This window comes from Ensifer sp. ZNC0028, from assembly GCF_000799055.1.
GTDB lineage: Bacteria > Pseudomonadota > Alphaproteobacteria > Rhizobiales > Rhizobiaceae > Ensifer.
The window spans coordinates 1-50,530 of record NZ_JTLA01000065.1 but is presented as its reverse complement, the minus strand read 5'-3'; the positions used below and the strand labels follow the sequence as shown (position 1 = coordinate 50,530).

Annotated in this window: 41 protein-coding genes and 1 riboswitch; of the genes, 15 read left to right on the top strand and 26 right to left on the bottom strand. The window is 64.1% G+C overall.

Annotated features, from left to right (window positions below; translation table 11 throughout):
- From L981_RS15135 to L981_RS15075, 13 genes are all read right to left on the bottom strand, one after another.
- Nucleotides 1-1,372: DNA translocase FtsK (locus L981_RS15135; protein ID WP_371258874.1), on the bottom strand; the 1,372-nt coding region annotated here is incomplete at its 3' end.
- Between the two features lie 437 nt (nucleotides 1,373-1,809).
- On the bottom strand, nucleotides 1,810-2,889 hold the full coding sequence (repB, locus tag L981_RS15130; RefSeq protein WP_043617589.1) for a plasmid partitioning protein RepB: 1,080 nt from the start codon (nucleotides 2,887-2,889) through the stop codon (nucleotides 1,810-1,812).
- A gap of 5 nt (nucleotides 2,890-2,894) precedes the next feature.
- Nucleotides 2,895-4,154 carry a plasmid partitioning protein RepA gene (repA, locus tag L981_RS15125; RefSeq protein WP_043617565.1) on the bottom strand — a complete coding sequence of 420 codons (1,260 nt, stop codon included), beginning with the start codon at nucleotides 4,152-4,154 and terminating at the stop codon, nucleotides 2,895-2,897.
- A gap of 250 nt (nucleotides 4,155-4,404) precedes the next feature.
- Nucleotides 4,405-5,844 (bottom strand): M20 family metallopeptidase, encoded by a 1,440-nt coding sequence (locus tag L981_RS15120; protein WP_043617562.1) that lies wholly within the window; start codon nucleotides 5,842-5,844, stop codon nucleotides 4,405-4,407.
- Between the two features lie 113 nt (nucleotides 5,845-5,957).
- Nucleotides 5,958-7,502, bottom strand: coding sequence for an ABC transporter substrate-binding protein (locus tag L981_RS15115; RefSeq protein ID WP_043617559.1), 1,545 nt, complete (start codon nucleotides 7,500-7,502; stop codon nucleotides 5,958-5,960).
- A gap of 31 nt (nucleotides 7,503-7,533) precedes the next feature.
- Nucleotides 7,534-8,391: a serine hydrolase gene (locus L981_RS15110; protein WP_043617556.1), complete on the bottom strand. Its 858-nt coding sequence runs from the start codon at nucleotides 8,389-8,391 to the stop codon at nucleotides 7,534-7,536.
- A gap of 1 nt (nucleotide 8,392) precedes the next feature.
- Entirely contained in the window at nucleotides 8,393-10,021 is a 1,629-nt protein-coding gene (locus L981_RS15105; RefSeq protein ID WP_043617553.1) for an ABC transporter ATP-binding protein, read from the bottom strand.
- The gene (locus tag L981_RS15100; protein WP_043617550.1) at nucleotides 10,018-10,836 is read right to left on the bottom strand and encodes an ABC transporter permease; all 819 of its coding nucleotides are present in this window, start codon (nucleotides 10,834-10,836) and stop codon (nucleotides 10,018-10,020) included. Before L981_RS15100 ends, L981_RS15105 begins: the two co-directional genes overlap by 4 nt.
- Complete coding sequence (locus tag L981_RS15095; protein ID WP_043617548.1) at nucleotides 10,833-11,777, bottom strand: ABC transporter permease; 945 nt, start codon at nucleotides 11,775-11,777, stop codon at nucleotides 10,833-10,835. Before L981_RS15095 ends, L981_RS15100 begins: the two co-directional genes overlap by 4 nt.
- Before the next feature lie 215 nt (nucleotides 11,778-11,992).
- A complete protein-coding gene (locus L981_RS15090) occupies nucleotides 11,993-13,111 on the bottom strand; it encodes an FAD-dependent oxidoreductase (protein ID WP_052201809.1) in 1,119 nt (372 codons plus the stop codon).
- Between the two features lie 57 nt (nucleotides 13,112-13,168).
- Nucleotides 13,169-13,657: a GAF domain-containing protein gene (locus tag L981_RS15085; protein WP_043617546.1), complete on the bottom strand. Its 489-nt coding sequence runs from the start codon at nucleotides 13,655-13,657 to the stop codon at nucleotides 13,169-13,171.
- Between the two features lie 97 nt (nucleotides 13,658-13,754).
- Nucleotides 13,755-14,657, bottom strand: a complete 903-nt coding sequence (locus tag L981_RS15080) for a LysR family transcriptional regulator (protein ID WP_043617584.1) — start codon at nucleotides 14,655-14,657, stop codon at nucleotides 13,755-13,757.
- A 159-nt stretch (nucleotides 14,658-14,816) separates the two neighbouring features.
- A complete protein-coding gene (locus tag L981_RS15075) occupies nucleotides 14,817-15,203 on the bottom strand; it encodes a hypothetical protein (RefSeq protein WP_043617543.1) in 387 nt (128 codons plus the stop codon).
- Between the two features lie 395 nt (nucleotides 15,204-15,598).
- Here L981_RS15075 and L981_RS15070 point away from each other — a divergent pair, with 395 nt between their 5' ends.
- Together L981_RS15070 and L981_RS15065 are read left to right on the top strand one after the other, a co-directional pair.
- Nucleotides 15,599-16,816, top strand: coding sequence for an SfnB family sulfur acquisition oxidoreductase (locus tag L981_RS15070; RefSeq protein ID WP_043617540.1), 1,218 nt, complete (start codon nucleotides 15,599-15,601; stop codon nucleotides 16,814-16,816).
- Nucleotides 16,817-16,894: 78 nt separating this feature from the next.
- The gene (locus L981_RS15065) at nucleotides 16,895-18,292 is read left to right on the top strand and encodes an LLM class flavin-dependent oxidoreductase (RefSeq protein ID WP_043617538.1); all 1,398 of its coding nucleotides are present in this window, start codon (nucleotides 16,895-16,897) and stop codon (nucleotides 18,290-18,292) included.
- A 77-nt stretch (nucleotides 18,293-18,369) separates the two neighbouring features.
- On the opposite strand, the gene L981_RS15060 is transcribed toward L981_RS15065, so the two are convergent.
- The 3 genes from L981_RS15060 to L981_RS15050 form a co-directional block, all read right to left on the bottom strand.
- Complete coding sequence (locus tag L981_RS15060; protein ID WP_052201808.1) at nucleotides 18,370-19,596, bottom strand: acyl-CoA dehydrogenase family protein; 1,227 nt, start codon at nucleotides 19,594-19,596, stop codon at nucleotides 18,370-18,372.
- Nucleotides 19,597-19,738: 142 nt separating this feature from the next.
- On the bottom strand, nucleotides 19,739-20,314 hold the full coding sequence (locus L981_RS15055; RefSeq protein WP_043617578.1) for a class I SAM-dependent methyltransferase: 576 nt from the start codon (nucleotides 20,312-20,314) through the stop codon (nucleotides 19,739-19,741).
- Nucleotides 20,315-20,370: 56 nt separating this feature from the next.
- Complete coding sequence (locus L981_RS15050) at nucleotides 20,371-20,997, bottom strand: Crp/Fnr family transcriptional regulator (RefSeq protein ID WP_052201807.1); 627 nt, start codon at nucleotides 20,995-20,997, stop codon at nucleotides 20,371-20,373.
- A gap of 51 nt (nucleotides 20,998-21,048) precedes the next feature.
- On the opposite strand from L981_RS15050, the gene L981_RS15045 reads away from it, so the two are divergent.
- Entirely contained in the window at nucleotides 21,049-21,762 is a 714-nt protein-coding gene (locus tag L981_RS15045; protein ID WP_043617535.1) for an SDR family NAD(P)-dependent oxidoreductase, read from the top strand.
- 47 nt (nucleotides 21,763-21,809) lie between these two features.
- Here the strand turns inward: L981_RS15045 and L981_RS15040 are convergent, their stop codons facing one another.
- From L981_RS15040 to urtA, 6 genes are all read right to left on the bottom strand, one after another.
- Entirely contained in the window at nucleotides 21,810-22,268 is a 459-nt protein-coding gene (locus L981_RS15040; protein ID WP_029742909.1) for an Rrf2 family transcriptional regulator, read from the bottom strand.
- Nucleotides 22,269-22,573: 305 nt separating this feature from the next.
- Entirely contained in the window at nucleotides 22,574-23,269 is a 696-nt protein-coding gene (gene urtE, locus L981_RS15035) for an urea ABC transporter ATP-binding subunit UrtE (protein WP_043617532.1), read from the bottom strand.
- Between the two features lie 35 nt (nucleotides 23,270-23,304).
- Nucleotides 23,305-24,069, bottom strand: a complete 765-nt coding sequence (urtD, locus tag L981_RS15030) for an urea ABC transporter ATP-binding protein UrtD (protein ID WP_043617529.1) — start codon at nucleotides 24,067-24,069, stop codon at nucleotides 23,305-23,307.
- A 4-nt stretch (nucleotides 24,070-24,073) separates the two neighbouring features.
- Nucleotides 24,074-25,234: an urea ABC transporter permease subunit UrtC gene (urtC, locus tag L981_RS15025; protein WP_043617526.1), complete on the bottom strand. Its 1,161-nt coding sequence runs from the start codon at nucleotides 25,232-25,234 to the stop codon at nucleotides 24,074-24,076.
- On the bottom strand, nucleotides 25,231-26,847 hold the full coding sequence (gene urtB, locus L981_RS15020; protein WP_043617523.1) for an urea ABC transporter permease subunit UrtB: 1,617 nt from the start codon (nucleotides 26,845-26,847) through the stop codon (nucleotides 25,231-25,233). The genes urtC and urtB overlap by 4 nt, the downstream gene beginning before the upstream one ends.
- Nucleotides 26,848-27,019: 172 nt before the next feature.
- Nucleotides 27,020-28,312 carry an urea ABC transporter substrate-binding protein gene (gene urtA, locus L981_RS15015; protein ID WP_043617520.1) on the bottom strand — a complete coding sequence of 431 codons (1,293 nt, stop codon included), beginning with the start codon at nucleotides 28,310-28,312 and terminating at the stop codon, nucleotides 27,020-27,022.
- A gap of 325 nt (nucleotides 28,313-28,637) precedes the next feature.
- On the opposite strand from urtA, the gene L981_RS15010 reads away from it, so the two are divergent.
- Nucleotides 28,638-29,948, top strand: coding sequence for an adenylate/guanylate cyclase domain-containing protein (locus L981_RS15010; RefSeq protein ID WP_043617571.1), 1,311 nt, complete (start codon nucleotides 28,638-28,640; stop codon nucleotides 29,946-29,948).
- On the opposite strand, the gene L981_RS15005 is transcribed toward L981_RS15010, so the two are convergent.
- Both L981_RS15005 and L981_RS15000 read right to left on the bottom strand, forming a co-directional pair.
- On the bottom strand, nucleotides 29,935-31,869 hold the full coding sequence (locus L981_RS15005; protein WP_043617517.1) for a DUF5054 domain-containing protein: 1,935 nt from the start codon (nucleotides 31,867-31,869) through the stop codon (nucleotides 29,935-29,937). The genes L981_RS15010 and L981_RS15005 overlap by 14 nt on opposite strands.
- 11 nt (nucleotides 31,870-31,880) lie before the next feature.
- Nucleotides 31,881-32,921, bottom strand: a complete 1,041-nt coding sequence (locus L981_RS15000; protein ID WP_043617514.1) for a LacI family DNA-binding transcriptional regulator — start codon at nucleotides 32,919-32,921, stop codon at nucleotides 31,881-31,883.
- Between the two features lie 232 nt (nucleotides 32,922-33,153).
- Here L981_RS15000 and L981_RS14995 point away from each other — a divergent pair, with 232 nt between their 5' ends.
- The 8 genes from L981_RS14995 (at nucleotide 33,154) to L981_RS14960 (ending at nucleotide 43,997) form a co-directional block, all read left to right on the top strand.
- Nucleotides 33,154-34,515: an extracellular solute-binding protein gene (locus L981_RS14995; RefSeq protein WP_043617511.1), complete on the top strand. Its 1,362-nt coding sequence runs from the start codon at nucleotides 33,154-33,156 to the stop codon at nucleotides 34,513-34,515.
- Between the two features lie 116 nt (nucleotides 34,516-34,631).
- Entirely contained in the window at nucleotides 34,632-35,540 is a 909-nt protein-coding gene (locus L981_RS14990; protein WP_043617508.1) for a carbohydrate ABC transporter permease, read from the top strand.
- On the top strand, nucleotides 35,540-36,373 hold the full coding sequence (locus tag L981_RS14985; protein ID WP_043617568.1) for a carbohydrate ABC transporter permease: 834 nt from the start codon (nucleotides 35,540-35,542) through the stop codon (nucleotides 36,371-36,373). The genes L981_RS14990 and L981_RS14985 overlap by 1 nt, the downstream gene beginning before the upstream one ends.
- A 13-nt stretch (nucleotides 36,374-36,386) precedes the next feature.
- The gene (locus L981_RS14980) at nucleotides 36,387-37,490 is read left to right on the top strand and encodes an ABC transporter ATP-binding protein (protein WP_043617505.1); all 1,104 of its coding nucleotides are present in this window, start codon (nucleotides 36,387-36,389) and stop codon (nucleotides 37,488-37,490) included.
- Between the two features lie 7 nt (nucleotides 37,491-37,497).
- Nucleotides 37,498-38,901: a CehA/McbA family metallohydrolase gene (locus L981_RS14975; RefSeq protein WP_043617502.1), complete on the top strand. Its 1,404-nt coding sequence runs from the start codon at nucleotides 37,498-37,500 to the stop codon at nucleotides 38,899-38,901.
- Between the two features lie 197 nt (nucleotides 38,902-39,098).
- Entirely contained in the window at nucleotides 39,099-42,485 is a 3,387-nt protein-coding gene (locus L981_RS14970; RefSeq protein WP_043617498.1) for an ATP-binding protein, read from the top strand.
- Nucleotides 42,478-43,401, top strand: a complete 924-nt coding sequence (locus tag L981_RS14965) for a response regulator transcription factor (RefSeq protein WP_043617495.1) — start codon at nucleotides 42,478-42,480, stop codon at nucleotides 43,399-43,401. The genes L981_RS14970 and L981_RS14965 overlap by 8 nt, the downstream gene beginning before the upstream one ends.
- A gap of 95 nt (nucleotides 43,402-43,496) precedes the next feature.
- On the top strand, nucleotides 43,497-43,997 hold the full coding sequence (locus tag L981_RS14960) for a hypothetical protein (RefSeq protein ID WP_043617491.1): 501 nt from the start codon (nucleotides 43,497-43,499) through the stop codon (nucleotides 43,995-43,997).
- Nucleotides 43,998-44,028: 31 nt separating this feature from the next.
- On the opposite strand, the gene L981_RS14955 is transcribed toward L981_RS14960, so the two are convergent.
- The gene (locus tag L981_RS14955) at nucleotides 44,029-44,640 is read right to left on the bottom strand and encodes a glutathione S-transferase family protein (protein WP_043617488.1); all 612 of its coding nucleotides are present in this window, start codon (nucleotides 44,638-44,640) and stop codon (nucleotides 44,029-44,031) included.
- A 94-nt stretch (nucleotides 44,641-44,734) separates the two neighbouring features.
- On the opposite strand from L981_RS14955, the gene L981_RS14950 reads away from it, so the two are divergent.
- Entirely contained in the window at nucleotides 44,735-45,454 is a 720-nt protein-coding gene (locus L981_RS14950) for a YafY family protein (protein WP_043617485.1), read from the top strand.
- 77 nt (nucleotides 45,455-45,531) lie between these two features.
- Here L981_RS14950 and L981_RS14945 read toward each other — a convergent pair whose 3' ends face one another.
- Nucleotides 45,532-46,857 carry a dicarboxylate/amino acid:cation symporter gene (locus tag L981_RS14945; protein WP_043617482.1) on the bottom strand — a complete coding sequence of 442 codons (1,326 nt, stop codon included), beginning with the start codon at nucleotides 46,855-46,857 and terminating at the stop codon, nucleotides 45,532-45,534.
- Nucleotides 46,858-47,085: 228 nt separating this feature from the next.
- Between L981_RS14945 and L981_RS14940 the strand changes: the two genes are divergently transcribed.
- Together L981_RS14940 and L981_RS14935 are read left to right on the top strand one after the other, a co-directional pair.
- Nucleotides 47,086-48,954, top strand: a complete 1,869-nt coding sequence (locus L981_RS14940) for an ATP-binding protein (protein ID WP_043617479.1) — start codon at nucleotides 47,086-47,088, stop codon at nucleotides 48,952-48,954.
- A 3-nt stretch (nucleotides 48,955-48,957) separates the two neighbouring features.
- The gene (locus L981_RS14935) at nucleotides 48,958-50,322 is read left to right on the top strand and encodes a sigma-54 dependent transcriptional regulator (RefSeq protein ID WP_043617476.1); all 1,365 of its coding nucleotides are present in this window, start codon (nucleotides 48,958-48,960) and stop codon (nucleotides 50,320-50,322) included.
- A gap of 97 nt (nucleotides 50,323-50,419) precedes the next feature.
- Nucleotides 50,420-50,530, top strand: a riboswitch (TPP riboswitch). This riboswitch is flagged as partial in the annotation.

The window sequence follows — 50,530 nt, the reverse complement described above, 5'->3', positions numbered from 1 at the left end:
CGACCGGGCCGGGACGCACATGGATGATCTCGCCCTTGACGCCGAAATCTTCGAGCACGCTTTCAAGCAGGCCGGCATTCTGTTCCAGCTGCTCCTGCGTCATGAAGAAGCCCTGACCGACAGGCGCTTCCTGCAGCAGTTCCTCGGACGGGAATTCATAGCCGTCGGCGCTCGGCGCACGGTCGGTCGAGCCGATGGTCGGCATGTTGCTCGGCGCGCGGGTCACCTGGGCCGGCATGGTGATCGCCGCCTTCGTGGCGACCGGCGCCGGCTGTTCGATTTCGACCGGTTCGGCGTCGATGATGTCAGCGGCGGCGACAGACGCCGGTTCTTCAGCCACGGCAACGGGAGCCGGGGCAACGTCGGCAAGCGGCTGCGATGCCGGCAGATCCTCGGGCTTTGCCCCACGAACGTCCACGACGCGGAACAGCGAGGTGATCGCCGTCGGCGGCACGCGGCGGATTTCAACCGGGCGCACGGGCGCTGGCGGCGTGACCGCAACGGGCGCAACGGCGACGGGAGTGATAACAGGCGTCATCGCAGCCGGCGCGGGCGTCTCGACAAAGGGCTTCGGATGCACGGCTTCGGCGCCCGCAACGTCTGCATCGTCGGCCGGGCCGAATTCGAAGAAGGCGAAATCCGACAGGAAGACGGAATGCGCAGCGCTCTGATCGACGGGAGCTTCGGCTGAGGTCGGAGCGGGCGTGGGCGTCACTTCGGCGACCGGTGCGGAAACGGCGATCGGCGTCGTCAGAACCGGCGCGAGGACGACGCCCTCATCGGCCGGCGCTTCGACGCGCTCGAGCATGGCCGGCTCGATCGTGTTTTGTGCCGCGGTCCAGGTCGGCAACTGGTTGGTCAGCATACGCAGCAGTTCGGACGGGCTGTAGGACGGCAGCGCGACCTCGGCCAGTGGCGCCTCGTCAGCCGCAGCGGCCGAAGCTTCGATCGGCGCGGGTTCGTCCGGAGCCGTCGCGACGGGCTCGACGGTTTCGACGACGACCGGAGCAGGCTCCGCCGCCACCGCGACGATCGCTTCTTCGACTTCGGTAGCCGTTTCGCTTTCGTCGACCTGCGGCGCGCGCCGCTTCATGAATTCGCGCTCGGGCGTGCGGGTAAAGCGCACGTTCGGTGCCAGGAAGAAATGGCTCTCCCAGGTGGAATCACCGTAGTGGCCGGCAATCTCCGAGAGGGTCGGCAAGGGTTCGCTCATCGTCGACGTCACCTGTGCAGGAGCGTAGGCGGAACCCTGCCCATAGAGGCGGGTCGCACGGCTCGCGGTTTCGGCCTGCTGGTTTGCCGGCCGGCGGGGCGCCGCCGGCGCCTCGTACAACTGATAGGGGTCGGCGGGGTCCGCCTCATGGGTGGGCATACCGCTCAACGCATCATCCTGCGGACCATCGAAATAATCCGCCTGGTTTGCATCATGCAAAGCAGCCTGTGAGAAGTTTGTCCTGGGAATACGCATGGGTCCTGGAAGAGCTAGAGACATCGCCGCGGGGCCTTCTAAGCGATAGGAAATGAAGGTTAACAAGTCCCTTCCAACGCCCCGTTTCGAACCGGACTCGGCGGTCGATTGCCGTCTTTCTGTGGGCTTGATGCAACGGCAAGGCCCGACGCCCCAAGGCGGCCGCGACATCCCGTCGCCGCCCTCGCACGGCCGAAAATATTTCTTGGATGAAGGCGGTATCAGCGCTCACAAAGGCATGCCCACGGTGGCTCGCCACCGGCTCCACCGGGAAAACGAATCGGGCCCGCGTGAGAGCATCACGCGGGCCCGATCGGACGTTTCAGAGACGTAGGCTTCGCTCAGCCTTCGCGGCCGGACGCAAACACCGCATGATGCCTGGCAAGCAGCTCGACCACCTCGTCGATGAAGGCGGGATCGACATCGGCCGAGAACTCGATGCGGGCATTCTTGCCGTCGCGCTTGAGCTTGGCAAAGGCGCGTCCGCCGGCGTCGACCAGCGTTTCCGGCTTGGTCGCCACCGCATCCGGCTTCGGCTTGCGCGACAGGCGGGTGAAGACGATCTGGAACCGCTGGTCGCTTTCGGCTTCGAGGAAGCGGCGCGAGCGGCACTCTTCCTGCGCCAGTTCCACGGTCGCCATATCCTCAAGCAGCGCGCCAAAGGCCATCCAGCGTTCGCGGCCGACCTTCGGCGCCGGGCCGATGGCGCGGGCGATCGCCGGCGGCACGCCTTCTGCCACCTGCAGCAGGCGCGACAGCTCGCTCTTCTGCACGGCGAGCGCCTCGCCGATGACCTTGCGGTCGAAGCCGCGGTCGGCAAGAGCGGACGCAAACATGGCGCGCTCGATGAAGGACAGGTTGCGACGCTCGGCGTTTTCCTTGCCCTGCGCCAGCACCAGCTCGTCGTCGGTCAGCGGCCGGACGATGGCCTTGACCTTGATGCCGAGGCTGCGCACGGCGTTGAGGCGGCGATGGCCGTAAGCCGTCTGGTAGCGGCCCTGCTTCTGCGGGTGCGGGCGCACGAGGATCGGAGATTGCTGGCCGCTGTCGCGAATGCTGTCGGCGAGCGCCAGGAATTCCGGATCGTCGGTCTCGCCATCGGTCAGGCGGTCGCCGACGAAGGACGCGTCGATCAGGTCCGGATCAAGCTCGACGACGCGCTCGCCCTGGTGCAGGGCCTCGCGCAGTGCGCGCGCCTCTTCCGCCTCGCGAGTGATACTGCCGAGCGAAAGCCCCATGGCCTTGATCGCGCCGGAGGCCGCCCGCGGCACGTCGGCCTGGGCTGCAGGGACGACGACCGGCTTTGCCGGCTGCACGCTTGGTGCGGCAGGCGCCTTGTCGTCCACTTCTGCGGCAGGCGCCGCCGGGGCGACATTGCCCGAAAAGAGTGCGCGCAGTTCGTTCTTGCGGTTGCCAGCCATGTCGGTCAGCGCCCCCAAGCCGCGTGAACGAGCGTTTCGATCTCGCCGTTGACGGCGTTCAGCGATTCGATCGCGCGGTCATAGGTGGCGCGGGTGAAGTTCTCCCGCCCGACCTCGTAGAGCGTCTGCTTCGTCAGGCCCGCATCGGAAACCGCCGTCGATTTCACCATGGCCGACGTCAGCACGCGGTCGCCGAAGAGCGAGCGCATGAAGCCGACGATCTGCGCCTGCGGCCCGTCATTCGGCTCGAAGCGGGTGACGAGATAGCGCAGGAAGTCGAAATTCAGCTCGCCGCCGGCCTCGCGCACGACGCTGAGCAGATCCGACGTCATGTAGAGGAACTGGTTCATCGAGGCGACGTCGAGCATCTGCGGATGCACGGTGACGACGACGGACGTCGAGGCACACAGCGCCGACAGCGTTAGGTAACCGAGTTGCGGCGGGCAGTCGATGATGACGACGTCATAGTCGTCGGCGACACTGGCCAGCGCTGCCTGCACGCGGGCGAAAAACAACGGCCCCGCGTCCGTGCCGTTCTGGCGCGCGCCCAGAGCCTGCGGCGTCGTGTGCTCGAACTCCTGCAGTTCGAGATTGCCGGGCACCAGATCGAGACCGTCGAAATAGGTCTTGCGGATGATGTCCTTCAGCGGGCGTGCTTCGGCGTCGTAGCGGATCGCGCCATAGAGCGTGTCGTTGCCGGTGAGGTCCAGCTCCGGCTGGTAGCCGAAAAGCGCCGACAGCGACGCCTGCGGGTCGAGGTCGACGGCGAGTACCCGGTGGCCGGTCATGGCGAGATATTGCGCGATGTGCACCGAAGAGGTCGTCTTGCCGGAGCCACCCTTGAAGTTGGTGACCGAGATCACCTGCAGATGTTCACCCGCTTCCGCATCGCGCCACTTGAGATAGCTGCGCGCCTTGGCGGCATTGCCCTTGGCAAGCGCCTGTTCGGCCAGATGCCGGCGCAGCGCATTGATGTCGGAGAGTGAATAGGAACGGCGGCCACCAAGACCGGTATCGGGCTGCGGCCCTTCGCCGGCAAGCGAAAGCTGGCGCAGGTAACCGTCGGAAACGCCGATCAGCTTGGCCGCCTCGCCCGAGGTGAAGCTGCGCAGCGTCTTCATCGCCGTCGGCGGGAACAGGCGCTCGCGCATCGCCTTCAACTGTTCGGAAAGCGCGCGGGCATCCGCCGCGATCGCCTCGTCGGCCGGGCGGCGGGCCTGGGCGTGGCCGGCGTCCTGTTTTGCCTGGGTTGCCGTCATATTCATTCTGCCATACTCCTTGCGCGCGTCAGCGGCCCAACGGCGCCCCATCGCGTTAACAGAGATTCAATTCAAATACGGCCAATTGGCACTTATTCGGAAAACTCCGTAACAGAGATGCCGGAGCTTGCGATTCGCGTCAAGAGTCGGGCGCCAATCAAAGGCGCGTGCGTTTGACGGGCAGGCCTTCCGGACGCCCACAAAACGAAACGCCCGCGGGGTGGCGCGGGCGTTTGCAAACATCGAAAAACTGAACTCAGAGCTTGGGACCTATATGATCAGGGATCGGGCACTGGTAGGGTTTGCCCTCGGTCTTTTCCCGCCATTCGGCCTTTGCCCGCGCCAAGAGATCGGCGTCGAGGATCAGGTCGAGACCGGTCGTGGCCAGTGATTTTGCCGCGTGGGCAAACGCCTTGTGGGCGGCCGGGCTCTTGCCCTGCGCCACGACCTGCCAGGTATGGGGCGCCGTGCCGATTGCCCAGGCGGGCGCCCAGCATTGCGCCGTCGGCGTGATCCAGCTGACGTCGCCGACATCGGTCGAGCCGGCGCGGAAATGCGACTGGCCCTCGAAATCGCGCAGGCCGAGATGCAGACCGGTCGAACCGTCCATGCGGCTGTTGGCGAAAACGTCGCCCTTGATCTGATAGAGCCGAATGCTGCTCGAGATTGCTTCGGCCGTCAGCGTCTTCTGGATGTCCTTGGCAAAGGCGATATCGGTTTCGTCGAAGGGCACCGGGCCGAGCGCCACCATGTTGTGGTGGATCGCCGTTTCCAGCGCGATGTTGGGCAGCAGGTTGGTCGCCGCACGGTCGAATACGATCTCGACCTCGGTCTCCGTCATCATCGCCGCCCCGTTGGCGATCTTGTCGATGCGGGCGGCGAGCGCCAGGGCCTCCGGCATCTGCGGCGCACGCACGAGATAGAGCGCCTCGGCGCGGGCCTGCACCACGTTTGCCGCCTTGCCGCCAGCATCGGTGATCGCATAGTGCACGCGGCAATCCTGCGGCATATGCTCCCTCAGGAAGTTGACGCCGACATTCATCAGTTCCAGCGCATCGAGCGCGCTGCGGCCGAGATGGGCACCGTTCGATGCGTGCGCGGCCATGCCCTTGAAGCGATAGTAGATTTCGAGAACGGCGAGATTGTTGGTCGAGCGTACCCCGTTGAAGGGTGCCGGGTGCCAGGTCAGCGCCGTATCGACATCGGCAAAGATGCCGGCGCGCGCCATGAAGGTCTTGCCGGAGCCGCCCTCCTCGCCGGGGCAGCCGTAATAGCGCACCGTGCCCGGCAAGGCGTTTTCCTTGAGGTAGCGGGCAAGCGCGACAGCGGCGAGCAGCGAACCGGTGCCGAGCAGATTGTGGCCGCAGCCATGGCCCGTACCGCCTTCGACTTCGGCGCGCGCTTCGGCAACGCCGGCCACCTGGCTCAAACCGGCCAGCGCGTCGAACTCACCGAGAAAGGCGATCACCGGCAGTCCCTGCCCGCTCTCGCCGACGAAAGCGGTGTCGATCTCCGCCAGCCCGCGCGACACGCGAAACCCGTGCTTCTCCAGCATGGCGATCTGTGTCGCTACCGACTTTTCCTCATGAAAACTCAGTTCCGCATGGTCCCAGATCGCGTCGCTCATTGCGGCGAATTCGGGCTTCAACGCTTCGATCGTTTCGACAAGGGCGGTTCGTGCGGCTGGATTTGGCATCAATCATCCTTTTGCGACGGCGCAGGGCGCGGTCGCATCAGCAGTTTTGTCTAGGGAGGTGCGGAGGGCGGCAAACGGCCGCCATCCGCTGGAGAGGAAGGGCTACGCCCGCATCAGTCGTCGAGCGTCACTTCCCAGAGGCGGGTGTTGGACTGCCAGACCGGCTGGCCATGCAGCTTCTTGGTGGCGCCCCAGATGTCGACCATGTCGTACATGAAGATGCCGGGGACTTCGTCGAGCATCAGCTGGTGGAATTCGTCGAAGATCGCCTGGCGCTTGGCCGGATCGGCTTCGACATAGGCCGCCTTCATCAGTTCGATCGCCTTCGGATTGTCCCACATCAGCGAGGCGTTCTTGTCCTTGTTGCCGACATAGAAGCTGTACATCAGCGCCGGGTCGAGGCGCGGCGAGACCGACTGCGAGATGACCTGGTAGTTGCCGGAACGACGACGATCGACCTGGGTCGCGTAGTCAAGCACCTCGATCTGCACGTTGAGGCCGACCTGTTGCATCATCGCCTGGGCGACGACGGCGGCGGGGAAGCTCGGCACGTTGCCGCGCTTGTTGGCGATGATGGTGATCGGCTCGCCGTTGTAGCCGGCTTCCGCGAGATCCTTCTTCGCCTTTTCCAGGTCCATCGGGATCTTCTTCTTCTGGACGTCGGAGTAGAAGATCGAGTCGGCCGAGACCATCGAGGCGTTGGCTTCACCGGTGCCGTTGGAGACGGCGGCGACGAGCTGGTCGAGGTCGAGCGCTTCGGCCATGGCGCGACGGACAGCCACGTTGCTCAGCACCTTGTCGCGGGTCTGGAAGTAGAGCAGGTTCTTGCCGTTGTTGCGCTTGACGATGAGCTGCATCGTGTCGCTGTCCTTGAACTCGGCAATGAGATCGGCCGAGACTTCGGCCGTATCGAGTGCGCCCGAAAGCAGGCCGGTCTTCACCGTCGAGGCGTCCGGGATGACCATGAACTTGATGCCGTCGACGAGCGGCCGCTTCGAGCCGACCATGCCATCGGGCTTGCCGTCATTGGCAGGCGAAACGTAATCGGCATTCTTTTCCAGCCGGACATATTCGCCCTTCTTCCACTCGGCCCACTTGAACGGACCGGTGCCGATGGGCGCGACATAGGCGCCGTCGGCGCCGACGGAATCTTGGGAGACGATGCCGGTGTAGCCGCATTCCGGCCGCGCCATCAGGCCGAGGAAGACGGCCGAGGGCTTCTCGATGCTCATGGTCACGGTGGATGCATCCGTGGCGGCGACATTCGTCACCTTGATCGACTTGCTGCCGTCGAAGTCAGCGGCGCAGGTCCACTTGGTCTCCGGCTTCATGTAGCGGTTCCAGTTCCAGACCACGTCTTCGGCCGTCAGCGGCTTGCCGTTGTGGAACTTCACGTCATCGCGCAGCTTGAACGTATAGGTCAGGCCATCGGCGGAGGCCTCGAAGCTCTTTGCCAGCAGCGGCTTCACTTCGCCGTTTTCGGCGTAGCCGACCAAGCCTTCGACGATGTGGAAGATCACCGAGTCGGTGTTGCCGTCTCGGTTGACGCCGGGCTCGTTGCTGCGGATGTCCGAACTCTGGGCAACCGTCAGGTCGCGCGCATGGCCGAGCGCGATCGCGCTCATCAGCATGGTGCCGGCAAGAAGTATGGTTTTCATGGGTTCCTCTCTCTTGTTGTTGGTTGTCGGTTCAAAATGCGCGCCAGCAGGCCTGCGACAGCTTGCCGATGGTTTCGAGCGCGATGGTGTAGCCGGGCGTGCCGTCGGGCATCAGCGCGGGCACACCGTCGGTAAAGGCGGCAATGGCGTAGAGCGGCTTGCCGTCGCGATAGACGACGCCGGCATCCATGCGGCCGCGTTTGCCACGGCCGCCCTTGCAGGCGGCGACCGTGTCGAAGGGCAGCCGCGCGCGGATGCCGTAGCGAAGAACCTGGTTCTTCAGCGTCTGCACGGCAAAGGCGGCCAGCTCGACCGTAATGCCGAGCTTCGCCGCAGCCGCGGCATCGTGCTCGGCGGCGAGGATCAGCTCCAGCAGCATCACCTGGTCGGCGGCCGTCGTCGTCGTGACATCGGCCAGCGAATGATCGGGTTTCAGCGCCAGCGGCGGGATGAGGAAGCGGTGGTGCGTGCCCACCATGCCGAGCCCCTTGCAGTAGCCGTCGACCTCCTCGAGCGTCAGTCGCTCGAACACCATCTTGGTGCAGACATTGTCGCTCAGCACCATCATGCCGACGATGGCATCGCGCAACGAAATGACGATGCCGGGCGTCAGGTAGCGGAACATGCCGCTCGCCACTTCCTGGGCGAGGCGTGCTTCGTAGGTGATGCGCTCGTCGAGGTTAAGCCGCCCCTCGGATACCGCCTTCAGCGCCGCCATCATGATCGAGGTCTTGCGGGTGCTGGCGGACGGTGTTTCCTCACGCTCGCCGCGGCCGATGGTTTCGCCGGTCCGAAGGTTGCGCACCAGGAAACGGGTGACGAAGGGCTCGGCATCGGCGATCGCGTGGAGTTCGGCCGCGATCGTGCCGGTCTTGATTTCGGTGCTCATCTCAGGCCTCCAGGCGCCATTTGAGGGTGACGCCGCCGGTCTGGTTGAGATCCAGCGCCGGGATCGCCGACAGCAGCTTGCGGGTATAGGCTTCCTTCGGCGCATCGAAGATGCGGTCGCGGTCGCCTTCCTCGATGATGCGCCCGTCCTGCATGACGATGACGCGGTCCGCCACCTGTTCGACGACGCCGAGATCGTGGCTGATGAACAGGCACGAGAAGCCGTAGCGCTTCTGCAGGTTGGAGAAGAGTTCCAGCACCTGGGCGCGAACCGTGACGTCGAGCGCCGACACCGGCTCGTCGGCGATCAGGAATTTCGGCCTTCGCGCGATCGCGCGGGCGATCGCCACGCGCTGGCGCTGGCCGCCGGAAAGTTCATGCGGATAGCGATTGGCGAAATCGGCGCTGAGCCCGACCTCCTCCAAGGTTTCCAGCGCCCGGCGACGCTTTGCGGGCGTGTCGAGATCCGGCACCAGCCGCAGCGCTTCCTCGACCAGCGCCTGGATGGTCATGCGCGGATCGAGCGAGGAATAGGGATCCTGGAACACCATCTGGCAGTTCAGGCGATAGTCGCGCCAGTCGGCGCTGCGCTCGCGGCCCTGGAACAGGATCTCGCCTTCGGCCTGCTGGACGAGGCCGGCGATGGTGCGGCCGAGAGTCGTCTTGCCGGAGCCGGAACCGCCGACAAGCGCTACGACCTCGCCGACATGGATATCGACGCTGACGCCATGCAGCGCACGCTTCGGCTCGTGGCGGCGGAACAGCCCCTTGCGGCCCGGATATTCGACCACGATGTTGCGCGCCGAAACCATCGGCGTACGCGTCGTGTCGAGTTCACGCGCCGCGCCGCGGAACGGCAGCGAAGAGAGCAGCTTGCGGGTATAGGGATGCTGCGGCGCCTGCAGGATCTCCTCGGTCAGCCCCTGCTCGACGACGACGCCCTTTTCCATGACGACGAAACGGTTGGTGTAGCGGGCAACCATCGGCAGGTCGTGGCTGATGAGCAGCACCGCCGTGCCCTGGGCCTGGGTCAGCTCGACCATCAACTCCATGACGTCGCGCTGAACGACCGCATCGAGCGCCGTGGTCGGCTCGTCGGCGATCAGCAAGGCCGGCTTCAACAGCATGACCGAGGCCAGCATGATGCGCTGGCGCATGCCGCCGGAGAACTCATGCGGGTAGGCGGTCAAGGCCCGCTCGGGCTCACGGATGCCGACGCGACCAAGCATCGAGAGGATGGCCGTGCGGCGCTCCTCGACCGACATCTTGGTGTGCAGGATCAGCCCTTCCTCGAGCTGCCGGCCGATGGTCATCGACGGGTTCAGCGAGGTCATCGGCTCCTGGAAGACAACGCCGACCTCGCCGCCGCGAAGCTCACGCAACTCGCGGTCCTTCATCCCGAGCACATCCTTGCCCCGGTAGAGGATCGTTCCGCCGATATGGCGGACAGCGGGCGGAATGAGGCCGATGATCGCGCGGGTCGCCAGCGTCTTGCCGGAACCGCTTTCACCGACGATGCCGACGATTTCGCCGGGCGCGACGTCGAAGCTGACGTTCTTGACCACCTGGTTGCCGGTATGGCTGACGGCCAACGAAAGGCCTTCGACGCTTAAGAGGGTCTTGCCGGTCATTTCAGGCCTCGCATGCGGGGGTCGAGCTTGTCGCGGAGCGCATCGCCCAGAAGGTTGATGCCGAGCAGGGTGAGAGCGATGCAGAGACCGGGGAAGAAACCGAGCCAGACGGCCTGTTCGATGAACGGGCGGCCGGCGGCGAGCATGTTGCCCCAGGTGGGGGCCGGTGGCGGAACGCCAAGGCCGAGGAAGGAAAGCGCGCTTTCCGACAGGATTGCCCAGCCGAACATCGAGGTCGCAAGCACCGTGATCGGCGCCAGGCAGTTCGGCAGGATATGGCGCAGCATCGTGTAGATCTCGCCGTTGCCCATCACCCGTGACGCCTCGATGAACTCACGTTCGCGCAGCGACAGCACCGCGCCGCGCACGACGCGCGCCATCGACGGGGTATAGGCGATGCCGAGCGCGAAGATGATGCCGTACTGGTTGGCGCCGAAGACGGCGAGCAGGCCAAGCGCGAGCAGGATGCCGGGGAAGGCAAGCAGTGCATTGTTGACCGCCATGATCACGCCATCGACCCAGCCGCGGGCATAGCCGCTGACGATGCCGATGAAGGTGCCGCAGACGACGGCGAAGGTGACTGTGAGGCAACCGATCCAGACACTCGCGCGGGCGCCGACCATCAGCCGGCTTGCAACGTCGCGGCCGAACTCGTCGGTGCCGAGCCAGTGCGCCGCACCGGGGGCTGCAAGACGCGCGGTGAAACCGAGCGCCATCGGATCATAGGGCGTCCAGAGGAGGCCAATGAGGGCAACGAGAACGAGCAGACCGATCAGGCCGCTGCCGATGACGCCGTTGAACGTGAGCTTTCTCATTCTGCCACCACCCGCGGATCGAAGAGAGGATAGAGAAGGTCGACCACCAGGTTGACGACGACGTAGGAGAAGGCGACGAGCAGCAGGCAGCCCTGGATGACCGGGTAGTCGCGCTGGAAGATCGCATCGACCATCAGCCGCCCGAGGCCGGGAATGGTGAAGACGGTCTCGATGACGGCGATGCCGCCAAGCAGGTTGCCGAGGATCAGCCCGATCATCGTCCAGGTCGGGCCGAAGGCGTTCTTGAAGGCATGCCGCCAGAGAACGGCACTTTCCGAGAGCCCCTTGGCGCGGGCGTGGGTGATGTAATCGAGCCTGAGCACCTCGAGCGTCGAGGCGCGGGCCATGCGGATGATCACGCCCATCTCGTGGATGACGAGGGTCATGACCGGCAGCACCAGATAGAGAAGCCCGGCCTTCCAGTTCTCCGAGATCGGCACGTAGCCGAGCACCGGCAGCCAGCCGAGCTTCAGGCCGAAGGCGAGCAGCAGGAGAAGGCCGAGCCAGAAGGTCGGGATCGACAGAAGCACGGTCGCCGAACCGACGAGCGCCAGGTCGGTCAGGCTGTTCTGTCGCCAGGCGGCGATGACGCCGGCCGGAACCGCGATCAGGCTTGCAAGGAACACGGCGATGACGACGATTTCGGCGCTAACGAAGAAGCGGCTGACCACCAGATGCAGCACCGGCTCGCCGGTGACGATCGAGGTACCGAAATCCCCGGAGAGGATATTGCCGGCCCAGATGACGAATTGCTCCGGGATGCTGCGGTCGAGACCGAGCTCCGTGCGCAACGCGGCAATCTGCTGCGGCTCGGCCATGTCGCCGAGCATCAGCGCTGCCGGGTCACCGGGAATGAGACGGATAAGCGTGAAGACGGCCACCGAGACGATTACGATCGTCGGTATCGCCATCACGAGGCGATTGAGAATGAATTTGATCATGGGTTCCCCGTACTGAGGCAGACCGCCCGCGTTACCGCGATTCTCCCGCCCGTCGGCTCTCTTGTTACAGGGACTATGATCGATTGGAAAAAATCGCGCAATATTATGAGTAAACGTCATACCTCTATGAAAAGGGCATGCAACTTCAGCGCCGCTGGACGGGCGTTGCCCGCTGGCTTGCCGGCGACGAAGCCTTCGCGATCGCGGCGGTTCCGTCAGGTCAGATGAAGAAAATCTGAGAGTTCGCGAGCGGCAGCGCCTCCCGCCCGGTTCGCACCGATGGTGGAAGCCGACGGACCGTAGCCGACGAGATGGATCCGAGGGTCTTTTGCCACCTGTGTCGCTAGCCGACCGGTCATCAGGATACCGCCATCGGTATTGCGCAATTGAAGCGGCGCCAGGTGATCGAGCGCGCTTCTGAAGCCGGTGCTCCACAGAATGACGTCGACGGCCAGTTCAACTCCATCCGGCCAGCGCACGCCCTGTTCAGTCATTTCGGCAAACATCGGCTGGCGCTCGAGCGCGCCGCGTGCGCGTGCGGCAATGATCGCCGGCGTCACCGGAATGCCCGTCACCGAGACCACGGAACCCGGCGGCAGGCCCCGGCGGACCCGATCCTCGACCATCGCTACGGCGGCGCGTCCAACCTCCGGCGTAAACGGCTCGTTGCGGAAGGCCGGCTCCTCCCGCGTTACCCAGGTGGTCGTTGTCACCTGCGATATTTCATCGAGCAGCTGGATGGCGGAGATGCCTCCGCCGACGACCAGCACATGCTGCCCGGCGAACTGTCCCGCCGACTGATAATCCTTCGTGTGCAACTGGCGCCCCTTGAAGCGCTCCGCGCCTGGATAGGGCGGGATATAGGGGGCTTCCCAGGTGCCGGTCGCGTTGATAATGCCGCGGGCGGCATAGGCGCCGTCGTCGGTCTCGACCCTGAAGCGCTCGCCGCGGTCGCACACGACCTTGACGGCTACCGGCCGGCGGACCGGGAGACCGAACGCCTTCTCGTAGGCGCCGTAATATTGCGGCACGGCGACGGCCGCGTGGACCTCGCCTTTGCTGGTATCGACCGCTTCGGAAAATTTCATGCCGGGGAGATCATGAATTCCGTTGACCGTGTTCAAGGTCAGCGACGGCCAGCGAAACTGCCAGGCACCGCCCGGCTGCGGCGACCGGTCGATGACGACATATTGCCTGTGAGGCTCCAGCCCGAGCCGGCTCAGATGATAGGCCGAAGACAGTCCCGCCTGCCCAGCACCGATGACGACGACATCGATCTTGCGGGCCACGCGCGCATGCGTTTCGACGTCCACGGCCGGAGCAGCATCCGTCATGGCGCGGCCCGAAACCGGAGCTTGCCTACCCTTGGCAGATCATCCACCGCGGCGGCCCTATGCGATTGCCGCCGCGAAGATCGCGGCAAGTTTTTCGATGCCGTTCTGGTCGTCACGGTCGAAGCGCGCGGGCTCCGGACTGTCGAGATCGATGACGCCGATCACCCGGCCGTCACGCCTGACCGGAACGACGAGTTCCGAGCGCGAGGCCGCATCGCAGGCGATGTGGCCGGGAAAGGCATGGACGTCTTCCACGAGGATCGAGCGGCCTTCCTTGACGGCCGTGCCGCAGACCCCGCGGCCGACGGCGATGCGCACACAGGCAGGCTTTCCCTGGAACGGCCCGAGCACGAGCTCTTGGTCGGTTTCGAGGAAATAGAACCCCGCCCAATTGAGGCTGGGCATGGCCTGGAACATCAGTGCCGACGTATTGGCCGCGTTGGCGATCGGGTTGGGCTCGCCGTGAAGCAGCGATTCGAGCTGCTGGGCCAGCTCCGCGTAGAAAGCACGCTTGTCGCCTGTGTCGATTGCGGCCGCCTGAAACATGATTCCATCCACTTCCCTATTCGTATCGGTCCGCAATGTAGTGTCGCGTCCGTTCCATTGCCAATGGCGCTCTGCCAACGGCAGAGAGACCATTGTCTCACGGCTGCTGCGAAGCGGCGACCTGCCTTTTCAGGCAGTCGATCATTGCCTGCGCTGCGAGCGACAGCGGAACGCCGGCCGCGGTGGCAACGCCGAAGTCCTGGGTGAGGTGCGGCGAAAACGGGCGGATCTCGATCAGTAGGTGCCGGTGCAGATTGGCAAAGAAGCTGCTGATGATCGCGACCCCGAGGCCGTAGGCCGCGTATGCGCAGGCCGAGCTGTTGCTGTGGGTCTCGATTTTGACCTTCTGCGGCACGCCGGCCTTGCGGAAAATCTCGTCGAGCATGACCCGCGTCGGCCGGCGGCGGCCGATCAGGATCAAGGGCACACCCCGCAATTCCCTAGGCGTCACGGTTTCGTGCTGCGAAAGCGCATGCCCCTTTTCCATGACGCAGACGCTGAGGCCGGTTGCGACCGGCTGCATTTCGAGGCCCGCACTCAGCTGTCCCTCGTAGCGCAGGAAGCCGAAATCGATGATGCGCTGCTCGACGAGGCGGGCGATCGCGACGGTCGTGTCGAAGAAAGTCTCGACGCGCACGCCGGGAAAATCCTTGGCATAGTCGGCGAGCATCGCCGGGGCAAAGGTCTCGGACATGCTGTTCGGCAGGCCGATGCGCACGACCTCAGGCCCGACCGCGCCGCTGCGCAGGTCCTGCGCCAGATTGGTGAAACGGTCGATGCCGAGCAAGATATGCTCCGCGTCCTCGGCGAGCTTCATCGCCTCAGGCGTCGCAATCAACCGACCCTTGTCGCGAGCAAAAAGCGTCAGCGACAGCTCTTCCTCGAGCTGCTGCAACAGGCGGCTGACGCCGGACTGGCTGAGCCCCATGGTCTTTGCGGCCGCGATCGTCGACCCGGTCGCCAACAGCGTGCGCAGCACTTCCAATTGTCGAAAATTCACGCCGCCCCCGGTCCGCTCGAACATCCGCTTGCTCTCCCCTCCGTGTTTACGGGAAGGCGATGCTTCAAGGAAGGGGTGGGCAAGCTGCGGGAAAATCCATGCCGGATACCGGCCGGGAACGAGGAGCGCGCGTACGCGCCCCCCCAGAGGTCACCGATCTCACGCGCTGGCATGGACCGGATGGTTGAAGCGGTCGGCGAAGATCTCGATCGAGCCGCGGCCGAAGCTGCGCAGCTGCCGCCGCGTCAGCACCGACATGACACGCGCCGCCGTCGAGACGGTCATGGCGTCGAGCGGCCCCTCACCGCTCCACGGCTTGTTTAGCCGGTCCGTCACGATGCCGATGAGGTTTGCCGGCATGATGTCGGTGCAAGGTTTCATCCAGTCGAAGACCTCGCTGATGGGAATGCGCTTGCCTTCGAACGCAACGATGGGCTCGGGCATGTTGGCGCCCCAGTCATCATAGGCCTCCAGAGCATCACGAAACAGGTTCTGCAGCGTGATGGAGGCGTGCCCTTCATGGAGAGCAGGCAGGAAATTCGTCATTTGTGTCTCCTTCAGTGGTTAAGGCCGGGAAACGCGAATGGCCAATTCTGTCAGCATGTATTTGTGTTCGTGCCGGGTGGCCGATACTCTGGGGCCACGCGACGGGTCAAACTGCAGGCGATGAGGCAATGCACAAATCGGGCGATAGTTCCCTGAGCCGCAGTCAATTTTGGCGGGAAATCGGTGAGCATGCACGCCGCCGACCGTCACCAGGGTCCTCTTCCCCGGCCTTCCCCCGAATCGATTTTACCCATCCCGACCCGAAGGTAAACACCAAGTCGCCATCAAGGCCGAAACGAAATACTCCAATCGATAATTTCTATAGAATATACTATCTTACCCGATCAGGCCAGATAATTCACTGATATGCACCTCAATCGACAGGGAGCAGTCACATGGGAACGATCTCGCGGCTTTCCGAGAAAACAAGAGCCCCGGCGCACCGGATCGAAAGCGAAGAGGAAGCGCTGTCGATCGCGCGTGCGCTAGCGGCGGAATTTGCGGGGAGCGCCAACGAGCGGGACACCGATCGCATTCTGCCCTTCGACGAGCTCGATGCGCTCGCCCAATCCGGCCTGCTGGCGATCACCGTGCCGCCGGAATATGACGGCATAGACGTCTCCAAAGCCGTTCTTGCCGAAGTCACCGCCATTCTTTCGGAAGCGGACTCCTCGATCGGCCAGATTCCGCAGAACCATTTCTACATTCTCGAGGCGCTGCGCACCGACGGCACCGAGGAGCAAAAGGCCTTTTTCTTCGGCCGGGCGCTTGCCGGCGACCGTTTCGGCAACGCCCTTTCCGAGCGCGGCACGAAAACCGTCGGCGACTATGAGACCCGGCTTTCGCCCGACGGCCCCGGCTTCCGCCTGAACGGGCGCAAATATTATTCCACCGGCGTGCTCTTTGCCGAATGGATCGTCGTCTTCGCCCTCGATCCGAACGACAAGCTGACCATGGCTTTCGTGCCCCGTGGCGCCGAAGGCTTGCAGATCATCGACGACTGGGACGGCTTCGGCCAGCGCACGACCGGTAGCGGCACGACCGTGCTGCAGAATGTCTATGTGGCGGCCGATGCGGTGGTGCGCCATCACCGCGGCTTCGAGCGGCCGACGACGATCGGTTCCGTCGGCCAGATCATCCACGCCGGCATCGACCTCGGCATTGCCCGCGCGGCCTTTGCCGAGACCCTGGACTTCGTGCGCAATCATGCCCGCCCCTGGATGGACAGCGGCGTCGAACGGGCGACCGACGATCCGCTGACGATCGCCCGCATCGGCCAGTTGGCCATCCGCCTGGAGGCGGCAACGGCAACGGTCGAGCGTGCCGGCAAGAAGGTCGACGTCGCCCAGATCAACGGCACCGAGGAAAGCGTGGTCGAAGCGACGCTCGCCGTTGCCGCGGCAAAGGTCCTGACGACCGAAATCGCCCTGGAGGCGAGCAACACGCTCTTCGAACTCGCCGGCACCGCATCGACGAAGATTGGCCTCAACCTCGACCGCCACTGGCGAAACGCCCGCACCCATACGCTGCACGACCCGGTGCGCTGGAAGCATCACGTCGTCGGCAACTACCACCTGAACGGCATCAAGCCGCCGAAGAACGGCGCACTCTGAGCCCATCGACCGCGCGCGATCGGCCCGAGGCGTGACCGACGCTTCGGGCAACGCCCAACCTTGCCCGAGGAGAGACCCATGAGCCGCGAAATCCGGCTGAATGCCTTTGACATGAACTGCGTCGGCCACCAGTCGCCGGGGCTCTGGACCCACCCGCGCGACCAGTCCTGGCGCTACAAGGATCTCGATTACTGGGTGCATCTGGCAAAGACGCTCGAGCGCGGCAAGTTCGACGGCCTGTTCATCGCCGACGTGCTCGGCGTCTATGACGTGCTGAACGGCAATACGGATGCGGCCCTTCGCCATTCGGCCCAGGTGCCGGTCAACGACCCGCTGCAACTGGTGCCGACCATGGCCTATGAGACCCAGCATCTCGGCTTCGGGCTGACGGCCTCGCTCTCGTTCGAGCACCCCTATACCTTCGCGCGCCGCATCTCGACGCTCGACCATCTGACGAAGGGGCGCGTCGGCTGGAACATCGTCACCTCCTATCTCAACAGCGGCGCACTCAACATCGGCCAGGCGCAGCAGGCGCGCCACGACGACCGTTACGATCTCGCCGAAGAGTATCTGGAGGTCTGCTACAAGCTCTGGGAGGGAAGCTGGGAGGACGCAGCCGTCGTGCGCGACCGGGCAAGCGGCATCTTCACCCATCCGGAAAAAGTGCACCCGATCAACCATAATGGCCGCCACTTCACCGTTCCCGGCATTCACCTCAGCGAACCGTCGCCGCAGCGCACGCCCGTGCTCTACCAGGCCGGTTCTTCGAGCCGCGGCAAGGATTTTGCCGGGGCGCATGCCGAGTGCATCTTCGTCGCCGCGCCATCCAAAACCGTATTGAAGCGCTATGTCGCCAATGTCCGCGAGGCAGCCGCGCGCGCCGGCCGCAACCCACGCGAAATCCTTGCCTTCAATCTGCAGACGGTGATCCTCGGCGAAACCGACGCGGAGGCGAAGAAGAAGTTCGACGAGTACCGCAGCCACGTCTCCTACGAGGGTGCGCTGGCGCTGATCTCGGGCTGGACCGGCATCGATTTCGGCCAGTTCGGCCCGGACGAACCGCTGCGCCACCGTTACACCAACGCGGTGCAATCGGCCGTCGAGACCTTTACGACCATCGATCCGGACCGGGTGTGGACCGTGCGCGAAATGGCCGACTGGGTGGGCATCGGCGGCTTCGGCCCGGTGTTCGTCGGCTCGCCCTCGACGGTCGCCGATCTGCTTCAGGAATGGGTCGAGGACACCGATGTCGACGGCTTCAACCTTGCCTATGCCGTCACGCCCGGGACCTTCGAGGACGCCGTCGACCTGCTGGTGCCGGAACTGCAAAGGCGCGGCGTCTACAAGACCGGCTACCGCGAAGGCACGCTGCGAGAAAAGCTCTTCGGCGCCGGTCCAAGGCTTGCGGCGCCGCATCCGGGCGCCGGCTATCGCGACCTCGCCGGTCAGAGGGAGGCCGTCGCAGCCTCCGCTTAATCGAAGACATCACAGAAACGCCGCCGGAACTTCTGTTCAGGCGGCGTTTTTTTTGCACAATTACCTGTGCGCCAGGTTCAGCTGTAGAGGCTGACCGGCGGGATCCGCCCGTTGAGCGCAAAGTCGCCGACCTCGCGCGCCTTATAGGCGACCGGATCGTGCAGCGTGTGGGTGCGAACGTTGCGCCAGTAGCGGTCGAAGCGATAGTGGCCGGCCGTCGCCCGCGCGCCCATCAATTCGAACACCCTTGCGGTCACGTCGAGCGCCACGTGGGTCGAATGCACCTTGGCCGCATAGGCCTCGATCGCCGCTCTGCCCCGTGCCTCGGCCGTCACCGATTGGCCCTCGGACAAGGCCGCTTCGACCGCTCCCGCTGCCGCATCGGCGAGCGCAACTGACGCCTTAAGGCTCGCCTGGAGCCCGCCGATCGCCTCGAGGATATAGGGGTCGTCGCCAGCGCGTTCGACGCCTGATGTCACCCAGGGACGCGTCGTGCTGCGGACATAGTCGAGCGCCGCTGCCAGCGCCCCCTCGGCCGTGCCGAGATAGAAATTGACGAAGACCAGCTGGATCAGCGGCGTGTTGAAGGTCGCCAGCACCGCTGGCGGGTCGGACGGATCGGCAAGCGGCTGGATGAAATCTCGCCCATAGACCGGAAAGTCGCGGAACTCGACGCTGCCGCTGTCCGACAGGCGCTGGCCGATATTGTCCCAGTCGTCGTTGGCGATATAGCCGGGGCGGTCGGTGGGCACGACGAAGTTGGCGATCTTGCCGTCGAGCACCGCATTGACGTTGATGCGGTCGGAGACATGGGCGCCGGTCGAGAACGTCTTGCGGCCATTCAAGACGTAGTGCGCGCCGCGCCGCTCCAGCGTCAGCCCGGGGTCGCGCGGGTTGACGGCGGCCCCCCAGTAGAGCTGCCGTTCCACCGTTTCGGCACCCAGCACCCAGGCCTGCCGGGGGTCGGCGGCCGCCCAGTAGACGTATTGGCTGTTGACGTAGTGGTAGCCCAGCAATTGCCCGATCGAGCTTTCGCCGCGCGCGACGATGCGCACCAGCCGCAGGCCGTCGATCCAGTTCAAGCCGGCCCCGCCGATCTCCGGCGAATGCAGCGCCGTCAACAGACCGGCCTGGCGGAGTGCCTCGATCTCCTCACGCGGCGGCGCGCCCACCCGGTCGAGTTCGGCGCCGCGCCGGGCAAGATCCTGTGACAGCGCCTCGGCACGGGCGAAAAGCTCCCGTCGCCTTTCGTCATGCTCGGCGCTCGCTGGCGCCGGTTCTCTCAGGAAGTGTACGTTGCTCATCCGCCTCTCCTTGGTTGAGGCGCGATAATGAACTTATTCTATAGACAATGACAGCAAATGGATTTCGACTTGGGCAGGAGGCCGAGAAAGTCCTACCCGCCCAGCCGGCGCCCCACCCGCCAAGGTAACGAGACCGCCTACCTCAGGCGCAGCTCCGCGAAATGCGATAGACGCTGGCAGGCGGCAGGTTGAGCGGCACCCAGCGCCGGAACGAAGCCTTGAGGCCAAGCTCGTCCAGAACGCGGGGAGAGATCGGGCATCGCGGTCCATAGGTGAACTGGAACAGGCTGCCGTCCTCGGCAAGGTGATGGAAGACCGACGAAAGGATCGCCCGCACGGTCTGCGCCGGCATGGACAGAAGCGGCAGGCCGCTGATCGCCGCGCCGACCGACTTCACCGAAGGCAGCGCCAGGTTCTGGGCGTCGCCCTCGATCAGGGTCGCACTCGGGAACCGCTCCCGCAACAGCCTGGCGAAAGCCGGATTGCGCTCCACAAGGATGAGATTGTCCTCATAGACGCCATTGCGCAGCAGTGCCCGCGTGAAGGCTCCGGTCCCGGGCCCAAGTTCGAGCACATTGCCGCAGAGCGGGCCGATCTCGGTGGTCATGGCGACCGCCAGCCGCCTGCTCGAAGGCGCGATCGCCGCAACCTCAAGCGGTCTTGTCGCCCAGGATCTGAGGAAGAGCAGGAAATCCGATGCCGTTTTCTGTTTGGTCAAGATGAGCCTCCGTTTTGCAACGGCGGCTGGTATCGCGCCTTGTCGGATGCCGCGCATTAACCCGGGTTAAGCTTCGCCGCCGCCTCCGTCCGGACACGCTTGGCGATGCGACTGAGGCCAACGGGCGTGATGCCGAGATAGCCGGCGAGATCCTTCTGCGGCACGCGCGCGACCACCTCCGGTTCCTCGACGAGCAGCGCGCGATAACGTTCCGCGGGATCAAGCGTCAGGAACTGGCGTTCGCGGCGCTCCTTGCGCTCAGCCAGCATCATCAGCGCGCTTCGGATCATCCGTGACCAGCCGAGATCGGCATCGGCCAGTGCCTGCAGCGTCACGAACGGAATTCTCTCGAGGCGCCCACCTTCGACCGCGACCGCCGAGAAACTCGCCCGCCCGGCGGGCACCAGGGACGAGAGGCTGGCAAAGAACCGACCTTCGATGGCGAAGGACTTGATCCATTCCTCGCCATCGGCACGCAGATAGGTGAGCTTCACCAGGCCGCTTTCGATCACGTAGACATAGGGATGCGGCTCATCCTGATGGAAGACGGTTTCGCCGGCCCTGATGCTGCGCACCTGGATCGCCTCGGCCAGCCGCTCCGCCTGCGCCAACGGGTGCCCGGCGATGCGCTCGAACAGCGAAATCGCAGCGCCCTGTCCGCGCTTAACCTCGGTTAATGCCATCCCCGTCCCCCCGTTGCAGATTCGACAGCGCAACAACGGGAAATAGATCACATGGCACGCTACGTCGTCACCGGGGCAAGCTCGGGAATCGGCCGGGAGATCGCACTGCAACTGGCTGCGAGAGGGCACGATGTCGTCGCGCTTGGCCGCGACCGGGAGCGGCTGGAGGACTTGGCCCTGCGAAACCGGAGGATCGAAACGCGGGTGATGGATCTCCGCGATCGGGCCGCGACCATCGCCTGCGGCAGCGCGCTGGCGGGCGATCCGATCGACGGCCTCATCAACAACGCGGCTATCCAGCACAATGTCCGTTTCGATGACCCCTACTACGACGTCGAGCACATCGCCGACGAGGTCGATACCAATCTGCTTGCGCCGATGTTGCTGTCGCGGCTGCTTCTGCCGAAGACGCCCGGACGCCCCTTCCTTATCGTCAATGTCGGCTCAGCGCTCGCCTGCCATCCAAAGACGACGTCTGCGGTTTACAGCGTGACCAAGGCGGGGCTGCGCATGTTTTCGGACGCGCTCTCCGCCCAGCACCAGGCAGACGCGGTCAGGGTGGTCGATGTGGTGCTGCCGCTTGTCGATACCCCGATGACCTCGGGACGGGGGAAGGGAAAGATCAGCGCGGCCTATGCGGCAAAGGAAATCCTGCGCGCGCTCGAACCGGGCGCCACCCGCATCCATGTCGGCAAGGCACGGCTGCTGCGCCTGCTCGAAATGATAGCGCCACCTGTGGCCGCCGCGATCATCAGGAAGCTCTGACGCCGCGATTGTTCGGTCGCGCGCGATCGCAGGTACAGCCGACGAGGTCAGCCGGCTTCGGCGTCCCTCAAGGCGACGATCTCGGAGGCGTTGTCGTTGGCGGCGAACTGCTCCAGCGTCATGTTGTCGAGGATCGAGGCGATCGCATCGCGAACGTTGCTCATCGACTTGCGCACATGACAGTTGACCGGATCGGCACAGTCGTCGCAGGCCTCGAATGCGGTGCGGCTGGCGCAGCGGATCGGCGCCAGGGGGCCGTCGAGCGTGCGGATGACCTGGCCGATGCGAATGTCGGAGGCCGGCCGTGAGAGCGAATAGCCGCCGCCCGGGCCTTTCTTCGAGCGCAGGATGCCGGCATTGCGCAATTCGAGCAGGATCGCATCCAGGAACTTCTTCGGAATGTTGTTCCGCGTGGCGATCTCGGTGATGAAGGCGGTCTCTCCGGGCTCCAGTTGAGCCAGGTCGACAAGGGCCTTGAGCCCGTATTTTCCTTTTTTGGTCAACATGTCACTTCACTTTCCTGAACAAGGAAAGCCGCCACAAGTCCGCGTTCCGCGGCATTCACCGGGGGGAAACGGGTTGTGACGGCCGCACTCTTTCGCTTAGGATGTCCTACACCCAAACTGCACCATTCTCAATAAAATACGTCAGTTACTGCATAGATTTAGTGATTTTAGAAGGCGCTTTTATGGCAAGGGAGAATTTCACTCCCTTGAGCAGGCGGTTTTGCCGCAAAAACCTGCAGTCGCTTGCCTCAAGCGCCACGAAATCCAGCGTCGGAGCGCCGCAGGCGCCGCTGTTCAGGATGCGATCAGACCGTCAGATGCCGGCGCGCCTCTGGCGTGTCCAGCGTTTCGGGTGCGCCCTCGTGAACCACAGCGCCGCGGTCCAGGATGTAGACGTGGTCGGCGAGCTCGCGGCAGAAATCGAGATATTGCTCGACGAGCAGGATCGCCATGCCGGTCGAATCCCTGAGGTAGCGGATCGCCCGGCCGATATCCTTGATGATCGAGGGCTGGATGCCCTCCGTCGGCTCGTCGAGCACCAGGATCTTCGGCCGCGTCACCAGCGCCCGGCCGATTGCCAGTTGCTGCTGCTGGCCGCCGGAGAGGTCACCGCCGCGACGGCCGAGCATCGAGCGCAGCACAGGGAACAGGTTGAAGACGTCCTCGGGTATCGAGCGGTCGCCGCGCTTCAGTGGTGCGTAGCCGGTTTCCAGGTTTTCCTTGACCGTCAGCAGCGGAAAGATCTCACGCCCCTGGGGGACGTAACCGATGCCTTCTTTTGCCCGCCGATAGGGCGCCATGCCGGCGAGTGCTGCGCCGTTGAAGCCGATCGCGCCGGCGCTGACCGGATGCTGGCCGGTGATCGCCCGAAGCAGGCTCGACTTGCCGACGCCGTTGCGCCCGAGCACGCAGGTGATCTTGCCCATCTCGGCCGTGATCGACACGTTTCGCAGCGCCTGCGCGGCGCCGTAATGTAGATTGACGTTTTCGACGCTGAGCATGGCGCGCCCTCCTTGAAGATTTTCGGTGTGGGCCATCACCGGCCAAGATAGTTCTCGATCACTTTCGGATCGCTGCTGACGAAATCGATCGAGCCTTCCGCCAGCACCGCCCCTTCGGCAAGGCAAGTGACCTTGACCCCGAGTTCACGGATGAAGCCCATGTCGTGTTCGACCACGACGACGGACCGGGTCCTGGCGATCTCCTTCAACAGGACGGCCGTTTCCGCGGTCTCGGCGTCCGTCATGCCGGCGACCGGTTCGTCGACCAGCAACAGCTCCGGCTCCTGCGCAAGCAGCATGCCGATCTCCAGCCATTGCTTCTGGCCGTGCGACAGGTTGGCGGCGAGATCGCCCCGACGCGAAGAGAGGCGGATGATGGAAAGGATCTCCTCGATCCGCGCCTTGTCCTCGGCCGTCACGCGATAGAACAGCGTCGAAAACACGCCGCGCTTGCGGTTGAGCGCGAGTTCGAGGTTGTCCCACACCGTGTGGCTTTCAAACACCGTCGGCTTCTGGAACTTGCGGCCGATGCCGAGCGAGGCGATCTCCGCTTCGTCCTTCTTCGTCAGGTCGATCTCGCCCTTGAAGAAGACCTGCCCTTCGTCGGGCCGGGTCTTGCCGGTGATGATATCCATCATCGTCGTCTTGCCGGCGCCATTCGGGCCGATGATCGCCCGGAGTTCGCCGGGCTCGATAACGAAAGAGAGCGCATTCAACGCCTTGAAGCCGTCGAAGGAGACGGAGACGCCGTCGAGATAGAGAAGGCTGGTCGGCTTGGTCTGCCCGATTGTCTGGTTCATGTCGTTACTCCGCCGCCATGGGTTCAACGGCCAGATTGTCCGGCGCTTCAGCCGCCCGCCGCCTACGCTCTGCACGCCGGCGAGCGAAGTAGGCGCCGGTTGTTCCGACGACGCCCTTCGGCAGGAACAGGGTGACGAGCACGAAGAGGCCGCCGAGCGCAAAGAGCCAGAATTCCGGGAACGCTGCCGTGAAGATGCTCTTGCCGCCATTGACGAGGATGGCGCCGACGATCGGGCCGATCAGCGTGCCGCGGCCGCCGACCGCCGTCCAGATCACCACTTCGATCGAATTGCCGGGCTCGAACTCGCCGGGATTGATGATACCGACCTGCGGCACGTAGAGCGCGCCGGCAATACCCGCCATCATCGCCGAGACGGTGAAGGCGAAAAGCTTGATGTGTTCGACCCGGTAGCCGAGGAAGCGCGTCCGGCTTTCCGCGTCGCGCACGGCCACGAGCACCTTGCCGTATTTGGAGCGCACGATCGCCGACGTCAGGATCAGGCAGAGCGCCAGCATCAGCGCCGAGGCCGCGAACAAGACGGCGCGGGTGCCGTTGGCCTGGATGTTGAAGCCGAGGATGTCCTTGAAGTCGGTCAGGCCATTGTTGCCGCCGAAGCCCATGTCGTTGCGGAAGAAGGCGAGCAGCAGCGCATAGGTCATCGCCTGGGTGATGATCGAGAGATAGACGCCGTTGACGCGCGAGCGGAAGGCGAACCAGCCGAAGACGAAGGCGAGCAGCCCGGGCACCAGCACGACCATGAGGGCGGCGAACCAGAACATGTCGAAGCCGTGCCAGAACCAGGGCAGTTCCTTCCAGTTGAGGAACACCATGAAATCCGGCAGCAGCGGATTGCCATAGGAGCCGCGCGCGCCGATCTGGCGCATCAGATACATGCCCATGGCATAGCCGCCGAGCGCGAAGAAGGCTGCGTGCCCGAGCGAAAGGATGCCGCAGAAACCCCAGACGAGATCGAGCGCCAGCGCCAGGAGCGCGTAGGTCAGATACTTGCCGAACAGCGAGACCAGATAGGTCGGCACGTGCAGTGGATGGTCGGGCGCGGTCAAGAGATTGAGCGCCGGGACAAGCATGGCGAGGCCGACAAGGATCGCCACGACTGTGAGGATGCTGCGATCTGCTGATTTCATCAGAAACGAGGTGATCATGCTTCCACCGCCCTTCCCTTGAGCGCGAAGAGGCCGCGCGGTTTCTTCTGGATGAAGAGGATGATCAGCACCAGGACGAGGATCTTGCCGAGCACGGCGCCGGCATAGGGCTCAAGGAACTTGTTGAGGATGCCGAGCGAGAAGGCGCCGACGAGCGTGCCCCAGAGATTGCCGACACCACCGAAGACGACAACCATGAAGCTGTCGATGATGTAGCCCTGTCCGAGATTGGGCGAGACGTTGTCGATCTGCGAGAGCGCGACGCCAGCCATGCCGGCAATGCCGGAGCCGAGCGCGAAGGTCAGGGCATCGACGAGCGGCGTGCGAATACCCATGGAGGACGCCATGCGCCGGTTCTGGGTCACGGCCCGCATCCGAAGCCCCATCGGCGTCTTCTTCAGCAGGAACAGGAGGGCCGCGAAGACCGCCAGCGCGAAGACGATGATCCAGAGGCGGTTCCAGGTGATCGTCAGCCCGCCGAGATCAAACGCGCCGGACATCCAGGAGGGATTGCCGACCTCGCGATTGGTCGGGCCGAAGATCGAGCGCACCGACTGCTGCAGGATCAGCGAGATACCCCAGGTGGCAAGCAGCGTCTCGAGCGGGCGGCCATAGAGAAAGCGGATGACGCCGCGCTCGATTGCAAGGCCCACCGCGCCGGTCACGAGAAAGGCAAGCGGCAGCGCGATCGCCAGCGACCAGTCAAAGAGGCCGGGATAGGCGTTGCGTATGACCTCCTGCACCAGGAAGGTCGTGTAGGCCCCGAGCATGACCATCTCACCATGGGCCATATTGATGATCCCCATGACGCCGAAGGTGATGGCAAGGCCGATTGCCGCCAGCAAAAGGACGGAGCCGAGCGACAGCCCGTACCAGACGTTCTGGCCGGCGCTCCAGAAGGCCTGGGTCTGCTCGATCCGGGCGATCGCCGCCTCGATATCGGGTTTGAGGGAAACATCGGCAGTGGCCAGAGCAGAGGTCAGGACGGCTAGACCGTTGCGCCCATTGCCTTCGGCAAGCAGCGCGATCGCCTGGCGCTTCTGATCGTCGGGGCGATCCGAGACGAGCAGTGTCACCGCGCGGGCCTCGTCGAGAACCTGGCGCACAGCCCCGTCCTTTTCGGCCGCGATCGCCGTTTCGATTGACTCGAGCGCATCGGCATTCGGCGCCTGCAACATGGATTGTGCCGCCTTCATCCGCGCGCCGGTGTCGTCGCTGAAGAGCGTAAGGCCTCCGAGCGCGCTGCGAACGGCACGACGCACGGCGTTGTTGACCTTCACCTTCTGCATCGTCGCCTTCGGTGCAGTTCCGGCCTCGGCGGCGGTCACGGGATCGACGAGCAACAGGTCTACGCCCTGCGCCTTGACGAGGAAGACCTTGCCGTCGGACTTGCGCTGGTAAAGCTCGCCCTCGCCCAGGGCCTCAAGCACCGGAATGACCTTCGCGTCGCCGGTCTTGGCCAGCGCCGCTATGTGGTCGTCCATGTCGGAAAGTTTCGCGCTGCCCAGCTGACCGATCAGCGGGCCGAGGTCTTCGGCTGCGCGGGCACCGACCACATGGGCCGATATCACCAGGCACAGCGCAACAAACAGGATCTGCAGAATTCGGTACATGGCCCCCTCGTCCGGGTTCGGTCATGCGGCGCATGCACAAACCCGTCATAGCCCCAGGCAGGCTCCCTTCGCTCGTGCGCGCCGCCGAACGAAGGGCATGCCTGTCTCAAGTTTTCGTCATGCAATCACTGTCCGGGCGGCAAGCCGCCCGGTCTATGACTAGGTGATGAAATCAGGAGCCCTTGCCGCCGCACTTGCCGGTGGCAACGTTGAAGTTGCCGCAGGACATCGGCGCGCGCCAATCGGAGATCAGGTCCTTCGAGTCGGGCAGATAGTCGGACCATTCGTCGCCGACGACGAGGCCGGGCGTTTCCCAGACGGTCTCGAACTGGCCGTCGGCCTGGATCTCGCCGATGAGCACCGGCTTGGTGATGTGATGGTTCGGCATCATCGTCGAGTAGCCGCCCGAAAGATTGGGCACGGAGACGCCGATCATCGCGTCCAGAACCTTGTCCGTATCGGTCGTGCCGGCCTTCTCGACCGCCTTCAGCCACATGTTGAAGCCGATGTAATGCGCTTCCATCGGGTCGTTGGTCACGCGCTTGTCGTTCTTGGTGTAGGCTTTCCAGGTCTTGATGAACTCGGCATTGGCCGGCGTATCGACCGACTGGAAGTAGTTCCAGGCGGCGAGATGGCCGACGAGCGGGCCGGTATCGAGGCCGGCAAGCTCTTCTTCGCCGACCGAGAAGGCAACGACCGGGATGGCCTCGGCCTTGACGCCCTGGTTCGCCAGTTCCTTGTAGAACGGCACGTTGGCATCGCCGTTGATGGTCGAGACGACGGCGGTCTTCTTGCCGGCCGATCCGAACTTCTTGATGTCAGAAACGATCGTCTGCCAGTCGGAATGACCGAAGGGCGTGTAGTTGATCATGATGTCCTCGGGCTTCACGCCCTTGGCGATCAGATAGGCTTCGAGGATCTTGTTGGTCGTGCGCGGATAGACATAATCGGTGCCTGCGAGCACCCAACGCTCGACGCTTTCGTTCTCCATCAGGTAGTCGACCGCCGGGATCGCCTGCTGGTTGGGGGCAGCCCCTGTGTAGAAGACGTTGCGCTGGCTTTCCTCACCCTCGTACTGCACGGGGTAGAAGAGGATCGAATTCAACTCCTCGAACACCGGCAGAACCGACTTGCGCGACACGGACGTCCAGCAACCGAAAACCGCCGAGACCTTGTCGACCGAGACCAGTTCGCGCGCTTTTTCGGCAAAGAGCGGCCAGTCGGACGCCGGGTCGACGACGACGGCCTCGAGCTTCTTGCCGAGCAGGCCGCCCTTCTTGTTCTGCTCGTCGATCAGCATCAGCATGGCGTCCTTCAGCGTCGTCTCCGAAATCGCCATGGTGCCGGAGAGCGAATGCAGGATGCCGACCTTGATCGTGTCGTCCGCGGCGAAAGCGCCGCTGAACACCGTTGTCGACAGGATGGCGGCCAGGAATGCGCCGGTCACGCTTGCCTTGATAGTCATCTGATGGAACCCCTCTCGTTCTGGAGCAACTGGCCTTTCGGTGCTTCTAGCCGCTGCTTGAGGGGATCATCGGACAGCCACGCTGCACTGCACATACGTCATTCTACGTAGGCGCCGGGGGCAAAGAGGAACGCGAGAGGTAGCCTGGCCGCGGGCAGTTGCATAGCAACGATGGCAGCGGCCTTGACCTTCCCATCGTTGGAAGCCCTAGAACCTGATCTGGCCGCAGGTCAGCGGGCGTGCGGCCTCGCCACATATTCGACGCGAATCGACTGGTAGCAGAGCGGCTATCGCCGGCCGTTGACGCAGGGGAATGCCGAAAGACATGACGTCCTCACTCCATCCGCATTGGGATTCTGCCCGGGAGAAACGTTCGCTCACCCTGCGCTTCGTTGCTTTCGCAATCCTGTTGGCAAGCCTGCTGCTCGGCGGCAATGCGGGTGCGGAACGCATGCACGCGGTCGTCGTCGTCAGCTACCTCGCCATCAGCGTGGCGTCGGTGGCGACGGCGCGTTATCTGCCCGGCCGCACCTCGCTGACAACCCTCTTCGTCGTTCTCGATGCGCTGTTGGTCGCGCTGCTGCTCTATGCCCATATTCTGGCCGGTCCGGTGACGGCGAACCACAATCTGACGACGACCAGCCTCGTCGTCGCCTTTATCCTGCTCGTCCATGTCGGCCTCAAGCTCGAGCGACGCCTGGTCCTGCTCTTTTCCGCCATTGTGCTTCTATCCTGGGTAACGATGCTGGCCATGACTGCGGCAAGGCACGATGCGTCCGGTCCGCTTTCGCTGCTCGGAGCGTTCTTCAACCAGGATCTTGGTTTGACCGTGAGCTTCGGCTTCACCGCCTTTGCCATCTATCTTCTTGCGCGCGACCACGACCGGACGCGCAAGGAAGCGTTGAAGGCCGACCAGCGGCGGCAAAATCTCTCGCGCTTCTTCTCGCCGCTGGTTGTTTCCGCGCTTCAGGAGAAAGGCGATGTGCTCGGCCTGGAGCGGCGCAGCGCCGCAATCATGTTCGTGGACCTGCGCGATTTCACCAGCTTTGCCGAGGCGGCACCGGCACCTGAACTCGCCTTCGTGCTTGCCGAATACCGCCAGCTCGTCTCGCAGACGATCTTCGAACACGGCGGTACGGTCGACAAGTTCATCGGCGATGGCGTCATGGCGGTCTTCGGCCAGCCGAGACCAAAGGAAGACGATGCCGACAGGGCGCTTGCCTGCGCGCTCGATCTCGTCGACATCCTCACGGACTGGAAGAACCACAACGCGCGCAACAACCATCCGGCGCTTGATGCCGGCATCGGCCTGCACTACGGCACCGTCGTAGGCGGCGTTCTCGACAGCGGCTGCCACAGCGAATTCACCGTCATCGGCGACGCGGTCAACGTCGCCCAGCGCCTGGAATCCATGACCAAGACGCTGCAGGTGCCGCTCGTCGTCTCCGCCTCGCTGATGTGCCGGCTTCAAGGACCCGCACCGGAGGCCGCATGGATATCGCACGAGGCGGTCGTGCTGCCGGGTCGTCGCCTTCCGGTCGACATCTGGTGCCTCCAACGGGAGACAGGGTCGGCTCACCCGAACGAAGACGAGCCCTCCGCCGTTCAGCAGTCGCTGACGATTACCGACCGCTGAAGCTGAGCTTGAAGCGCGTGGTGAAATCGCCGTCCCACCACATGGGGAAGTTGGTGCCCCATTTGTTGTTGTGGATGTTGAAGCGGACGCCTGAGGAATAGTCGGGCAAGTCCTTGCAGAAGGCCATGAACGGCCAGGACTGCGGCGCGACCAGCGGCGTGTCGAGATTTTCGACCAGGAGTTCTACACCGCCTTCCGTCTGCCCGCGAACAGCCGTGACCGCCTGCAACTGCGCACCACCCGCACGGGCAAAATTGTCGGTCGCATGCCAATGCCCCATCTTACGCACCCCCCACGCGGAACGCCCCTCGGGCGTGAACGACAGGAAGCTCGCTTCCGGCATGCGGTTGGCGTTCTTGCCGTAAAGCGTCAGCCGGATGTCTAGGCCGTCCTTGCCTGCGGAAAAGTCGATGGCGATTTCGGCCGGCGCACCCAATTGCTCCACAGCCTCGATGGGCATTTCCGCGACGATCGATGTCGCCGTCGTACCCCGAAGCCTGGGCGCATAGCTCTGAGACCGGGCCTCCGCGACATTGGCAAGCCCGGGCTTGTCGTGATCAAGTACCGCCCAGTCCATCCATTGGGTCAGGTAAGTATCCATATGCCGCCGCACGTCGCCGGCATCGTAGCTTTCGTAGCGATAGGCGATCAGCGAGCCCTTGTCGCCACGGACCGTCCGGCCGTCGGGCGCGATCAAGGCGGCGACATCGCCTGTGGCCGGATCGAGGTCGATGGTCCAGCCGCCCACGTGTAGCCGAGTGGCAGAATTCGCGGGTTCAGGACACGGTGGCGCGGCAAGCTCGACAAGCGCCGCTCCGGCACGCGCGGCATCTTCTCCGTCGAGTTCCGCCACCGCCTGTTCAAGATAGGCCCGCTGCTCCGCCCAGGAGGCCTCGGTATAGTGGAAGCGCTGATCGGATTTCCGTGCCGCCTCGAAGGCGGGGCGTGCCCAGGCTTTCTCGTCGCGCAGGAAGGATTTGATGTCGACGCCGCAGGTATGCTCGGCGACCAGCGCCAACTTGCGTCCGAACGCCTGGCGGCTTGCCGTCAACCGCTCCTCGGCGAAGCGGTCATAGAGCCGCTGCAGCGCCAGATAGCGGGCAATCTTTTCCGGATCGGTGCCGCTGCCGTGGATCCAGCTGTCGCCGAGTTCCTTCTCGACGACCGGGAAACGTTCGCGCGCCTCCCATATCAGTTTGCCGTAGTCCTCGAGCGTCGCTGCGCGCACGGCGGCACCGGGCTCGTGTCTGAGGATTTCGCGATAGGCTTCGGCCGCCTGCGACACGCTCTGCGGGCCGATATTGTCGCTGGTATGAGCGAAGCTCAGGCCATCGGAGAGACCCTCGGGGAAATACGTCTCGCCATAGGAGCGCTGGTACATGACGACGATTTCCTCGCCGCCCGCCGCCCGCCAGCGGAAAATATCCGGGATCTCCGGCGGCGGCGAGGCCGAGTTCACGCCGATATGCAGGAAGCGCACGCCGGCTTCTGCCAAGAGCGGCACCATGCCGAGCGTATGGCCGGGCACATCGGTCATCTTGGCGGCGATCGTCTTCAGGCCAAAGCGATGGTCGAGCTCCTGCGCGTAGGAAAGCCCCGCCTTGAAAAGGTCCGGCGACATCAGTTCCGTGTGGGTGGTGAAGGGCAGCGCATGCCAGCGGATCAGGCCGCGCTCGATCGCCTGCTCCAGCCGGGCGACCTCCTCCTTCGAACGTGAATTCAGATGATCCCAGATCAGCCAGGCGCCCGTCGTCCAGACGAACAGCGGCTCGTTCGGGTTCTCGTTGAAAAAATGCGCGCCCGTCTCGATCGCCTGCGGAATGAAGCGCTCGTGATACTGCTTGCGGATCTTCTCGGCGTGATCGGTAAAGCCGATATCGAGATGGGTCTTGAAGACGACGTGAATGCGTTTTTCGGTCATGTTCGCTACCTTCAGCCGACGGTGCCCCGCACGATCAGGCGGGTGTTGAGTGTCTCGGTAAACGGCGCGGCATCCGGTGCCCTGAGCCGCATGAGGATGAGGCGGACGAGCGCACGCACACGCTCTTCGAGGTCGATGCGCACGGTGGTGAGGTTGTAGCTCTTCCAGTGCGCCTGCGGGATGTCGTCGAAGCCGACGACCTTGACGTCCTCAGGCACCGAAAGCCCGAGCTCGTGGCGCAGCGCGTCGATCGCGCCGAAGGCACCAACGTCGTTGGCCGCGAAGATCGCATCGGCACCTTCGCCGATCCGGAAGAGATCGAGCGTCGCCTGGTAGGCGGTGTCATAGGTGTAGTCGCCGGCAAGCACGATCGGCGCATCCATGCCGCGCTCCGCGAGCGTCTCCTTCAGCGTGCGCTCGCGCTCGGCATTGGCGAGCGACTGCGCCTTGCCGCCGAGATAGGCGATGCGTCGCGCGCCATAGCCCTGAAGCAGGGCCACGGCCTGCTCGATGCCGTTCTTCTGCCGCACGAGCAGCCGGTCGTAAAGCGTGCCGGATGCAGCGCCCGCAAACTGCTTCACGTCGTCGTAGATCACGTAGATCGGTACGGCGCGGTCGAGAAAGCCGCAGAGCACGTCGGGCAGGATGTTCTCGGTAAAGGCGATCACCGAATCCGGATTGAAGCCGCGCATATAGGTGAGCAGGCGCGGATCCATGCTGAAATCGGCCTTGGCCTTGAAGAGCAGCGTGGCGAAGCCTTCCGCCTGCAGCGCCGTCGTCAATGCGTCGATCTCCTGGCTCTCCCAGGGGCTGCAGACGTCGGGCACGATCATGCCGACGAGATGCGAGCGGCCGGTCACCAGCGAACGCGCCGCCATGTCGGGCGTGTAGTTCAGTTCCCGCGCCACCTGCAGGATCCGGTCGCGCTTTTCCGGCTTCAGCGACGCATTCGGGTTGAAGGCGCGCGAGACCGCCACGCGGGAAACATTGGCCTCGCGCGCCACCTGGTCTGCGGTGGCTCGGGCAGCTTTCTTGTCGGCGCGCTCGTTCATCGATCCGTCACAAAATGAAAACGTGTTCATTTACAAAAGAGAGCAATGCGGCGATTTCGTCAAGCGGAATAGGTGTTCCGTCAAATTTTACGCGTAGAACACATGATCCATGTTGACAAAGATGAAAGCGTGTTCATTCTTGACCGTCGTCGGGACGCCGAACCTGGAGGAGGGACGGACTGTCGCAACCAGACACATAGGTCCTTGAGAGGATCGACCGGGAGGAGAAAACATGCGTACCAGGTTTCATTCCCTATTGCTCAGCGCAGCCGCGGCCATCGCCTTTGCAGCACCCGTGAGCGCCACCGAACTCAACATTACCTGCCGCTGCATCATCGGCGGCGTAAACAGCGGCATGGCCGAGTGGATCGAAAAGAAGGTCATTCCGGCCTTTACCGAGAAGATGAAGGCCGAAGGCAAGGACGTCACCGTCAAGCTCACCCAGTTCGGCGGCGAGGACGAGCAACTGACACAGCAGCTCGCGCTCGATTTCTCCACTGGTGCCGGCCCTGACGTCTCCGGCTTCGACGGCTTCCTGATCCCGAGCTTCGTCCAGGGCAATCTCCTGAAGTCGCTCGAGGAAGTAGCCGGCCCAGACGTTCCGAAATGGGAAGGCTGGCAGCATATTTCCGACGGCACCAAGGCGCTGATGAGCTACCAGGGCAAGCCCTATGGCATCGCGCTCGGCACCGACGCCCGCATGATCTTCGTGCGCAAGGACCTGTTCAAATCGGCCGGCCTCGATGCCGACAGCTGGCAGCCGAAGTCCTGGGATGAGTTGCTCGACGCCGCCCGCAAGATCAAGGCCGCCGCCCCCGACAGCTTCCCGCTGCAGCTGAACGCCGGGGTCTCCATGGGCGAAGCGACGACCATGCAGGGCTACTGGATGGCGCTGCTCGGTACCGGCGAACAGGTCACCGACGACAGCGGCAAATACATCGTCTCAAGCCAGGGCATTCTCGACACGCTGAAGCTCTACAAGACCATCTATGTCGACGACAAGCTCGGCGACCAGCGCGCGCAGCTGCTGGCCGACGGCCGCAACCGCACCTTCGCCAATTTCCGCGACGGCAAGACGGCGATGCTCGTCGAGGGCGACTGGTTCTATCGCTCGGTGACGGCGCCCGGCGCCGAATTCGCCGTCGCCGATCGCGACAACACCATGACCTGGAAGAAGATGCCCGCCGCAGCACCCGGCAAGGGCCTGCGCGGCCAGGACTTCGTCACCATGTCCGGCGGCACCGGCTTCGTCATCAATCCGCATACGGACGCGCCTGCCGAAGCCTGGGCGCTGCTGTCCTTCATGAACAGCAAGGAGCAGCTCGACGCCTTCCAGGAAATCCAGCCGGCCATCCGCATCCGCGACGACGTGGCGATCCCGAACTCGCCGTTCCTGACGGAAACGGCAACGACGCTTTTGCCGATCACCACGGCGCGCCCGAACGACGCCAACTACAACAAGGTCTCGACCGAGATCCAGCGCATGACCGAAAGCGTCGTTTCCGGCGAGCTTTCGCCTGAAGACGCAATGGCCCAGTACAAGGCGGCCGTCATCGCCATCGTCGGCGAAGAAAACACCGTCAGCACGCTCTAGCGCCAATGCGGGATGCGACCGCAACGCGGCCCGCACCCCGCTTCGATCCAACGACAGAGCGCCCGGCTGCCATCCGTGGCCGGGCTCCCGATCCAGGATATGGGCATGAAACGCGCATGAAGAAATTCTCCCTGCTTTCGACGCGCGCCGGCGCGCTTTTCCTGGCACCGGCGTCGGCCCTCGTCGGGGTCTTCGTCATCATTCCCTTCTTCTGGGTGATCTTCGTATCCTTCACCAACCGCACACTGCTGGGGCGCACGGCCGTCGATCCCGATTTCGTCGGCCTGCAGAACTATTTCGCACTCTTCAATCCCGCGACCTTCTTCACCCGCGGCCAGTTCGGCTTTTCGCTGATCCTGACGATCCAGTTCGTGCTGCTCTCGGCCCTGATCGGCCAGGCGCTGCTCGGTCTGCTGCTCGCCTGGCTCAGCCAGACGGTGACGCCGACGCTCAAGTCCTTCCTGCAGACGGCTGTCATCGCCGCCTGGATCCTGCCGGAAGTGGTGATCGGCTTCGCCTGGTTCGCCTTCCTCGACTACGACAACGGCACGCTCAACATGATCCTGCGCGGTCTCGGCCTGCCGCCCGGCGACTGGCTGTTGCAGCAACCGTTCTGGGTGATCGTGTTCTTCAACACCTGGCGGGGTGCCGCCTTCTCGATGATGCTGTTCAACTCGGCCTTCCAGTCGATCCCGCCAAGTTATTTCCAGGCGGCAGATGTGGCCGGCGCCACCTCCTGGCAGAAGCTGCGCGACATCGCGCTGCCGCTGATCCGCGGCCATGTCGTCACCGACCTGATCCTCATCACCATGTGGACCTTCAACGTCTTCACGCCGTTCCTGCTCACCCATGGCGGGCCGTCCTATCGCACCGAAATCCTCTCGATCTACACCTACCGCATCGCCTTCAAGGATTTCGAGTTTGGCAAGGGAGCCGCCGTCGGCGTCGTCATCATGCTGATCAACCTGGCATTCGCCCTCGTCTATCTTCGGCTTGCCCACAAGAAGCCGGTGGAGGCGGAATGATGCGGAAGAAAACTCAAAACATCTTCGTGCGGCGCACAGTCTTTGCGGCCGCTGCCACCTTCCTCGGCACGGTCTTTGCGCTACCGCTCGTCTGGTTCGTCTTTGCGCCGTTCAACGCCCGCGCCGAACTCGGCCTTGCCATCCCCTCGCCTTTCACGCTTTCGAATTTCGCCACGGTCTTTGAGAACACCTTCGCGATGCAGGCGCTTTTGAACAGCCTGATACAGGCGGCGGGAGGCGTGGTGCTGGTCGGCGCGGCGGCGACGCTTGCGGCCTATGCCCTGTCGCGCTCGCCGATCCCGGGCAAGAGCGCCGTCACCTATATCCTGCTGCTCTTCTCGTCGGTCGTTTCAGGCTCGGCGGCGATGGTGCCGATCTTCCTGATCATCTCGGCAGCGGGTCTGATCGATACCCATCTCGCCGTCATCCTCGTCTTTGCCGGCGGGCTGTTGCCGACGGCGATGTTCATTCTTCGCGATTTCATCGACGCCATCCCGCGCTCCTATGAGGAGAGCGCCATGGTCGCCGGCGCCTCGCCACTCCAGGCCTTCTTCGATGTGGCGCTGCCGGTCATCCGGCCGGGCATCGTCGTGGTCGTCGTCTGGGCCTTCGTCAACATCTGGGGCAGCTTCCTCATCCCCTTCATCCTGTTGCGCAGCGACAAGCTGATGCCGGCATCCGTCGCGATCTACTCCTTCTATTCGGAGGCCGGCACGCCGATCGTCACGCTGCTGGCTGCCTATTCGCTGATCTATTCGCTGCCCGTCATCGCCCTCTATCTCTTCGTGAATTGGAAATTCGGTTTCCGGTTCTTCGGTGGCATCAAGTCGTAATCGGAAATCTGTCATGGCCTCTGTCGAATTCCAGAACATCTCCAAGACCTTCGGCGCTTTCGTCGCCGTGCCCGACATCAGCTTCCAGATCGCCGACGGCGAATTCATCTGCCTGCTCGGCCCGTCGGGCTGCGGCAAGACGACGAGTCTGCGCATGATCGCCGGTCTCGAAACGCCAACCTCTGGCCGGGTGATGATCGGCGGCCGCGACGTCACCTACCTGCATCCGAAGGACCGCGGCATCTCGATGGTCTTTCAGGACTATGCGCTCTACCCGCACATGAACATCGCCGACAACATCGCCTATCCCTTGAAGGTTCGCGGCGAGCAGGAGATCAAGCGTCACGCCCGCGCCAAGGAAGTGGCCGACGTGCTCAAGATCGGCGACCTGATGAAGCGCCTGCCGAGCCAGATCTCCGGCGGCCAGCAGCAGCGCACGTCGCTGGCGCGTGCGCTGGTCTATCCGAGCGAGGTCTATCTGTTCGACGAGCCGCTTTCGAACCTCGACGCCAAGCTGCGCCTCGAAGCCCGCGGCTTCCTCAACCACCTGCAGCGCGATATGGGCATGACCGCCGTCTACGTCACCCACGATCAGGCCGAAGCCATGGCGCTCGCAACCCGTATCGCCGTCATGGACAAGGGCCGGATCGTGCAGTTCGCGCCGCCGATCGAGATCTACCGCCGGCCCGCAACGACCTTCGTCGCCAACTTCGTCGGCAATCCGCCGATGAACCTGGTGCCGGTCGAGGCATCGATCGGCGAAGGCGCGCTGCATCTCAGGGCCGATGGCCTTCAGCTTGCGTCGATCACGCCTACCGACGCCATCGCCAAAGCGGCGAAATCAGGCAGGATGACGCTCGGCGTCCGCCCCGAACATCTGCGCATCGCGGCCGCAGGCGACCCGAACGTGGTTTCCGGCGAACTCTTCGCCAACGAGAACATGGGACCGGAAAGCCTCGTCACGTTGGAGCGCGGCGACAACGGTCGCGTCACCGCGCGCATCTTCACCGACGACGAGATCAAGGTCGGAACGTCAGTCCATCTCGCCTTCGACGCAAGGCACATCACCCTCTTCGACGACAGCGGCGCGCGAATCCCGGCCGCCGACGAACGCTGAGGCCGCCATGCAGGAATTTTCGGTGCGGATCACCCGTAAGCATCAGGCTGCCGATCCCTATTTCTATCTGCCCTTCGAGGTACCCGATGGGGTGACGCGCATCGACGCCACGCTAAGCTATCCGAAGGCGGAAGATTGCATCATCGATCTCGGCGCGCTCGATCCGCGGGCGACCGAGTATCCGACCAGCCGAGGTTTTCGCGGCTGGAGCGGCGGAGCGCGCGACCGCTTCTTCGTCGCCACCGACGACGCCACGCCCGGTTACATCCACGGCGAGATGCCGCCCGGCCAGTGGAAGGTGATGCTCGGCCTCTACAAGATCCCCGAAGAAGGCGCCGAAGTGCGCGTGACGGTCGATTTCGACAAAAGCCCGCGCTCCATCGTGCCGCAGCCGGAAAGAACGTTCCCGGTGCGCAAACATGCCGGATGGTATCGCGGCGATCTGCACTGCCATACCTTCCACTCGGACGCGGCCGGCTCGCCCGAATTGCTGCACGCCGCCGCCAAACAGGCGGGGCTCGATTTTCTTGCGGTTGCCGACCACAACACCATCACCCAGCGGCGCTATTTTCACCCGCATTCCTCCGCCGACCTCGTCTTCGTCCGTGCCATGGAAATCACCACCGCGGTCGGCCACGCCAATGTCTTCGGCGTCGACGACTGGATCGATTTTCGCATGACGAGGCCGGAACATGCCCACACGCTCGCAAGCATGGTGCATGAGCGCGGCGGCCTGCTCTCGGTCAACCACGACAAGCCGACCATCCCCTGGGACTACGACCTGCCTGAGATCGACTGCATGGAGGTCTGGCAGTCCCATTGGCTGGCGTGGAACTCGGTTTCGCTCAAGCGCTACCAGCAGCGTCTTGCCTCCGGCCTGAAGATCTCGGCGATCGGCGGCAGCGATTTCCATCAGCCGGCGCGGCTGATGCCCGAGGGACCGCTGGTTCTTGCTCGGCCGACGACGGTTCTCTATCTGAATGAGCTTTCCGAAGACGCCGTGCTCGGGGCCATGAAATCAGGTCACGGCTATGTCACGGAAAGCCCAACCGGGCCGCATCTGGAACTCGTTGCCAACGGCCAGCCGATGGGATCGACGGTAGCTGGCCCGGTGACTGCAGAGGCTTTGGTTCGCGGCGCCCGCGGTGACAGGCTGCTGTGGCTCGACGCGTCAGGCATCGTCAGCGAACAGGTGATCGAGGCCGACGATTGGACCGGCCACTATGCCGGTTCGCCTGATCGCTTCCTGCGGACCGAAATCGTCGCGGTCGCAAGCCGCGAGACGATCGTTGCCGAGTTCCGCGACGCATTCGCCGGCAAAAGCCTACCCTGGCAGCTTTCCGAGGAGGATATCGCCCGCCAGACGATCCGCCGGGCGATCAGCAACCCAATCTATTGCCGCGCTGGCTGACGCACGCTTCCTGCTCTCGTTTGAATTGGTTTCCACGGCATCAACTAGCGCCTGCCGTCCGTTGACCTATGGTCATTGGGAACGGGCCGCCCCAGTCTGCCCTTCCCGCAAATTTTTCGTTTGCAGCAATTTTAAGCAGAAATCTTCCGTGCTAAGAAAAGAGGCATAAATTCCCTCGACGGCACGTTAGGACACCCATGGCGGCACGCCAGCGCATCATTCCCATAAGGCGGGAATACAATCGTTGGGTCGCCAACCAGACGCTTGAAGACTATGCGCTGCGCTTCACCGCCAAGAGCGCGCGACGCTTCTCCTCCGAACGCATTTCACAGACCGCCATCGGCGCCATCTCCTTCCTGGCGCTGGAAGCGATCGGCGGCGCCATCACCATGTCCTACGGCACGACCAATGCGATCGTCGCGATCGTTGTCGCCAGCCTGATGATCCTGACTGTCGGGCTGCCGATCAGCCGTTATGCGATCCGCCACGGCGTCGACATCGATCTTCTGACCCGCGGCGCCAGCTTCGGCTACATTGGCTCGACGGTGACCTCGCTGATTTATGCCAGCTTCACCTTCATCCTCTTTGCGATCGAGGCCTCGATCATGTCGGGCGCGCTCGAACTGGCGCTCGGTATTCCCCTGTGGATCGGCTACATCCTGAGCGCAGTCGTCGTCATCCCGCTCGTCACCCACGGCGTGCGGCTGATCAGCAAGTTCCAGTTGATCACGCAGCCGTTCTGGATCGTGCTCAACGTCCTGCCCTTCGTCTTCATCGCCTTCGCCGATTGGGAGAAGGTCGGCTCCTGGCTTGCCTATTCGGGCATGCATCATGCTTCAGGGCCGCCCGGCACGTTCGCGCCCTTTAACCTCATCGAATTCGGCGCAGCGTCTGCCGTGATCTTCGCGCTGATGGCGCAGATCGGCGAACAGGTCGACTTCCTGCGCTTCCTGCCGCCGGATGGCCAACGCAAACTGCACCACCGCATCGCCGTATTTCTTGCCGGCTCCGGCTGGGTGATCGTCGGCGCGCCAAAGCTTCTCGCCGGCTCGTTCCTCGTCGTTCTGGCGCTTTCGAGCGGCGTTCCCTCGACTAGGGCCGCCGATCCGGCGCAGATGTACTACACCGCCTTCGGCTACATGATCCCCTCCGATACGGCTGCACTTCTGCTGATGGTCGCCTTCGTCGTCGTGTCGCAGTTGAAGATCAACGTCATGAACGCCTATGCCGGGTCGCTCGCCTGGTCGAACTTCTTCTCGCGGCTGACCCACAGCCACCCGGGCCGCGTCGTTTGGCTGGTGTTCAACGTCGCGATCGCGCTTCTGTTGATGGAACTCGGCATCTACCGGCTGCTCGAAGAAACGCTCGGCGTCTTCTCGATCATCGCCATGGCCTGGCTCTGCACGATTTCGGCCGACCTCTTCGTCAACAAGCCGCTTGGTTTGTCGCCGCCGGGCATCGAGTTCAAGCGCGCCCATCTCTATGACATCAACCCTGTCGGCCTCGGCGCCATGGCGATCTCGGCGACGGTGGCACTGACAGCGCATTTCGGCGCCTTCGGCGAAATCGCTGCCTCGCTCGCCCCCTATATCGCGCTGGTCGCCGCCTTCATCGCCTCGCCTGCGATCGCTTGGGCGACCGACGGCAAGTTCTACCTCGCGCGCAAGCCGCGCCGGAGCTGGGCGAACCGGACGGACATCACCTGCTCGATCTGCGAGCACCCGTTCGAACCGGAGGACATGGCCTGGTGTCCTGCCTATGCGGCGCCGATCTGCTCGCTCTGCTGCTCGCTCGATAGCCGCTGCCATGACATGTGCAAGCCGAAGGCCCGCTTCAACGCTCAGGTCGCGACCGTGGCCAACACCCTGCTTCCCCGCACCGTCACCGAGAAGCTCGCGACGCGGCTCGGCCGCTACGCGATCTCTGCGGTGCTGTCGATCGCCGGCATCGGCCTCATCCTCGCAATGATCGCCCACCAGACCGCCGGCGCATCCCCGGAGGTCGCGGCCGTCGTCGAGCGCACCGTCGCCGTCGTCTTCTTCGTCTTTGCCGTGCTCGCCGGCATCGTCTCGTGGTTCTACGTGCTTGCCCATGACAGCCGCGTGGTCGCCGAGGAAGAATCATCCCGGCAGAACACGTTGCTCCTGAAAGAAATCGCCGCCCACAAGAAGACCGACGCAGCCCTGCAGCAGGCGAAGGAAACGGCGGAGGCCGCCAACCGCGCCAAGAGCCGCTATGTCGTTGGCCTCAGCCATGAACTCCGAACGCCGCTCAACGCCGTGCTCGGCTACGCCCAGGTGCTGGAGCGCGACGAGACGATACCGCCGGCGCGCCAGGGCGCGATCAAGGTCATCAAACGCAGCGCCGATCACCTCTCCGGCCTGATTGACGGCCTCTTGGATATCTCCAAGATCGAGGCCGGCAAGCTGCAGGTCTATTCCAACGAGATCAACATTCACGACTTCCTCGACCAGATCGTCGAGATGTTCCGGCCGCAAGCGCTAGCCAAGGGCATCAGCTTCGAGCACGAGCGCGCCGCCAGCCTGCCGCGCTACGTAAAGACCGACGAGAAGCGCCTGCGCCAGATCCTCGTCAACCTGCTTTCCAACGCCTTGAAATTCACCGAGCGCGGCGGCATCCGTCTGGATGTCGCCTATCGCAGTCAGGTGGCGACCTTCACGGTTGCCGACAGCGGCCGCGGCATTGCCGACAAGGACCTACCGCGCATCTTCGACCCCTTCCAGCGCGGCGAGGCCGAACATCAAGGCAGCATGCCGGGCCTCGGCCTCGGCCTCACGATCACGCGGCTTTTGACGCAGACGCTTGGCGGCGAAATTTTAGTCACCAGTGCGCTTGGGCAAGGCACCAGCTTCCGGGTGCGGCTGATGCTGTCGGCGGTCGATCGTCCGCTACCTCCCGCAGCCCCGCGCCGCATCACCTCCTATCTCGGCCCGCGCCGCACCATCATTGTCGTCGACGACAACGCCGACCATCGTGACCTCATGCGCGAAATCCTCGTGCCGATGGACTTCACGGTGCTGACCGCCGCGTCCGGAGCCGATTGCCTGGCGCTGCTTCAAGACCTCGGCGCCGACCTCTTTCTCATCGATATCTCGATGCCGGCCATGAGCGGCTGGGAGCTTGTCGATCGGCTGCGCCAGGGCGGACAGATCGCACCGATCATCATGCTGTCGGCCAATATCGGCGACGGTTCGGCGACCGGAGCGTTCCGCGGCCACAGCGACACGCTCGCCAAGCCCTTCCCCGTCGGCCAACTCGCCGACAAGCTCGCCGTGCACCTTGGCCTTACCTGGGTTCACGAGGGAGAGGAGAAGCAAGCCGGCCCGGCACCGGCCACAAAACCGCTGATGCGCCCCGACGCCTATCACGTCGAAGAACTGATCCGCCTTGGAGAGATCGGCTACGTCAGGGGCATCGAGGCCAAGCTGACGGAGATTGCCCTGCAGCCCGAACACCAGCCCTTCGCCGAGGCCGCCCGCGCCTATGTGCAGGCCTTCGACCTCTCGGGCTACGACGCCTTCCTCAAGAACAACGCGGCCAACGGAGACGACGCCCATGGCTGAGACCAGCGACCGCCGCGACATCGTGCTTCTCGTCGACGATTCCCCGGAGGCGCTCGGCTTCCTGACGGAAGCGCTGGAGCAATCCGGCTTTTCCGTGCTGATCGCGACCTCCGGCAACGCCGCCCTTTCGATTGCCGAGCGCATCACGCCCGACGTCATCCTGCTCGATGCCGTCATGCCCGGCATCGACGGCTTCGAGACCTGCCGCCGCCTCAAGGGCAACGCCGCCGTCGGCCAGACGCCGGTGCTGTTCATGACCGGGCTGACAGAGACCGAACACGTGGTGCGCGCGCTCGAGGCCGGCGGCGTCGACTATCTGACCAAGCCGATCAACATCGACGAGTTGAGGGCGCGCATTCGCGTCCATCTCTCCAATGCCCGCTCGGCCCAGAGCGCAAGGGTCGCCCTCGACGCGGCCGGCCGCCACCTGCTCGCGGTGCGTAGCGACGGGAGCGTCTGCTGGTCGACGCCGCAGGCAACGCGTCTCGTCAACGCCGCAACCGGCCGCGACGATGGCATGGCAATCGTCACCCGGCGCATCGCGGGCTGGATGGCAACCCGCCTGCGCGCCAGCGTGCCCGAAGACGGCAGCTTCACGCTCGACCAGCCGGAGCAGTCGTCGCTGCAGATATCCTTCCTCGGCTCGATCGGTCCGAATGAACACCTCTTCCGCCTCACGGCCGAAAATCGCCGCTCAGACGATGCGGTGTTGCGTCAGCACTTCGCATTGACCCCCAGGGAATCGGAGGTGCTGCTGTGGATCGCCAAGGGCAAAGCGAACCGCGACATCGGCGAGATCCTCGGCCTGAGCGCGCGCACCGTCACCAAGCATCTGGAGCAGATCTATGTGAAGCTCGGTGTCGAGAACCGGGCGTCCGCCGCGGTGAAAGCCACGCAGGTTCTGCACGGAATATGACGCCGCGAACGGAACATCCGCCGCCGTCACACGTTCGGCTGGTTATCCAGATGCCCTTTTTGTAAGATCGACGCCCTGGAGGGAGGGTTGCGTCCATGCCCCAATGGTTGCTGCTTGTCGCCATGACCGCACTCGCTGCCGGCGGTGCGCGCGCAGACGAAGGCGCTTTCCTGAAGACGCTCGGCGGCAACTGGGCGGGAACAGGAACGGTGCGCATCCGCACCAACCTGTCGCCGGTCAATGTCACCTGCAGCTTCAATTCCGAGGCCAGCGGCCTTGCCCTGTCGATGGAGGGCGTCTGCCGCGGCCTGCTCGTGATCTCGCGCTCGGTCGACGCGAAGCTGCGCTATTCCGGCTCGACCTATAGCGGCTCCTATCTCGGCCCGCGCGGCGGGCGCGCCGGCCTTAATGGCAGCCGGCGCGGCGACGCGATCAACCTCACCATCCGCTGGGCCAAGGAAGTCAACGGCGACCGCAGCGCCGACCTCACCTTGCGCAAGATCGGCGCCAATGGAATGCGGTTGACGACCATCGATGTCGATCCCGCTTCGGGAAAGCGGGTGGTGACGAGCGAGATCAATCTCAAGCGAAAATAGGCCGCCCCACCGGAGCGGCCTTGGCCGGCGATCAGGCCGCAGCCGTGGTGCGATTGTCGAAGTCGGTGGTCCATTGCAGCGACGGGCGCTCGCCGCAGCGCTCGACCCAGGCATTGACGACGGCGCTATCGGGCGTTGCCGCCGGATACCAGGCAAAGGGCGAGTGCAGCAGAAGGTCGACGGCCGTATAGCGGTCGCCCATCAGATAGGGACTGTCCTTCAAGGCGTTTTCGAGCCGCTCTGCGATTTCCGCCGGGCCGCGGAACGTGGCGTCGAGATAGGGGTGCGAGAGCCCGGCAGCGTGGGTGATCAGCACCGGCTCGACGACGCCGGCATACCAGGCAAGCCAGCTCAGATACCGACCGCGCTGCGGGTCGCCCGCAACCGGCGCCATCTGCTTTTCCGGAAAGAGATCCGTCAGGTACTGGATGATCGCGATGCTCTCCCAGAGCACGACGCCGTCATGGACGAGCAGCGGAACCTTGCCTTCCGGATGCGGGTTCTTCGGATCCTTGCGGCCGCTGCCATCGCCTCGAGTGATATCGACGATCTCGATCGCGACCTTGTCCACGGCGTCGAGTTCGCGAAGCAGGGTGATGATGCGCGACGAGCGCGAGCGCGGGGCGTGAAAGAGTGTCAGCATGGTCTGGTTCCTCGGTTGCGTTTGGCAATGCGGATCTTATACAGTCGGCCAACTGCCAGTTTTCGTCAGTAGGCTTCCTCTATCCTCCAAAGTCATGGCCCGCAGTGATCGTCTGTTCCGCCTGCTCCAGGCGCTTCGCACACTCCCCTCCCCGGTAACGGCCGCGCGCCTCGCCGAGGAAACGGGCGTGTCGTTGCGCTCGCTCTATCGGGACATCGACAGCCTGCGCGCCGCCGGCGCCGTCATCGACGGCGAGCGCGGCTTCGGCTACCGGCTGACGGAGGACATCGCCTTGCCGCCACAAACTTTCACGCGCCTGGAGATCGAGGCACTGGTGCTCGGCCTTGCCGAGGTGCAGCACATGGGAGAGCCGGATCTCGCGGCCGCAGCAGGCGCCGTGCTTTCCAAGATAACGGCGACACTGCCCGATCGGTTGCAGCGCCAGGCGCTGCATGCGGCATCGCAGGTCTACCGCTTCGAGCGCCGGGAGCCGCCGGTTGCCGATGTCGCTCTTTTGCGTGAGGCCTGCTGGCAGGAGCGAGCAATCATGATCGGCTATGTCGACGCCGACCAGCAGCGGACCGACCGACAGGTCCTGCCGCTGGCGATCGTCTATCTCGAGCGGATGCTGGTGCTGCTTGCCTGGTGCTGCCTGCGCCAGGATTTCCGCAAGTTCCGCGTCGACCGCATCGTCGATGTCGCGATGACGGAGGAGAGTTTCCGCCCGCGCCGGGTGCCGATGCTCCGGGATTTCGTCGCCTATCTGAACGCCGGTGCGCCTGAGACGTCGAAGATGACCTTGAGCGGCCAGTAGCCCCAAACGAAAACGCGGCCCGTGTTGCCACGAGCCGCGTCCGGACTGCATTCGCAGTCATGCCTTGGGAGGCAAACTTATTCCGCGGGCTGCAATGCCGGCTGCGGCAAGGCTTCCGGCGTGCGGCCACCAAGGACCGCGGCCATCTGTGCCTCGTCGAGTTCCCCTTCCCACTTCGCAACGACGATGGTTGCGACCGCATTGCCGACGAAGTTGGTCAGCGCGCGGCATTCCGACATGAAGCGGTCGATGCCGAGGATCAGCGCCATGCCGGCGACCGGTACGGCCGGGACGACCGAGAGCGTCGCCGCGAGCGTGATGAAGCCGGCGCCGGTGATGCCGGCGGCACCCTTGGAGCTCAGCATCGCGACGAGCAACAGCAGCACCTGATCGCCGAGCGACAGCGGGATGTCCATCGCCTGGGCGATGAAGAGCGCGGCCAGCGTCATGTAGATGTTGGTGCCGTCGAGGTTGAAGGAGTAGCCGGTCGGGATGACCAGGCCGACGACCGAGCGCTTGCAGCCGGCCTTTTCCATCTTGCTCATCAGGCCCGGAAGGGCTGCTTCCGACGAGGAGGTGCCGAGAACGAGCAGCAGCTCTTCCTTGATGTAGCGGATGAGCGCCACGATCGAGAAACCGTTGTAGCGGGCAACGGCGCCGAGAACGATGAACACGAAGAGGAAGGACGTGATGTAGAAGGTGCCGATCAGCATCGCGAGGTTGGCGATCGAGCCGACGCCGTACTTGCCAATGGTGAAGGCCATCGCACCGAAGGCTCCGATCGGGGCCGCCTTCATCAGGATGCCGACGAGCTTGAACACCGGCAGCGTCAGCGCATGCAGGAAGTCGACGACGGGCTCGGCCTTCTTGCCGACCATGGCGAGCGACAGGCCGAAGAGCACGGAGATGAACAGCACCTGCAGAATGTCGCCATCGGCGAAGGCACCGACCAGCGTCGTCGGGATGATGCCCATCAGGAAACCGGTGATCGTCTGCTCATGCGCCTTCTCGGCATAGGTCGTGACAGCCTTGACGTCGAGCGAGGCGGGATCGATGTGCATGCCGGCGCCCGGCTGGACGACATTGGCGACGATCAGGCCGATGATCAGCGCGAGCGTCGAAAACGTCAGGAAATAGATCATCGCCTTGCCGGCGACGCGGCCGACCTTGGCAAGATCGGTCATGCCAGCAATGCCGGTCGCGACCGTCAGGAAGATGACCGGCGCGATGATCATCTTGACGAGGCGGATGAAGGCGTCGCCAAGCGGCTTCAGCTCGGTGCCGAGCGACGGATAGAAATGGCCGAGCAGGATGCCGGCGGCGATCGCAACCAGCACCTGGACATAGAGATGGCGATAGAAAGGTGTCTTGCCGCGCGGTTCCGCGGATTGTTCGATAATCATGAGATCCTCCACTGGACCCAGTCCGGCGTCATGCCGGGCCTCCCGGGTCAATTTCCGATGCGCGACAGCTCGGGCTGTCATGAGGATGTCATTTGCAACGGCCGTGCCAGTTCGCCGCGGCAGGAACCAAGCCTTTGAATTGATGAGGATGTTTTGTGCGGGCGACTTGGTGCGCACAAAGAGTTGAGCGGATTTCCGCACAAGCTATCTGGAAGCCTGAGCGAAAAAATGCACAATTGGGCCATGTTCGATGCCCTCTCCGCCCCCCTCAATCTGGCAGATCTCGACCAGTCGATGCGCCGCACCTGGCTGGTCTTTGCCGGCCTTGCCGTCGCGCTGCTTGTCGCCGCGCTCCTGCTTGCCGGCGAATACGGCCGAAGCCAGGCACTCGAAGCGGTCGATGCCCAAAGCCGGATCGATGCCAATCTGAAGGCCTCGCTGCTGCGCGCCGTGCTCGAGCGCCAGCGCTCGACGCCGCTGGTGCTGGCCGACGATGTCGAGGTGAAGGCGGCCCTTTCGACCCGCAGCCCAGAGGCGCTGCAGCGGCTGGACGAAAAGCTTCAGGCGCTGGCGGCCAACACCGACGCCGCTGTCATCTACGTGATCGGCCTTGATGGCGTCGCGGTCGCTGCCAGCAACTGGCGCGAGCCGACGAGTTTCGTCGGCAACGACTATGCCTTCCGCGAATATTTCCGCATGGCGATGCGCGACGGCAAGGCCGAGCATTTCGCCATGGGCAACGTCAGCAAGCGGCCCGGCCTCTATATCTCCCGGCGGGTCCAGGGTCCTGACGGTCCGATCGGCGTCGTCGTCGCCAAGCTCGAGTTCGACGACGTGGAAGCCGAATGGCTCGCCTCCGGCAAGCCGGTCTACGTCACCGACCGGCGCGGTATCGTGCTGATCACCAGCTTTCCCTCCTGGCGTTTCATGACGACGAGGACCATTCCGCGCGATCGCGTCGCCGCCATCCGCGACAGCCTGCAGTTCGGCGATGCCTCGCTGCTGCCGCTGCCCTTCCGAGACATCGAGCCGACGAGCGACGGCTCCAGCGAGTTGCGCGCGCTTTTGCCCGGCGACAGCGAACGGCGGTTCCTCCGAGTCGAAACCATGGTGCCGACCACAAGCTGGCGGCTGGAGCAACTGGCGCCGCTCGACGGCGCAATCTCGGCGGCAACCCGCGAGGCCCGGCTGATTGCGCTCGCCCTCCTCGCACCGCTGCTCGCCCTTACCGCCTTCCTCCTGCGCCGCCGCCAGACGCTGGCGCTCGTCTCAGCGCGCGATCGCGCCGCCCGCGACGAGTTGGAAACCCGTGTGGCGGAGCGCACCCATGATCTCAGCCTTGCCCGCGATCATCTCGAAACGGAGATCGCCGACCATCGGCGCACCGGCGAAAAGCTGCAGGCGGTGCAACAGGAGCTCGTCCAGGCGAACCGACTGGCGATCCTCGGCCAGGTAGCAGCCGGCGTCGCCCACGAGATCAACCAGCCGGTCGCGACCATCCGCGCCTATGCCGACAACGCCCGCACCTTCCTTGACCGGGGCCAGCAGCAGACGGCGGTCGAGAACCTCGTCAGCATCGCCGAACTGACCGACCGGGTCGGCACCATCACCGACGAACTCAGAAGCTTTGCCCGCAAGGGCCGCTTCGTCGCCGAACCGACGCCGATGCGCGACGTGATCGAAGGGGCGATGTTGTTGCTGCGCAGCCGCTTTGCCGGCCGCATGGATGCGATCGTCATCGACCTGCCGGAAAATGGCCTCCGCGTGCTCGGCAGCCGCATCCGGCTGGAACAGGTGCTGATCAATCTTCTCCAGAACGCGCTGGAAGCGCTCGGCGCGCGTGCCGACGCCGAGATCCGCGTGCGCTGCGAGGACAGCCCCTCCGGGACGGTTTCGCTCGTCGTTGCCGACAACGGCCCGGGCATTGCCCCGCATATCCGCGAGGATCTGTTCACGCCGTTCAACACCTCGAAGGACGAGGGCCTCGGCCTCGGCCTTGCCATCTCCAAGGAGATCGTCGCCGATTATGGCGGCGATATCACCGTCGACACCAGCGACAAGGGCACCGTCTTCACGGTTCGCCTGAAGAGGGCCTGAGCGATGCAGCCGACCGTCTATCTCGTCGACGACGACACCCATCTGCGCAAGGCGATGACGCAGACGCTGGAACTCGCCGGCCTCACCGTCATCCCGTTTGCCAGCGCCGCCGAAGCGTTGAAGACGCTCGATGCCAATTTCGACGGCATCGTCGTCAGCGATATCCGCATGCCGGGCATCGACGGCCTCGCCTTCTTCCGCCGTATCGAAGCCTTCGACGCAGACCTGCCGGTGATCCTGGTGACCGGTCATGGCGATATCCCGATGGCAGTGCAGGCGCTTCAGGACGGCGTCTACGACTTCATCCCCAAACCCTTTGCCGCCGACCGACTGGTGCAGAGCGTGCATCGGGCGCTGGAAAAACGCCGGCTCGTGATGGAAAACCGCGCGTTGAAGCGGGCCGCCGAGACGGCCGGCGACAGCCTGCCGCTGATCGGCCAGACGCCGGCCATGGAGCACCTGCGCCAGACCATCCGGCACATCGCCGATACCGATGTCGACGTGCTCGTCGCCGGCGAGACCGGCAGCGGCAAGGAGGTGGTGGCGACGCTGCTTCACAATTGGAGCCGCCGCCGTAACGGCAACTTCGTGGCGCTGAATTGCGGCGCGCTCCCCGAAACGGTCATCGAAAGCGAACTCTTCGGCCATGAACCGGGCGCCTTCACCGGCGCCTTGAAGAAGCGCATCGGACGGATCGAGCATGCGAGCGGCGGCACGCTGTTCCTCGACGAGATCGAGGCGATGCCACCGGCAACGCAGGTGAAGATGCTGCGCGTTCTGGAAGCGCGCGAGATCACGCCGCTTGGCACCAACCAGGTTCGTCCGGTCGATATCCGCGTCATTGCCGCTGCCAAGATCGATCTTGGCAATCCGGCGGAGCGTGGCGATTTTCGCGAGGACCTCTACTTCCGATTGAACGTCGTGACGCTGTCGATCCCGCCGCTGCGCGAACGCCGTGACGATATCCCGCTACTCTTCTCGCACTTCCTGACCCGGGCGGCCGAGCGCTTCAAGCGCGACGTGCCGATGATCTCTCCGGCCGTACAACGGCATCTGATGACGCATGCCTGGCCGGGCAATGTGCGTGAACTCTCGCATTTTGCCGAGCGGGTGGCGCTTGGTGTAGAAGGTCCGCTGGGCCAAACGATTGCGCCGGTCGAACAACCCGGATTTGCGCTGCCGGAACGGCTTGAACGCTACGAGGCGGAGATCCTGAAGGAGGTGCTGCGCGCCCAGCGCGGCGACGTCAAGGCGACGATCGAGGCGCTCGGCATCCCGCGCAAGACCTTCTACGACAAGCTCCAGCGCCACGGCATCAACCGCGCCGACTATGCCGAGCGGACAGCACCGGAAAAGGCCGGCCGCTAGCGCCAAATTCGAATCCGAAAACACACGCACTAGGTGCATCTTTGTCGACAGGCGAATTCACGCTTGACGACCCGGGCCGTTCGATGGCTATGATCTAGGCATTCACCAGGGGGGTCCCGCAAGGGGCTGAGATTCTGCTGGATGGCCGGCTTGCCGGCTATAGCGCAGTGACCCGTTGAACCTGATCCAGTTCATACTGGCGTAGGGA

Excerpts from the sequence above, each read along its gene's own strand:
- repB (WP_043617589.1), bottom strand. The coding sequence starts at position 2,889 with ATGGCTGGCAACCGCAAGAACGAACTGCGCGCACTCTTTTCGGGCAAT.
- repA (WP_043617565.1), bottom strand. The coding sequence starts at position 4,154 with ATGAATATGACGGCAACCCAGGCAAAACAGGACGCCGGCCACGCCCAG.
- L981_RS15120 (WP_043617562.1), bottom strand. The coding sequence starts at position 5,844 with ATGCCAAATCCAGCCGCACGAACCGCCCTTGTCGAAACGATCGAAGCG.
- L981_RS15115 (WP_043617559.1), bottom strand. The coding sequence starts at position 7,502 with ATGAAAACCATACTTCTTGCCGGCACCATGCTGATGAGCGCGATCGCG.
- L981_RS15110 (WP_043617556.1), bottom strand. The coding sequence starts at position 8,391 with ATGAGCACCGAAATCAAGACCGGCACGATCGCGGCCGAACTCCACGCG.
- L981_RS15105 (WP_043617553.1), bottom strand. The coding sequence starts at position 10,021 with ATGACCGGCAAGACCCTCTTAAGCGTCGAAGGCCTTTCGTTGGCCGTC.
- L981_RS15100 (WP_043617550.1), bottom strand. The coding sequence starts at position 10,836 with ATGAGAAAGCTCACGTTCAACGGCGTCATCGGCAGCGGCCTGATCGGT.
- L981_RS15095 (WP_043617548.1), bottom strand. The coding sequence starts at position 11,777 with ATGATCAAATTCATTCTCAATCGCCTCGTGATGGCGATACCGACGATC.
- L981_RS15090 (WP_052201809.1), bottom strand. The coding sequence starts at position 13,111 with ATGACGGATGCTGCTCCGGCCGTGGACGTCGAAACGCATGCGCGCGTG.
- L981_RS15085 (WP_043617546.1), bottom strand. The coding sequence starts at position 13,657 with ATGTTTCAGGCGGCCGCAATCGACACAGGCGACAAGCGTGCTTTCTAC.
- L981_RS15075 (WP_043617543.1), bottom strand. The coding sequence starts at position 15,203 with ATGACGAATTTCCTGCCTGCTCTCCATGAAGGGCACGCCTCCATCACG.
- L981_RS15070 (WP_043617540.1), top strand. The coding sequence starts at position 15,599 with ATGGGAACGATCTCGCGGCTTTCCGAGAAAACAAGAGCCCCGGCGCAC.
- L981_RS15065 (WP_043617538.1), top strand. The coding sequence starts at position 16,895 with ATGAGCCGCGAAATCCGGCTGAATGCCTTTGACATGAACTGCGTCGGC.
- L981_RS15060 (WP_052201808.1), bottom strand. The coding sequence starts at position 19,596 with ATGAGCAACGTACACTTCCTGAGAGAACCGGCGCCAGCGAGCGCCGAG.
- L981_RS15050 (WP_052201807.1), bottom strand. The coding sequence starts at position 20,997 with ATGGCATTAACCGAGGTTAAGCGCGGACAGGGCGCTGCGATTTCGCTG.
- L981_RS15045 (WP_043617535.1), top strand. The coding sequence starts at position 21,049 with ATGGCACGCTACGTCGTCACCGGGGCAAGCTCGGGAATCGGCCGGGAG.
- L981_RS15040 (WP_029742909.1), bottom strand. The coding sequence starts at position 22,268 with ATGTTGACCAAAAAAGGAAAATACGGGCTCAAGGCCCTTGTCGACCTG.
- urtE (WP_043617532.1), bottom strand. The coding sequence starts at position 23,269 with ATGCTCAGCGTCGAAAACGTCAATCTACATTACGGCGCCGCGCAGGCG.
- urtD (WP_043617529.1), bottom strand. The coding sequence starts at position 24,069 with ATGAACCAGACAATCGGGCAGACCAAGCCGACCAGCCTTCTCTATCTC.
- urtC (WP_043617526.1), bottom strand. The coding sequence starts at position 25,234 with ATGATCACCTCGTTTCTGATGAAATCAGCAGATCGCAGCATCCTCACA.
- urtB (WP_043617523.1), bottom strand. The coding sequence starts at position 26,847 with ATGTACCGAATTCTGCAGATCCTGTTTGTTGCGCTGTGCCTGGTGATA.
- urtA (WP_043617520.1), bottom strand. The coding sequence starts at position 28,312 with ATGACTATCAAGGCAAGCGTGACCGGCGCATTCCTGGCCGCCATCCTG.
- L981_RS15010 (WP_043617571.1), top strand. The coding sequence starts at position 28,638 with ATGACGTCCTCACTCCATCCGCATTGGGATTCTGCCCGGGAGAAACGT.
- L981_RS15005 (WP_043617517.1), bottom strand. The coding sequence starts at position 31,869 with ATGACCGAAAAACGCATTCACGTCGTCTTCAAGACCCATCTCGATATC.
- L981_RS15000 (WP_043617514.1), bottom strand. The coding sequence starts at position 32,921 with ATGAACGAGCGCGCCGACAAGAAAGCTGCCCGAGCCACCGCAGACCAG.
- L981_RS14995 (WP_043617511.1), top strand. The coding sequence starts at position 33,154 with ATGCGTACCAGGTTTCATTCCCTATTGCTCAGCGCAGCCGCGGCCATC.
- L981_RS14990 (WP_043617508.1), top strand. The coding sequence starts at position 34,632 with ATGAAGAAATTCTCCCTGCTTTCGACGCGCGCCGGCGCGCTTTTCCTG.
- L981_RS14985 (WP_043617568.1), top strand. The coding sequence starts at position 35,540 with ATGCGGAAGAAAACTCAAAACATCTTCGTGCGGCGCACAGTCTTTGCG.
- L981_RS14980 (WP_043617505.1), top strand. The coding sequence starts at position 36,387 with ATGGCCTCTGTCGAATTCCAGAACATCTCCAAGACCTTCGGCGCTTTC.
- L981_RS14975 (WP_043617502.1), top strand. The coding sequence starts at position 37,498 with ATGCAGGAATTTTCGGTGCGGATCACCCGTAAGCATCAGGCTGCCGAT.
- L981_RS14970 (WP_043617498.1), top strand. The coding sequence starts at position 39,099 with ATGGCGGCACGCCAGCGCATCATTCCCATAAGGCGGGAATACAATCGT.
- L981_RS14965 (WP_043617495.1), top strand. The coding sequence starts at position 42,478 with ATGGCTGAGACCAGCGACCGCCGCGACATCGTGCTTCTCGTCGACGAT.
- L981_RS14960 (WP_043617491.1), top strand. The coding sequence starts at position 43,497 with ATGCCCCAATGGTTGCTGCTTGTCGCCATGACCGCACTCGCTGCCGGC.
- L981_RS14955 (WP_043617488.1), bottom strand. The coding sequence starts at position 44,640 with ATGCTGACACTCTTTCACGCCCCGCGCTCGCGCTCGTCGCGCATCATC.
- L981_RS14950 (WP_043617485.1), top strand. The coding sequence starts at position 44,735 with ATGGCCCGCAGTGATCGTCTGTTCCGCCTGCTCCAGGCGCTTCGCACA.
- L981_RS14945 (WP_043617482.1), bottom strand. The coding sequence starts at position 46,857 with ATGATTATCGAACAATCCGCGGAACCGCGCGGCAAGACACCTTTCTAT.
- L981_RS14940 (WP_043617479.1), top strand. The coding sequence starts at position 47,086 with ATGCACAATTGGGCCATGTTCGATGCCCTCTCCGCCCCCCTCAATCTG.
- L981_RS14935 (WP_043617476.1), top strand. The coding sequence starts at position 48,958 with ATGCAGCCGACCGTCTATCTCGTCGACGACGACACCCATCTGCGCAAG.